Raw genomic sequence first — 57,671 nt, 5'->3', positions numbered from 1 at the left:
GGCCGCGCGCTGCGTCGGCCCAGCCAGCGCAGGCTTTTGCGCAACCTCGAAAGAGCTCGGCGCGCCAGCAGGGGAAACAGGCCCAGCAGCAGCAACGAGCCGAGCAAGGTGGGACTGAAAATATCCTGCGCTGTATCGATGCGGGCGAGTTGCGTGCCGACGTTGACGTAGACCACGGTGGCGCCCAGCATGCCGATTTGACTGACCCAGTAATAGGTGCGGGTTTTGATCTGCGTCAGTCCCATCGCCAAGTTGATGATGAAAAAAGGCAGCACCGGAATGATGCGCAGGCTAAACAGATAGAACGCACCGTCCTTGGCGATGCCACGGTTGATGTGGAGCAAGCGCTTGCCAAAACGGGCCTCGATCAGGTCGCGCAGCACGAAACGGGCGCTCAGAAAAGCCAGCGTGGCGCCGACGCTGGAGGCGAACGAAACCAGCACCACACCCCAGAGCAGGCCAAAAATGGCGCCGGCGGCCAGGGCGAGAAAACCCACTCCGGGCACCGACAGCGCTGCCCCCAGCGCATAGATGACGAAAAAACCCAGCGCCACCGTCAGCGGCTGTTCGGCGTACAAAGCGGTGAACGTGGCCTGCTGTTGCTGGAAATAAGCCAGACTCAGATAGCGGTCCAGATCGAACGCGAAAATGGCGCTCAGGCCCAGCAGCATGGCCAGCAGCAGCAAGGTTTTGCGCTTATCCAAGGGGGATCCGTGCGCGGGTGGCCGCTCTCAATAGCGGCGTTTGGCAGAGAGTTCTTCGAACAGCTCGCGGTAAATGCGGTAGCGGCATGCGCTGATCTGGGCCGCCGCATCGACCGCCTGGCCCACGCCTTGCACGCGCTCGCGCACCGCGCAGCCGGGTTCGTGCAGGTGGCTGCAGTTGTAGAAACGGCATTGGCCCAGCGCGGCGCGCAGGTCGGGCATCAGGTGCGCCAGTTGCATCGGCTCGATCTGGTTCAGGCCGAATTCCTGGAACCCGGGCGAGTCGATCAGGGCCGTGCGGTGCTGCGCGTCGCTCCAGTACCAGGTGGTGCTGGTGGTGGTGTGCTTGCCGGCGTTGAGGGCGCGCGATATTTCGCCCGTGAGCGCGCGCGCGTGCGGCACCAGGCGGTTCACCAGCGTGCTCTTGCCCACGCCCGAAGGGCCGAGCACCAGGCTGGTTTTGCCGTCCAGCAGATGTTGCAGCGGCACCAGCCCGGCGTCGCTGGGGGCGGCGGTGTCGCCTTGGAGTTGCAGCGGCAGCACGGCGCAACCCATGCGGCGGTAGGCGTCGAGCCGCTCCCAGGCGCGGGAAAAATCGGCTTGCAGATCGCTTTTGTTGAGCACGATCAGCACGTCGATGCGCTCGGCTTCGGCTGCGATCAGCGCACGCGCGAGTTGGCTCTCGGAAAACTCGGGTTCGGCCGCCAGCAGCACCAGCACCAGGTCGAGGTTGGCGGCAAACGACTTGGTGCGCAACTCGTCTTGCCGGTACAGCAGGTTGCGCCGAGGCAGCACTTGTTCGATGCTGCCTTCGTCGCCGCTGGCCTGCCAGCGCACCAAGTCGCCTACCACCACCTGATTTTTCTTGCCGCGCGGGTGGCAGATGCGGCGCTGCCCGTCGGGGCTCTCAACCAGGCAGTGGCGACCGTGGGCGGCCACCACCAGGCCGTTGCTGGGCGGGGTGAGCGCGCTGGGCAGGGCAGGGGTTGGGCCGGGGCGCGGCATTCAACCTAACCTAAATCCGGCAGGTGAGCGCCTTCGTGGTCAAATGAGTGTGTGTTCATGGGTGTTTCCAGCGGGAACGGCGCGGTCAACTGCCGGATTTAGGTTCAGTCCTTGAACAGCGCGTCCACCGCAGCCGCGCACGCAAAGTCGCGCACCGTGATGCCAGCCGGTTCGTGCGTGACCCAGCGCACCGTGCACCGCTGCGGGCTCAGGTGCAGCGTCGGGTGGTGGTCTCGGCGCTGGGCGATCCAGGCCACGGCGTTGGCCAAGGCCATGCCGTGCTCGAAGCTGGCGCAGGCAAAGCCTTTTTCCAGCGCGCCGTCGATCAGCCGCCAGCCGTGCGCGACGGCGCCGTTGAGCTGGGTCAGCCGGGTCACGATCTCGGTCGGGGTGAGCGCGCGCAGCGGTGCAGGGCTGGGGTGCATGGCGGGTGGGGCGGTTCAGCAGGCCGGCGCGGCCCGCAGGCGGGCCAGCCGCTCGCTGGCGCTCGGGTGCGAATAGTAAAAACGCGCATACAGCGGGTCGGGCGTGAGCGTGCTGGCGTTGTCCTGGTAGAGCTTGAGCAGCGCGCTGGCCAGGTCGGCGGCCTGCGTCTGGGTGGCGGCGTAGGCGTCGGCCTCAAATTCGTGCTGACGCGAGAGCTGCGCCAGCAGCGGCGAGAAGAAAAACGTCAGCAGCGGCAGCGTCAGCAAAAACAGCAGCAGCGCCAGCGCGTCGTTGGGCGCGTCCATGGACGGCGTGACCCCCAACCCGATGTAGAACCAGGCTTGAGCCGAGAGCCAGCCCAGCAGGGCAAAGCCCAGCAGGCTCAGGCCAAACAGCAGCGCGATGCGTTTGACGATGTGGTGGCGCTTGTGGTGGCCCAGTTCGTGCGCCAGCACGGCTTCCACTTCGGCCGCGCTGAGTTGGCGCAACAAGGTGTCGAAAAACACCACCCGCTTGGCGGCGCCCAAGCCGGTGAAATAGGCGTTGGCGTGTGCGCTGCGCTTGCTGCCGTCCATCACGAACAAGCCCTTGGCGGCAAAGCCGCAGCGCTGCATCAGCGCACTGACTCGGGCTTTGAGTGTTGCATCGGGCAGGGGCTCGAATTTGTTGAACAGCGGCGCAATCAGGCTCGGGTAGATCAGCAGCGCCAGCAGGTTGAACGCCATCCACACGCCCCAGGCCCACAGCCACCAGGCCGGGCCGGCCGCGTCCATCAGCCACAGCACCAGCGCGGCAATCGGCAGCCCGAGCAGCGCGCCCACCAGGCTGCCTTTGAGTAAATCACTCAGCCACAGCCCCAGCGTCATTCTGTTAAAGCCAAAGCGCTCTTCGATGCGAAACGTCGCCCACCAAGCCAGTGGCAGCGAGAGCAGGCCGCCGATCAGGGCGAACGCCGCCAGCAACGCGAGCTGCTGCAGCATGCCCGCACCCAGCGCCGCCAGCAGCGTCTGGTTGAGCCAGTTCAGGCCGCCGAGCAATGTCCAGCCCAGCAGCAAGGCGCTCGAGAGCAAGAGCTCGAGCAGGCCAAAGCGGGTTTTGACGATGGTGTAGTCGGCCGCCTTTTGGTGCGCGCCGAGTGTGATGGTGTCGGCAAACGCGGCCGGCACGGCGTGGCGGTGGCGCGCAACGTGGCGGATCTGGCGGCTCGCCAGCGCGGTGCGCACGACCAAGCCAAGCGCCAGCAGGGCGCAAATGAAGACGGAAAAAAGCATTGCGGGGTTGTCCATGTGGGTGAGTCTATCCAACACCGTGCTGGCGTGCGCATGCGGTGCGGGCATCGGTGAAAATCGACGCATGAACGACACCCAAACACCCTCCTTGATGCTCCCTGAGGCGTCAAAAATTGCAGACGCGCCCGTGCTGGGCAAAAGCGATCAGAACCTGGTCTGGATCGACTGTGAAATGAGCGGGCTCGATCCAGACAAAGAATTTTTGCTGGAAATCGCAATCGTCATCACCGGCCCGCAACTGACGCCGCGCGTCGAAGGCCCGGTGCTGGTGATCCACCAGAGCGAGGCCGTTCTCGATGCCATGGACAACTGGAACAAGGGCACGCACGGCCGCAGCGGCCTGATCGACAAGGTGCGCGCCAGTCGCACCACCGCGGCGCAGGCGCAGGCCGAGTTGCTGGCATTCATGGCCCGCTACGTGCCCAAAAACAGCAGCCCCATGTGCGGCAACACGATCAGTCAGGATCGCCGTTTTTTGCTCAAATACATGCCCGAGCTGGAAGCCTATTTCCACTACCGCTGCCTGGACGTGAGCACGCTCAAGGAGCTGGCCAAGCGCTGGCGACCGCAGGTCTATGACGCCTTCAAGAAGCAGCAAAAACACACCGCGCTGGCCGACGTGCACGAGTCGATCGACGAGCTCGAACACTACCGCACGCATTTTTTGCGATGAAGGCCGCCGCCTGGTTTTGCCGCACCCGGCGTTGCGGCTTTGCCCGCTGAACGCGGGCTTCGAGCGCGATCTGGAGCCGGTCTATAATCGCAAAAATAGAACGACCGTTCGTTTTATCGGGTCTGCGACCGAAAGCAAGCCGGTTGCGCTCGAGCATACACTTCCCCTTTTGACGTTTGCGTCAATCGAATGCGTCACTTCGCTTCACCCTCAGCAACCAGCAGGAGTCAGCCAACATGAAGGTCATCGTCCCCGTCAAGCGCGTGGTGGACTACAACGTCAAGGTGCGCGTCAAGAGCGACGGCAGCGGCGTGGAGCTCGCCAACGTCAAAATGAGCATGAACCCGTTTGACGAGATTGCGGTCGAGGAGGCGGTGCGGCTGCGTGAAAAGGGCGTGGCGACCGAGGTGATTGCCGTCTCTTGCGGGGTGGCGCAGTGCGCCGAGATCTTGCGCACCGCGATGGCGATTGGCGCCGACCGGGCCATTCTGGTCGAAAGCAGCGAAGACTTGCAGCCGCTGGCGGTGGCCAAGCTGCTCAAGGCGCTGGTCGAGCGCGAGCAGCCGGGCCTGGTGATTCTGGGCAAGCAGGCAATTGACGACGACTGCAACCAGACCGGCCAGATGCTGGCCGCGCTGGCCGGGCTGCCGCAGGGCACGTTTGCCTCCAAAGTCGAAGTCGCAGACGGCCGCGTCAGCGTCACGCGCGAGGTCGACGGCGGGCTCGAAACCCTGAGCCTGAGCCTGCCCGCCGTCGTTACCGCCGACCTGCGCCTGAACGAGCCGCGCTACGTCACGCTGCCCAACATCATGAAGGCAAAGAAAAAACCGCTCGACACCCTGAGTCCGGCCGCCCTGGGCGTGGACGTGGCGCCGCGCATCAAGACCTTGCGGGTGGCCGAGCCGCCCAAGCGCGGCGCCGGCGTGAAAGTGGCCGACGTGGCCACGCTGGTCGAAAAACTCAGGAACGAAGCCAAGGTGATTTGACAGCCACCAGCGTCTGGCCGGTGGCGCTGCGCGCCGCCGCACAAGCGTCAAACAAAGCTCAACTCAGGAACGCCCTCATGACCGCACTCGTCATTGCCGAACACGACAACAACTCCATCCGGCCTGCCACGCTCAACACCGTCACCGCCGCCGCCCAGTGCGATGGCGTGGTGCACGTGTTGGTGGCGGGACACAACGCGGGCGCCGCAGCGGCCGCAGCAGCCCAGATCGCCGGCATCAGCCAGGTCATTCACGTCGACGCCGAGCAGTTCGCGCACGGTCTGGCCGAGCCGCTGGCCGAGCAGGTGCTGGCCTTGGCCGCGAACTACAGCCACATTTTGTTTGCCGCCACCGCCAGCGGCAAAAACGTCGCGCCGCGGGTGGCGGCACGGCTCGATGTCGCTCAGGTCAGCGACGTCACCAAGGTGTTGAGCGCCGACACCTTCGAGCGCCCAATCTACGCCGGCAACGCCGTTGCCACCGTGCAGGCGCAAGACGCGGTCAAAGTCATCACCGTGCGCAGCACCGGTTTCGACCCGACGGCCGCCAGCGGCGGCGCTGCGGCAGTGCAAACAACGCCGGCCGTGGCCGACGCTGGCCAAAGCCGTTTCGTCGGCAGTGAGATCGCGCAAAACGACCGCCCCGAACTGACCGCGGCCAAGGTCATCGTCTCCGGTGGTCGGGCGCTTGGCAGTGCAGAAAAATTCAACGAAATCATCGCGCCGCTGGCCGACAAGCTGGGCGCGGCCCTGGGCGCCAGCCGTGCTGCGGTGGACGCCGGCTACGCGCCCAACGACTGGCAGGTCGGGCAGACCGGCAAAATCGTCGCGCCGCAGTTGTATGTGGCGGTTGGCATCAGCGGCGCCATTCAGCATTTGGCCGGAATGAAAGACAGCAAAGTCATCGTGGCCATCAACAAAGACCCGGAGGCGCCGATTTTCTCGGTCGCCGACTACGGTCTGGAGGCCGATTTGTTCAGCGCTGTGCCCGAGTTGATCCGCACCTTGTGAGTCATCGCCAGCCTGGGCATCGTTCGCCATGCCCGGGCCACATCTGCAAGTTTTCACGGAGCCGAACCCATCATGAGCTACACCGCACCTGTCAAAGACATGTTGTTCAACATCGAGCATCTGGCGCGCATCGACCAGGTCAGCCGCCTGCCGGGTTTTGAAGATGCCGGGCTCGAAACCGCGCAGGCCGTGCTGCAAGAGTGCGCCCGCTTCAATGAAAACGTGGTCGCGCCGCTCAATTTCGAGGGTGACAAAAACCCCTCCAGCTTCAAAGACGGGCAGGTCACGACCACGCCCGGCTTCAAAGAGGCGTACCGGCAGTACACCGAAGGCGGCTGGCAAGGCTTGCAGCACCCGAGCGCATTTGGCGGCCAGGGTTTGCCCAAGACGATTGGCGCGGCCTGCGGTGAAATCCTCAACGCAGCCAACCTGAGTTTTGCGCTGTGCCCGCTGCTGACCGACGGCGCGATCGAAGCCCTGCTGACCGCCGGCAGCGACGAGCTGAAGGCGCGCTACCTGGAAAAACTGGTCAGTGGTGAATGGAGTGGCACCATGAACCTGACCGAGCCGCAGGCCGGCTCGGACTTGGCCGCCGTGCGCTGCCGCGCCGAGCCGCAGCCCGATGGCAGCTACAAGCTGTTTGGCAGCAAAATTTTCATCACCTACGGTGAGCACGACATGGCCGACAACATCGTCCATCTGGTGCTGGCGCGTGTCAGCGGCGCGCCCGAAGGCGTCAAGGGCATCAGCCTGTTCGTGGTACCCAAGTTTTTGCCCAATCCGGACGGATCGCTGGGCTTGCGCAACGACGTGCAGTGCGTGAGCATCGAGCACAAGCTGGGCATCAAGGCCTCCCCGACAGCGGTGCTGCAGTTCGGCGACGGCGTGGCTGCGGTCTGCGGCGGCGGCGCCGGCCCGGGCGCGCTCGGCTACCTGGTGGGGCAGGAAAACCGCGGCCTCGAGTACATGTTCATCATGATGAACGCGGCGCGCTACGCCGTCGGGGTGCAAGGCATTGCGGTGGCTGATCGCGCCTACCAAAAGGCGGTGCAATACGCGCGTGACCGCGTGCAAAGCCGCCCGGTCGACGGCAGCGCCAAGACGGCCGTGTCCATCATCGAACACCCCGACGTGCGGCGCATGTTGATGACCATGCGCGCCTTGATCGAGGGCTGCCGCGCCATGGCCAGTGTGGCCGCTGCTGCTTACGACGCCGCGCACCACCACCCGGATGCCGACGCGCGCCAGCAAAACGCCGCTTTTTACGAGTTTTTGGTGCCGCTGGTCAAAGGCTACAGCACCGAGATGAGCCAGGAAGTCACCAACCTGGGCGTGCAGGTGCACGGCGGCATGGGATTCATCGAGGAAACCGGTGCCGCCCAGTATTACCGCGACGCCCGGATCTTGACCATTTACGAAGGCACCACCGCCATTCAGGCGAACGACCTGGTGGGCCGCAAGACCGCGCGCGACGGCGCCGCGCTGGCGCAGTCGATAGCGGCGCAAATCGAGCGCACCGAAGCCGAACTGCAACAACAAGGCGGTGCCGATGCGCTGGCGGTGCGCCAGCGTCTGGCAGCGGCGCGCCTGGCCTTTGTCGAGGTGGCGCATTTCGTTGCCGACAAGGCCCGCAGCGACCCCAACGCCGCCTACGCCGGCAGCGTGCCCTACCTGATGCTGGCCGGCAATCTGGTGGCGGGCTGGCAGTTGGCGCGCGCGCTGCTGGTGGCGCAAAAAGAGCTGGCGGCCGCGCGTGAGAGCGACTTCATGCAGGCAAAAATAGTCACGGCGCGTTTTTACGCCGACCACATTCTGAGCCGGGCGCCGGGTTTGCGCGATGCGGTCGTCGATGGCGCGCCATCGGTGATGGCGCTGGCAGTGGAATCGTTTTGAATGAAAATCTGCAGCAGGCCATGAGCGCACCCGGTCGCTTTTTGCCAGCCGCGCTGGCCCAGGTCAAGTTTCCCGTCGTTGGTGCGCCGCTGTTCATCATCAGCACACCGGCCTTGCTGATTGCCCAATGCAAGGCCGGCGTGGTGGGTGCCATGCCGGCGCTCAATGCGCGACCGGCGGCGCAGTTGGACGACTGGCTGGCCGAAATCACCGAAACCCTGGCGGCGCACGACCGCGCCCACCCGCAGCAGCCGGCCGCGCCGTTTGCCATCAACCAGATCGTGCACAAAAGCAACGACCGGCTCGAGCAAGACCTGCAGGTTTGCGCGCGCTACCGGGTGCCTATTGTCATCACCAGCCTGGGCGCGCGCGAAGACGTGAACCAGGCGGTGCACGGTTGGGGCGGGGTGGTGCTGCATGACGTGATCAGCAACGTGTTTGCCCACAAAGCGATCGACAAAGGCGCCGACGGCCTGATAGCGGTTGCCGCCGGAGCGGGTGGCCACGCCAGCGTGAAAAGCCCGTTTGCCATGGTGCAGGAAATTCGCGCCTGGTTTGACGGTCCGCTGGCGCTGTCGGGCTCGATCGCCTCGGGCGGCGCCATTTTGGCAGCGCAGGCCATGGGGGCCGATTTTGCCTACATCGGCTCGCCCTTCATTGCCACCCCCGAGGCGCGCGCAGCCGACGCTTACAAGCAAATGATCGTGCAAAGCGACTCAGACGACATCGTCTACAGCAATTTCTACACCGGCATTCACGGCAACTACCTCAAGGGCAGCATCCGAAACGCCGGCATGGACCCGGACCATCTGCCGCAGAGCGACCCGAGCAAAATGAATTTCGCAGGCGGCGCAGACGCCAGCACCGCCCGGGCCTGGAAAGACATCTGGGGCTGCGGCCAGGGCATTGGCGCGATCCATGAGGTGCTGCCCGCGGCCGATTTGATCGCGCGCTTGCAGCGCGAATACGCGCAGGCCAGGGCGCGGCTGTGCGCGGGCTGAGCGGTGTTCGTGCGTGCGCCGCCTTTTCTTCCTGCTGAACACCCGGGGTGAACACCCCGGCCCGTGATCACCCTGGTGAGACTTTCGACCGGCTCCGTGCGAACGCAGCGGTGGACGATCTGACGGGCCTGCGCCAGCCGCCCCGCTTAAACTGCTCCTCCCACACGGCCAGCACACGGACGAAGACGCGATCATGCAGGGACAGCTATTCACACAAGATTTCCTGACCCGCGGGGTCTTGGAAACACCGCCTTACCAGGAACTGACCGACGCGGCGTTTGCGGCGTTCACAGCGGCACTGCACCGCATATTCAGCGGACTCGACAGCGCCTCCACCATCAACGAAGCGCAAACCGAGGCCCTGGTCATCAACAAGGTGCTGGTCGAACTGGGCTGGGCTGAGGACTTCCTGCCGCAAGTCAACCTGTCCGGCAAACGCCGCGAAGACGTGCCCGACGTGCTGCTGTTCGCCAACGCTGCGGCCAAGGCCACGGCCTTGCCGCTCAAGGACGACCAGCGTTACCGGCACGGCCTGGCCATTCTGGAGGCCAAGCGCTGGCTGCGCCCGCTGGACCGGGGCGACGCCAGCGAAGCCCACGACCCCGACGCACCTTCATCCCAGATGCTGCGTTACCTGAGCCGCGCCGACGTGGTGTCGGACCGCGCCGTGAAGTGGGGCATGCTGAGCAACGGCGCTGTCTGGCGCCTCTACTGGCAAGACGCCCGTTCCCGCGCAGAAGAGTTCTTTGAAGTCGATCTGTCGGCCGCGCTGGGCGTACCCGGCATACAGCACGAGCTGGACGAAATCGCCCCCGAGCACGCGCTCAGGCTCTTTTTCCTGTTCTTCCACCGGGTCGCGTTCCTGCCCCAAAGCTGGGACGACAGCGGGCGCAGCTTCCATGCCTATGCGCTCAACGAAGCGCGCCTGTACGAAGAAAAGGTGTCGCATGACCTGGGCGAGCGCGTCTTTGGCGATGTGTTTCCCCGCCTGGCCGATGCGCTGGCGCGCGGCGACCTGCACGCCACCAGCCACGAGGTCGGCTACGGCCAGTTCAAGCGCCCCCAGTTCAACAGCGAATACCTCGACGAGGTGCGCGAAGCCGCGCTGGTGCTGCTCTACCGCCTGCTGTTTCTCTTCTACGCCGAAGACCGCAACCTGCTGCCCGTGCGCGACGAGCGTTACGCGCCCTACAGCGTGCGCCGCATCCGCGAAGAGGTGCGCGACAAAGTCGATCAAGGGGCGTCGTTTTCCAGCACGATCGGCCACATTTGGTTGTCGCTCAAAGGCGCTTTTTTGCTGATTGATAAGGGAGATGACGAGGTGGGCATGCCCGCCTACAACGGCGGCCTGTTCGACCGCGCACGCGCGCCGCTGCTGGAGCGCACCAACGTGCCCGACAAAGTGATGGCGCCCATCATCGACGCGCTCTCGCGCCGCCGCCCTTCGACAGGCTCAGGGTACTCGGAGTCCACCTGGATCAACTACCGCGATTTGTCTGTCTCGCACCTCGGCGGCATCTACGAACGCTTGCTGGAATACAGCCTGGTGCACGAAGTCCAGGCGCGGGACGACTACAAAGACAAGCCCGAGATCAACCGCCTGATCGCCACACCCGCCAGCTTTGCGCGCAAGCTCTCAGGCAGCTACTACACGCACGACGATCTGGTGCGCCTGATCCTGCGCGAATCGGTGGGCCTGCTCGCGGGCGAAAAAGCCGCTGCCTTCGAGGCGCAGATCAAGAAACTCGCCAAGAAAACCGCGATGAACCCCGGCGACTGGGATGCGCTGGACGCCAGCGACCCCGCGAGCCAGATCCTGGAGCTGAAAATCTGCGACCCCGCCATGGGCAGCGGCCACTTTCTGGTGGCCCTGGTGGACGACCTGGCTGACCGCATTCTGGAAGCCATCACCAGCGCCACCCTGCGGGTGAACGAACAACGCTGGGCAGCGCACCTGGCCGAAGCTGGTCGGCCCTGGCAAAGTCCGGTGCTGCAACGCATCGCGGCCATTCGCAGCAGCATCAAGAAAACCGCCAAGCACCACGGCTGGGCCGTCACCGACGCACAGCTCGACGACCGCCACATCGTGCGCCGCATGATCCTGAAGAAGTGCATCTTCGGGGTGGACAAGAACCCCATGGCGGTGGAGCTGGCCAAGACCGCGCTCTGGCTGCACACCTTCACCGTGGGCGCACCGCTGAGCTTTCTGGACCACCACCTCAAGATCGGCGACAGCCTGCACGGCGAGCAACTGCCCACCGTGCAGCGCGGCCTGCAACAGCTCGGCGCGCTGCTGCTGCAAACCGAGTTCGACCGCCTCGCCCTGGCCTCCATAGCCATGGCCCAGGTGGCCGACCTCACCGACGTGGACATCGGCGAAGCCGAACTCTCCAAGCAGCTCGCCACCGAGGCGCAGGCCCAGCTCGCGCCGCTGCACGCCGTGCTCGATTTCTGGCGCGCCCTGCGCTGGCTGGTGCCGGGCTGGCCGGTGGAGAAGATCAGCCAGCTTCCGCGTTTGCTCAAGCTGCCCCAAGACGCCGAGCAAGCCAAGGCGGAAATCGCTGCGGGCAAGCACCCGGAATACGCCGGTCTCATGCGGCTGCTGGACCCGAACCACAACCTGGTCACGGTGCTGGCCGCTGGGCGACTCGATGGCAACGACCCGGCCACCGCGGCGGCCAACACCCTGATGGACCGCGCCCGCGCGCTGGCCCAGCGAGAAACCTTTTTCCACTGGTGGACCAGCTTTCCCACCGTGTTTGGCGGTAGCGCTGCGGGTTTTGACGCGATCATTGGCAACCCGCCCTGGGACCGCATCAAGCTGCAAGAGGTGGAGTGGTTTGCCGAGCGCCTGCCCGCCATCGCGGCGCAGCCGCGCGCCGCCGACCGCAAGCGTTTGGTGGCCGAGTTGCAGCAGAAAAGCTCGCCGCTGTGGGCGCAGTACGCACAGGCCACCGAGCGCGCCGAGGCCAATGCCCGCGTTTTGGGCAATGGCAAGTTGGGCAGTGGCGACTACCCGCTGCTCGGTGGTGGCGACGTGAACCTCTACAGCCTGTTCGTGGAGCGCGCGCAAGCCCTGTGCGCGCCGCAGGGCGTGGTGGCTCTGCTCACGCCCAGCGGCATCGCGGCCGACAAAGGCGCGTCCGCCTTCTTCCGCTCCCTCAGTGGCAGCGGGCGCCTCGGTGCCCTGTTCGACTTTGAGAACCGCAAGGGATTCTTTCCCGATGTGGACTCGCGCTTCAAGTTCTGCACCCTGGTCTTCGGTGGTGCGCAGCGCGTGTTCTCCAGCAGCCGCTGCGCCTTTTACCTGCACCGCGTCGATGAGCTGGACGACCCGGCGCGCACGCTGACCCTCAGCGCCGACGACTTTGTGCGCGTGAACCCCAACACCGGCGCTGCGCCCATTTTCCGCAGCCGGCGCGACGCCGACATCACGCTGGCGCTGTACGCGCGCCACCCGGTGCTGGTTCGTCACGGAGGCGTGAGCGAGAGCCTGGGGCAACAACCCGACCACAAGGTCTGGCCGGTGAAGTACGTGACCATGTTCCACATGACCAACGACTCGGCCTTGTTCCTGAAACCCGTCGAGCTGAAGAAGCAGGGCTGGGTGAGCGCACCGCTGAACCGCTGGACCAAAGACGGCGCAGAAGCCGTGCCGCTCTACGAAGGCAAGATGGTGCAGATGTTTGACCACCGGGCGGCCGATGTGGTGGTGAACGCGAGCAACCTGCACCGCGCCGCGCAGCAGGAAGCCATTTCTCAGGTGGAGAAGGCCAGCCCAGACCGGTATCCCCAGCCTCAGTTTTTCGTGAAATCCGAGGAAACAGCGGCCCATCCGTGGGCCTGGGCTCTGGCTTTCAAGGAAATTTCCGCGCCGACCAATGCGCGCAGCATGATTGCCACCCTGATGCCCGGCGTTGGGTTTGGGAACAAGCTGCCGTTGTTGGTCCCGCAAGCAGACAGCGCTTCTGCCGCTGCCCAAATGGCGGCATTGCTGGCGGCCAATTTGAATGCCTTCGCGTTCGATTTTGTCTTGCGCCAGAAATTGCAAGGGCAAACCATCAATTTGTTCATCCTCGAACAACTGCCCGTCATCGCCCCGGAGCGCTTCGAGGCCAGCATCGGCGGCCAGCACATCGCCACCTTCATCCGCCAACACGTCCTGGCCCTGACCTACACCGCCCACGACATGGCGCCGTTCGCGCGCGACCTGGGGCACGTGGACGCGCAGGGCCAGGTGCTGCCGCCCTTCGTGTGGATTGAGGAAGACCGGCGCGAGCGCATGGCTTGGCTGGACGCGCTGTTCTTCCACCTCTACGGCATCGACGCCCAAGACGCGGCCTACATGCTGGACAGCTTCCCCATCGTGCGCGAGCAGGACATGAAGCTGTCTGGCCGCTTCCGCACCCAGGACAACATCCTGGCGAAGCTGAAAAACATAGCGGACGGCCAACTGGGGGTCGTCTCAGAAAACGTAAAAACTGTACGCTAAGCTGATGGCAGCGGCCGTGGCGTTTTGAACTTGCCTGTGCCGATTTTGGCGTTGCTGCGCCAGAGGCCGAGGCAGCCGACGCGGCACGGGAAATCAAGGCATGGCTGTTCTCAAATTGGCACCTGAAATTTCATTCTTGATTGCATACATGTCGGGTTGCGCGTGATGCCCCATGCGTGGCGCATCATCTGGATGGTCGGCGGATTGATGGCCGTGACCACCATATTGCCCAGCGACACGGCACGGCCAGCCTTTGAGGCCCCGGCTTGGGGCGCGTGGCCTGGCGCACGTGCACGGTACGGCCATCGCGGCGCTGCAAGGTGAGGCTGATGCGGCCTTTTTTGCTGCGAAGGTGACCAAATCCGCTTGAATGAAGCAGCTCGCGGTTTATGGGTGGCTTTGCGCAGGCATGGGCGCAGGTCTGGCCAGACCTTCCACCAGTTCTTGCAGGCTCTCGGGCGTGGCTTGCGGGCCGGGGCCGGGTTCGACCTCGGCACCCGGCGGCAGCGGCGCTGCAGCCACCGTCGCTAGGCGCGTTTCCTGGTCTGATAGGTGGCTGACCCAGCCCCCGCTCAACCATTCGCTGTAGCGCCAGTCACCGTCGGCGTGTACCAGGCCGGCCGGCGGCGTCGGCGCTGGGCTGACAGGCGTTTGCCGCAAGGCAGCGGCCATGAAGTCGATCCAGATCGGCAGCGCCAGGCGCCCGCCCGACTCGCCCGCGCCCAGGCTGCGCGGCTGGCTGTGGCCGACCCAGACGGCGGCTGCCAGCGTCGGGTGGTAGCCGACGAACCAGGCATCCACCGCGTTGTCGGTGGTGCCCGTTTTGCCGTAAATGTCGCGGCGCCCGAGTTGGGCCTGGGCCCGCGCGGCGGTGCCGCTGCGCGTGACGTCATTGAGCAGGCTGGACATGACGAAGGCGTTGCGCTCGGAGATCACGCGCCGTTCTTCGCTGGCCGGGCTCGGCGGCGCTGCTTCAAACAAGACCCGGCCTTGCGCGTCGGTGATGCGTTCGATCACCACCGGATTGACCGGCCAGCCCCCGTTGGCCAAGGTGGCGTAGGCGCGCGCCATTTGCAAGGGCGTGCTGCTGCCGCTGCCCAGCGCCAGCGTCAGATTGTCCGGCTGGCGCGCTGCGTCCAGGCCAAAACGGCTGCTCCAGTCGCGCATGCGCGGCATGCCCACGTGTTGCAGCACGCGCACGCTGACCAGGTTGCTCGAGTGTTCCAGCGCGCTGCGCAAGGTGATCGGGCCGCGGTGCAGACCGTCGCTGTTGTCTGGGCTCCAGCCGTTGGCGGCGCGCCAGGGCAGGTCGTCGATCAAGGTGGCGGGCATGACGCGCTGCTCCAGCGCGGCCGAGTACAGCAGCGGCTTGATCACCGAGCCCGGCTGCCGCCAGGCCTGGGTGGCGTGGTTGAAGGGCTGGCGTGTGAAGTCAAAGCCACCCACCAGCGCGCGCACGCGCCCGCTGTGCGTATCCAGCGCCACCAGCGCGGCCTCGACCTCTGGCCATTGCGCCAACTGCCAGTCGGTGCCGGTTTGCAGCAAGCGCACGATAGAGCCGCGCGTGATGCGCAGCGCCGCCGGGGCGTTTGGGCCCAGACCGCGACGGGCCCAGCGCAGACTTTCACCGCGCACGCGCACCTGCTCGCCGCTGGCCAGTTGCAGCCGCAGCTCTTGCGGGCTGGCCGCCAGCACAATGGCCACGCGCAGCAGTTCGTCGTCGCGTTGCTCGCGCAGCGCTTGCGCGGCTGCGTATTGCAGGTGCGTGCCCTCGGCAGACGGCAGCGCGGCATGGTCGTGCGGGCCGCGCCAGGGGCCACGGCGGTCAAACGCCAGCACGCCGCGGCGCAGCGCTTGGTGTGCCGCTTGCTGCTCGGCGGCGCGCAGCGAGGTCAGCACCCGCAGGCCGCGCGAATACGCTTCGGTGCCAAAGCGCTCCACCACCAGGCGGCGCGCCATCTCAGCCACGTGCGGCGCGTGTACGCTGCGCTGGCCTGGGGGGCGAATGCGCAGCGGCTCGGCGCGCGCGCCGGCGTGCTGCGCGGCGCTGATGACGCCAGTCACGCGCATGCGTTCGAGCACCACGCGCTGGCGCTGCACGGCGCGCTCAAAGTTGGCCACCGGGTTGGCAAAACTCGGGTTTTGCGGCAGACCCGCGAGCATGGCGATCTCGGCCAGGCTGAGCTGGTCCATCGGTTTGCCAAAGTAGGTCTGCGCCGCCATGGCGAAGCCGTAGGCGCGCTGGCCGAGAAAAATCTCGTTCAGATAAATTTCCAGAATGCGCTCTTTCGACAGCACCTGTTCGACTTGCAGCGCCAGCACGATTTCCTTTGCCTTGCGCTCGGCGCTGAAGGCGGGCGTCAGCAGCATGGTGCGCACCAGTTGCTGCGTGATGGTGGAGGCACCCTGTCTGCGCCCGCCAGTCAGCATGGCTACCGCAGCCCTGGCCATGCCTTTGGGGTCTATGCCCGGGTGCGCGTGAAAGCGCGTGTCTTCCACCGCCAGTACGGCTTGTTGCAGCAGGCGCGGCGTGCGTGCGAGTGGCACGAATTCGCGCCGCTCGGTGCCAAACTGGGCAATCTCCACCCCGTCGGCCGTCAGCACCGTCAGCGGCAGCTTGGGTTGGTAGTTGACGATCGGATCGATCGAGGGCAGGTCGAACGCCGAGCTGGCGCCGGGCGGATTGGCCCAGGTGGCAGCGGGGGTCAAGGCCAGCACCAGCATGGCCGGGCGCAACAAGGACAGGAGCATGGGGCTGAATTATCTGAGGTCAACCAACTTTGATCTTCGACTGGCAGCCAAAGTTCGTGCGCTGATGCGGGGACAATCTCGGATAATCGCAGGCAGTGCGGCCGCACAAGCTCGACCAAGGCGTGCGCTTTTTGCACGTCTTCGGGTGTTGCTGGGCATTTTGATGCCCGCTCTGAGGCGCGCGGCGGTTTTTTAAGACTCACATTTTTTTGCTATGGCTCAATACGTTTTTTCCATGAACCGGGTCGGCAAGATCGTGCCGCCCAAGCGGCATATCCTCAAAGACGTATCGCTGTCTTTTTTCCCTGGCGCCAAAATTGGCGTGCTGGGCACCAACGGTTCCGGCAAGTCCACGCTGCTCAAGATCATGGCCGGTCTGGACAAGGAGATCGAGGGCGAGGCGATTCCCATGCCCGGCATCCGCATTGGCTATTTGCCGCAAGAGCCGCAGCTCGACCCAAACCAGAATGTGCGCGAAGCGGTCGAGGCCAGCATGGGCGCGCTGAGAGCAGCGCAAAAACGGCTTGACGAGGTGTATGCAGCCTACGCCGAAGAGGACGCCGACTTTGACGCGCTCGCTGCCGAGCAAGCGCAGTTGGAGGCCGTCATCGCCACCTCGGGCAGCGACGGCGAACACCAGTTGGAGATCGCTGCCGACGCGCTGCGGCTGCCGCCCTGGGACGCCAGGGTCGGCGTGCTCTCGGGTGGCGAGAAGCGCCGCGTCGCGTTGTGCTGCCTGCTGCTGTCCAAGCCCGACATGCTGCTGCTCGACGAACCGACCAACCACTTGGACGCTGAGAGCGTGGACTGGCTGGAGCAGTTTCTGGCCCGCTTCCCTGGCACCGTGGTCGCCATCACCCACGACCGTTATTTTCTGGATAACGCGGCCGAGTGGATTTTGGAGCTCGATCGCGGTCACGGCATTCCCTACAAGGGCAATTATTCGAGCTGGCTGGAGCAAAAAGAGGCCCGGCTGGCGCAGGAGCAGCGCGGCGAGGACGCGCGCGCCAAGGCGATGAAGAAGGAGTTGGAGTGGGTGCGCCAAAACCCCAAGGGCCGCCAGGCCAAGAGCAAGGCGCGGCTGGCTCGCTTTGAGGAATTGAGCGACGTTGAATACCAAAAGCGCAACGAGACCAACGAGATTTTCATTCCGGTGGCCGAACGTCTGGGCAACGAGGTGTTCGAGTTCAAAAACGTCTCGAAGAGCTTTGGCGACCGCTTGCTGATCGATAACCTGAGTTTCCAGATTCCAGCCGGCGCCATCGTCGGCATCATCGGCCCCAACGGCGCGGGCAAGTCCACCTTGTTCAAACTGATCTCGGGCAAGGAGCAGCCCGACAGTGGCGAGGTCAAGATCGGGCAGACGGTGAAAATGGCGTTCGTCGATCAAAGCCGCGAAGGCCTGGCGGGCGACAAGACGGTGTGGCAGGACATCTCCGGCGGCCTGGACACGATCACGGTGGGCAAGTTTCAAATGCCCAGCCGCGCTTACTGCGGGCGCTTCAACTTCTCTGGTGCCGACCAGCAAAAGCGCGTCGGCAGCCTCTCGGGCGGCGAGCGCGGCCGGCTGCACCTGGCCAAGACGCTGGCCGAAGGCGGCAACGTGTTGCTGCTCGATGAACCTTCGAACGACCTTGATGTGGAAACCCTGCGCGCGCTGGAAGAGGCTTTGCTGGAATTTGCCGGTTGCGCGCTCGTCATCAGCCACGACCGCTGGTTCCTGGACCGCATCGCCACCCACATTTTGGCCGCCGAGGGCGACAGCCAGTGGGTGTTTTTCAACGGCAACTACCAAGAGTACGAAGCCGACAAGAAAAAACGCCTGGGCGAAGAGGGCGCCAAGCCCAAGCGCATGCGGTTCAAGGCCTTGAAGTAAAACAACAATCGGCCCGCACGCCTGCGGGGCTTTCCCCCGGGGCACCCATTGGGCTGCTGGGGCCCTGGAGACCGACATGGAATTGACTGACGAAATCGTTTTGAACGACACCCGGCGCTGGATCGAGAAGGCCGTCATCGGCCTCAATCTGTGTCCGTTTGCGCGTTCGGTGTACGCGAAGAACCAGGTCCGCATCGTACTCAGCCGGGCGCGGCACTTGGATGCCTTTTTGGACGATCTGGACCGCGAACTGCTGTTGTTGGCGCGCACGCCGGCCGAGGAGATCGACACCACGCTGCTGGTTCACCCCAGCCTGTTTCCTGACTTCCTGGACTTCAACGACTTGCTGGACCTGGTCGACGAAGTTCTGGTCGAGCACGGACTCGAAGGCGATCTGCAAGTGGCCAGTTTTCACCCGCAATTCGTGTTTGAAGGCGTGGCTGCTGACGATATCAGCCATGCGACCAACCGCGCCCCCTACCCCACGCTGCACCTGCTGCGCGAAGCCAGCGTGGCGCGCGCCGTCGCCAGTGAAGGCGGCGACGCGCAGGCAATCGTCGAGCGCAATATCGAGACCCTGCGCCGCCTGGGCGCAGCCGGCTGGCAGTCGCTGCTGAAAAACGACTGAAAGTGCGGGTTTTTGCTGGCTTTGGCGCTTTTCCTGCCGTCTTTGCGCACAGATTATCTCGGATAATGCCTGCATCCACCCCGTTGGCGGCCCCAAAAAGAGCGAAGCGAGCGTGCGCATGCAGACCGATTCTTTTGATGCCTGCCTGAAGGAAGCCTTGGTGCAAACGCGCCAGTGGGTGCCGCGTTGGCTGGACCAATTGCACGCCACCTTGCTCGAACGCGAACGGGCGGTCGGTCATCTGCACGAACGGCAGATACTGTTGCAGGCTCGCGTGACGCTGGAGAGCCACCGCGAACTGATCGCCAGCCGTTTTCTGGCGGCTTTTTCAGAATCGATCGAGGGCGCTTTGCCGCAGCAAGGCCGTCCGGTGCGCCCTCTGGATGCGCTCAGCCTCGATGAGCTCGAGCTGATGGGGCACGAGCAGGTGCAAGAAACGGTTGAGTTCGCTCGGGTGCAGCAGCTCATCATGATGGCGGTTGACCTTGAACTGGTGGCCTTGAACGCTCGCATCAGCAGCGCCCGCGGGCTGCAGGGGGTGCGTTTGCAAGCCAATCCGCTGCGCCCGGAGCTGGTGATCGCGGCCCTGATGCGCGCGCTCAATGGCGTGCATGTCGACCCGGTGCTGCGTTCGCGCTGGCTGCAAACCGGTGCGCTGGCGCTGGGCAAGGAGTTGCAAGCCATGTATGCGCGTTTGAGCGCGCTGCTCGATGGCTGGGGTGTGGCACCGGCGGGCTTCGTCGTGACCCAGCATGTCCAGAACCGCGCTGCCCATGCCTCATTGGCGGGCCTGGGTCCTGTTGCCCAAGCGGTGCCCAAACCGTCCTTGCCGGGCAACGAGGCCTTGCTGACGCTGGATCACTTGCATCAATTGCTGGTGGGTAATTTGCAGCCAGCCGTCGGCCCAGCCGGCGCAGCGGATCAAACCGATGCCAGCAGCACCATGGTGCGCGTGCTGGCGGCTGAGGTGGTCACACTGATGCTGCAGCGCATTGCCGACGACACCCGTTTGCTGGCGCCGCTGCGCGACCTGTTGCTGCAGATGAAGCCCGCCCTGCTGCAATTGGCCCGCAGCGAGCCGCGATTTTTTGCCGACCGGGACAACCCGGCGCGCCAGTTGCTCGATGCCATTACGGCACAAAGCCTGGCGTTCCCGAGCGAGGATAAACCAGGTTTCTCCCAGTTCGCCTCACAGGTGCAGCACATCTTGCGCACACTGCAGCAGCCGGGGGTCGATTTGCAACAGTGCTTTCCCGTCTTGCTGGCTGAGTTCAAGCGCTCGCTGGCCGAATCGGTCGAACCGGCCCAGTTGCAAGCACGCGGGCTGGCAGTGCAAACGCTGCTGCGCGTGGAGCAGCGCAATCTGCTGGCCGAACGGGTGGCGGCCGAATTTCGCGCCCGCAGCGACTATGCGCGTGCGCCCGGCGTGGTGCGACGCTTTCTGACCGGGCCCTGGGCGCAGGTGGTGGCGCAGGCGCGCATGAATGAAAACGATCCGGCGGCAAAGCCGGGGGCGCCGTTGCTGGCAACATCCACCGCGCTGCGCTACAGCGGCCTACTGAGCGATCTGCTGTGGTCGGCTCAGCTCCAGCAGGCCAGTCAGAACCGTCCGCGCCTGGTCAAGATCATCCCCGGCCTGCTGCGCACCCTGCGCGAAGGACTCGACGGCATCGACTACCCGCGCAAGCAGACCGAAATCTTTTTTCAGGCGCTGCTGGGCCTGCACGAAGCGGCCTACAAGACCCAGCGCATCGAGCGCGCGCCGGCAGAGGAATATCCCAGTCTCCAGCCCGAAGAAGAGCCCTGGATGCAGCGTGCAGAAGCGCGCGACACCGGCTTCATGGAAGATGCGCCCGCCCCCGTGCAGCCGGTCTTTGCCGATACCCTGCCGATGCAGGGCGACTGGGTGGACATAAAGGTCGACCCGACGCCCGACAGCGCCACAGATGTGACGCGAGACCTGAAGGTGGGAACCTGGGTCGACATCTGGCAGCAAGGTCAGGCCCTGCGCTGCCAGATCAGTTGGGCCAGCCCGCACGGCACCATGTATTTATTCACCGGCTCCGGCGGGCGTTCGTTGTCGATGACCCGGCGTGGACTCAAACGCTTGCTGGCGCAAGACCGGCTGCGCGTGGTGGCCGAGCAAGGCGTGGTGGACGAGGCACTGGACGCGGTGGCGCGCCAGGCCTGGATCAACAGCGCAGCGGTGCAGCAACCCGGTGACCCGGGCTGATTTCGGCTGCGCGCCAGTTCAGCGAAAATACGACTGGTAGACGCGGCTGCTGCCGTCGGCAAGCACCAGCAGCACATCGTAGGGGTCGCGCCGGCCGGCGTATTCAGGGCCGTCCATGCCCGGGCTGCCCAGCGGCATGCCAGGCACCGCCAGACCTAGCGCCCGCGGTCGCTCTTGCAGCAGGCGGCGGATTTCGCGCGCGTTCACATGGCCTTCGATCACGTAGCCGGCAATCAGCCCGGTGTGGCACGAGGCGTACTGCTGCGGCAGGCCCAGGCGCTTGCGCACGGCGGCGTTGCCGCTGTCGAACACATGGAGCCGAAAACCGTCGCGCTGCAGGTACTCGATCCAATCTTTGCAACAGCCGCACTGCGGGTCTTTCCAGACTTGCAGCACCGGCAACAAGGGGCTCGCCGACGCGCTGGCTGCCCACACGGGAGCAATGGCCAGCGCCAGCTTGGCGCCGGCAACAAGAAAAAGGGATCGTCTTTGCATGCTGTGACCGGTGATCGGGATTGGCTTGTATTGTCCAGCAAAATGGGTGGGGCAAGCCAAGTGCAACAGCTTGCTGGCAAGCCGCCATAATCCGCGCATGAATGCTACTGTTTCGTCCCCCGCTGTCCTTGTCGCTTGGCCGCGTATTGCGGTCTACAGCGGCAGCTTCGATCCGCCGACCCTCGGGCATGAGGACGTGGCTCGGCGTGCTGCGCTTTTGTTTGACCAGGTCATCATCGCGGTGGCGCAGGCGCACCACAAAAAACCCCGCTTCAGTTTGTTGCAGCGCCTGGAGATGGTGAGCGAAGCGGCCACTCGTTTGCCGGGGCAGGTGCGGGTGTTGCCGTTTGACGGTCTGCTGGTCGATTTTTGCCGCCAGCAAGGCGCTTGTGCCGTGGTGCGCGGCATCCGCCATCCGAGCGATTTTGACTACGAGGCCCAACTGGCGGCCATGAACCGCAAGTTGCACCCGACGCTGGAGACCGTTTTTTTGCTGCCGCAGGCCGACTTGCAATGCATCTCCAGCACGCTGGTGCGCGAAATCTCCGCTCTCGGCGGCGACGTCTCTACCCTGGTCAACCCGGCGGTGGCGCGCTGCCTGGCGCCGCCGGTGTTGCAGGCATGAAGCGCTTGCGTCTGGCCGCCGAGTGGCGGGACCGTGTTGCGCACGGCAAGGCGCTGTGCTGTGCTTGCCAGCAGGGGGGCGCGGCATGGCTTTGATGATTACAGACGAATGCATCAATTGCGACGTTTGCGAGCCCGAGTGCCCGAACCAGGCCATTTATCTCGGCCCCGAAATTTATCAGATCGACCCCGCCAAATGCACCGAATGCGTGGGTCATTTCGACGCGCCGCAGTGCGTGCAGGTTTGTCCGGTGAGCTGCATACCGGTCGATCCGGGGCATGCCGAGAGCCAGGCCACGCTGTGGCAGAAATACCAGCGGCTGCAAAAGCAGGTGCAGACTCAGAGACTCTCAGCCTCTCAGGCTTCGTCGCTGGCCGCAGCGTCCGACAGCGGCGCTTGAGCGCTCGGCGTGACGGCGATTTGGGCCGGCCGCGGCGGCTTGGGCCGCGCGGGTTTGCTGGTGTGTATCAGTGCCGTGGCCTGTTCCATGTCACCCGCGAGCAACAGCGCCAGCGCTTTGAGGCTGCGCTCTTGCGCCTGCGCGATGGCGATGCGTTCGTCGGCGCTGGGTTTTTTGAGTACCCAGTTGACCACGTCATTGCGCTGGCCGGGGTGGCCAATGCCGACGCGCAGCCGCCAGTAGTCGGCGCTTGCGAGCTGGGCGTGGACGTCGCGCAGACCGTTGTGGCCGGCGTGGCCACCGCCGCGCTTGAGCTTGACCTCCCCGGGCGGCAGGTCAAGCTCGTCGTGCACCACCAGCACTTCTGGCGGTGTGATTTTGAAGAAGCGCGCCAACGACGCCACCGAACGGCCCGAGTGGTTCATGAAGGTTTGCGGCTTGAGCAGCCAGACGCTGTGGCCATCGAGACTGGCGCGCGCGACCAGTCCGGCGTGGCCGCGCTCCATCTGCAAGGGGGCCTTGAGCAGCCGCGCCGCTTCGTCCACCCACCAGAATCCGGCGTTGTGGCGCGTGTGTTCGTATTCGGGGCCGGGGTTTCCCAGCCCGGCGATAAGTCGGATCATGCGCGGGATTATCCTGGTCGAACGGTGGGTCGTGCCTGACCTTAATGCAAACGGCCCGCCAGGGCGGGCCGTTGCAGACAGCAAAACCGCAGTGGTCTTACTTTTTCTTCTTGGCCTTTTTGTCGCCGGCGGCGGGCGCAGCCACCGGGGCCACCACCACTTCGGCCACCGGCTCGATCACGCTGGCCACGGTCAGTTTGGAGCGCCCGTGCAGCACCAGCTTGATGTCCTTGTCCAGGACGATGTCGCTGGTGTGGACGGACGAGCCCTTGGTGACGGCGCCCAGGTCAACCGTGATGTGCTCGGGCAACTGGATTGCCAGACACTCGATTTCGACCTCGGTCAGCACGTGGTTGATGGTGCAGCGGTCGATTTTTACCGCCGGTGAATGCTCGGCGTTGACGAAGTGCAGCGGCACTTTCTTGTGCAGGCGGGTCTTTTCGTCCACGCGCTGGAAGTCCACGTGCAGCACCTGCGGCTTGTAGGGGTGGTACTGCACGTCGCGCAGCAGCACTTTTTCCAGCGTGCCGGCCAGCTCCATGTCTAGGATGCTGGCGTGGAAGCCCTCCTTTTTCAGCGCGTGCCACAGGGCGTTGTGATCGACCTCGATCATCGCCGCCGGGGTCTGGCCACCAAAAACGATACCGGGCGCGCGACCGGTGTTGCGCAGACGGCGGCTCGCACCCGTACCCTGCTTGGCGCGCTCAAAAGCGACAAATTGCATGATTTTCTCCATTGTGGGGGATTCCGCGACCAGAACGCCCCGGTTTTAAAAGAGCCAGCCCCATAGGTGGGGTGACCCGCTTTTTGTTGCTGCCAAGACCTGCTCAGAAAAGATGGTCCTGATCGGCAAACAAACTCATGACCGATTCGCCCGAGGCAATGCGCGCAATGGTTTCGGCCATCAGCGGCGCCACGCTGAGTTGACGAATCTTGGTGCAGGCCTGGGCGGTCTGCGACAGCGCAATGGTGTTGGTCACGACCACCTCGTCGAGTGCGCTGCCCTGGGCAATGCGCTCGATCGCCGGGCCAGAAAAAATGGCGTGCGTGCAGTAAGCGTAGACGTTTTTGGCGCCGCGCTCTTTGAGCACTTCTGCTGCCTTGAGCAAGGTGCCGGCGGTGTCAATCATGTCGTCCATGATGACGCAATTGCGTCCGTCGATGTCACCGATCACGTGCATCACCTCGGAGACGTTGGCTCTGGGGCGACGCTTGTCGATGATGGCCATGTCGCAGTCGAGCTGCTTGGCCAGTGCGCGCGCGCGCACCACGCCACCGACGTCGGGCGAGACCACCAGCAGGTCCGGATAGTTCTTGGTGCGCAGGTCGCCCAGCAACACCGGCGAGGCGTAGATGTTGTCGACCGGAATGTCAAAAAAGCCCTGAATCTGGTCGGCGTGCAGGTCCATGGTCAGCACGCGGTTGACGCCCACCGCCTGTAACATATTGGCCACCACCTTGGCGGCAATCGGGACACGGGTCGAGCGCGGGCGGCGGTCTTGGCGCGCGTAGCCGAAGTAGGGAATGACGGCCGAAATATTCACCGCCGAGGCGCGCTTGAGCGCGTCGACCATGATGATGAGCTCCATCAGGTTCTCGTTCGTCGGCGCGCAGGTCGACTGGATCACGAACACCTGGCGCGCGCGCACGTTCTGGGTGATCTCGACCGAGACCTCACCGTCAGAGAATCGTCCAACGTTGGCAGAGCCGAGTTGCGTGCCCAGATGGCGGGCGATTTCGGCTGCCAGCAAGGGGTTGGCGTTGCCGGTAAAAAGCATGAAATCGGGGGCGTGAGCTTGCATGTGTTTCCGATCTGCAGCAACGGCGCGACTCAGGGCCGCCACACGGGCGCGCGCGAACAAGCAGGGGCCGGGGATGATTCAGAAAGAGTGGCAGGGGAGGAAGGATTCGAACCCTCGCATGCTGGAATCAAAATCCAGTGCCTTTACCAACTTGGCGACTCCCCTACGCAGGGCGCTGGCCAGACGAAAGCGTCTGGCTGGCAACCCGTGATAACCGCATAGCGCACATCGTTTTGCTAAACCGCGTGCAGCGGGTATTTTACCCGCAACACCAGTCGCGCAAAGGATGCGCATCCATATTGCTGCATTCGTGAACCGTCCAATTCGCCGGTGCATCCGTTGGCAGCGGCGCCGATTGAGCCAGCGCAAACACCGCCGTTCCCGAGCCGGTCATCCGCCCTTGCAGGCCGTGGCTTTGCAGCCAGTTCAGGCACTGAGCCATATCGGGGCACAAATGTTGTACCACCGCTTGCAAGTCGTTCTGTCCAAAGTTCAGAATGCTCTGAATTTGGCTGGGCGACTCGGGTTGTTCGTCGATTGCAGCAAAGCCTTGGATTCTAGCAGGCTTTGTGTCGCGCTTTAGGTCGGGCGCGCTGAAAATGTCTTTGGTGGACGCGCCCGTCGGCGGCTTGACGACCAGAAAGCGCGCGCAGGCCAGTTGGAGCGGGGTCAGTCGTTCGCCCACGCCTTCCACCCAGGCATTGTTCCCGCCAATGAAAAAGGGCAGATCGGCGCCGAGTTGCAAGCCCAGCGCAGCGAGTTGCTGGCGCGTCCAGCCCAAGCCCCAGAGCCGGTTGAGCGCCAGCAGGCAGGTGGCCGCGTCCGACGATCCGCCGCCCAGGCCGGCCTGGGCCGGCAGGTGTTTTTCCAGCCCGATGTGTACCCCCAGCGAGCAGCCGCTGGCTTGGCGCAGGGCGTGGGCGGCGCGCACCGTCAGGTCTTGGGCGGGCAGTTCGCCCGGGCTGAGGTCTTCGCGGCTGATGCCGCCGTCGCGGCGCAGCTCCAGGTGCAGCCGGTCGCACCAGTCGAGCAGCATGAACACCGATTGCAGTTGGTGGTAGCCGTCGCTGCGCCGTCCGACCACGTGCAAAAACAAGTTGAGCTTGGCTGGGGCGGGCAGGTCGTACAGGCCTTTGAGCGGCGCTGAGTGGGCAGGCAGACTCATGGTTGAAAAACGATGCGCAGTTCAGCCGTCGGCAGCGGGCTGCTGCGTCGGGCGACCAGGCGGCCTTCGGCGTGCCGCGTCAGATCGACTTGCCAGTCCAGGCTTTGCTGGGCGCGTCCTTGCAGCCACTCGAACAGGGCCGCCAGCGGCAAGCCGCTGGCACCGAGCCCGGTAGCCAGATCTTCCAGGTTGGGGTAGAGCGTGAGCCGATCACCCTGGCGCAACTCGACGCCGTGCTCGCTCCAGCGCACGCTGGCCAAGGTCTGCCCCAGCGCAGAGCTGAGCAAGAGTTCGCCGTTTTGCGCCGAGCCGCTCAAATCAAAGGCGGCGCTGAACGACTGCGGCGGATCGCTGTGGACCTGCAGCGCCAGCCGCCCGCTCCAGTACGGGGCCGCTGGCAAGCTGCTGTGCGGCTCGCTGGTGCGCTGCGGCGTGGCACAACCGACCAGCAGCAGCAGTGGCAGGCACAGCAGCGCCAGCCAGCACAGCCGTTTCATGGCTGCACCTGCAAGCGCTGGAGGGTTTCTTGCAGGGTTTCGTTGTCGCTTGCGCGCGTCCAGGCGGCGCGCCAGACCTGCAGCGCTTCGTCACGCCGGCTCAGGCTCCAGAGCACCTCACCCAGGTGCGCGGCGATTTCGGCGCTGGGGTCTTTGCGGTGTGCGGTTTGCAGATAGCTCAGTGCGCGCTGCAGGTTGCCAAGCCGGAATTCGACCCAGCCCATGCTGTCCAGAATATAGGGGTTGGTGGGCGCGAGTTGCAGCGCACGCTCAATTAGCGCCTTGGCTTCTGGCAGCCTGGTGTTGCGGTCGGCCAGCGAATAGCCCAGCGCGTTGTGCGCGTGGTAATGCTGTGGCTGGGCGGCGATGAGCTGGCGCAGCAGGCGCTCCATGGTCTCGTAGGCGCCTGTTTTTTCGGCCATCATGGCTTGGTTGTAGAGCAAGTCGGTATCGGCCGGGAAGCGCTGCACGGCCTCGGCGTAGACTTCAAAGGCGGACTGCCAAGCCTGGAAGTCGCGCAGCAATTGGGCCTCGGCCAGCAGCAAGAGACGCGCATCCTCCGGGCTGCGCTGGGGCTGTCCGCGCAGCAGGGCGCGCGCTGCTGTCATGTCGCCCTGCCGAGCCAGCAGCGATGCGCGGCGCAGCTGCACCGCCAGCAAGGTGTCGGCGCCCTCGATTCTGTCCAGCCAGGCCCGCGCCGCCTCCAGCTCGTTTTGTCCTTCGGCCACCTGGGCCTGCAGCAAATAGGCGTGCATGCGGCTTTCCAGCACACGCTGGTCGTTCGACCGGTCGGCCAGCGACAGAAAAGTTTGCAGCGCTTGGCCGGCCTGCGCCCAGGCCTGGGTCTGAACCTGCAGCGAGGCCAGCAACAACCAGGCCGACGCCAGCTCAGGCTGGCGCGCAGTCAGTTGTTCCAATTCATGCTTGGCTTCGGCGGTGCGCTGCAATTGCAGCAGCGTTTGCGCGTAGGCCAGTTGCACCGCGTGCGCGTGCGGCTGGGCAGGCGTTGGCGTCTGGACCAGCAGGTGCTGGCGAACCAGGGTCTCAGCCTGAACCTGCCCGCGTTGCAACAGTTCCAGTGCCAGCAGCGCAGGTAGCGGGGATGTGGGTTCGGCCGCGTGGCCCCGGCGCGCTGCCGCCAGCGCTTGCGGCAAGTGGTTTTGTGCCAGTTCCATGCGGCCCAGCGTGGTCCAGGCGGCGGCCGCGTGCATGGGCTGACGCAGCGCGCCTGCCAGCGCCGAACGCACCGCCGCCAGCGCTCGCGCGGGCTCGTTGACGCGGGCAAAGGTCTGCGGTATGGCGCTGATGACTTCGTTGCGCTGGGCTGGAGGAGTGCGCGCGAGAATGGCGCGCAGCACCGGAGCGGTTTCGTCCACGCGGTTGAGCGCCAGCAGCAGTTGCAGCACAAAGCGGTCGGCTTCGGCATCTTGTGGCAGGTCTTGCGACCAGGCGCGCGCGGCCGCCAGGGCGGCATCGCCCGATTGCGCTTGCAGCGCGATGTCGACCGCGCGCCGATAGAGCTGCGCGCTGCGTTGCCGGCGTGCCGCGTCCAGGAGCAGCGAATAGCCGGTGCCTGCGTCGCTGGTGCGCACACTGATTTCAGCCAGCAGCAGTTGGTAAAACAGCGCGGCGTCGAGCGCCGACTGTGGCGCTGCGCTGGCGCTGATCGACGGCGGCGTGGTGGCCGTGGTTTGCGCCCCTGCGGCCAGACTCAAGACCAGCAGGCCGCTGGCCAGCGCCCGGCGGCGCGTGCTGGCCAGCGCCGCGCACGGCCGCAAAAGATGGCGCCAGCGAGGCAGGGCCGCAGCAGCGGCATGGGGTAAAACGTCACGAAACAAGCGCATGGCAGCTACTATAGCCCGGCTGCCGACAAGTGCGGGCAGGCTTCTTTGGTGTCGGTCGCGGGGTTTGGGTTCCCATGCGGGCCGAAGGTTTTCCATCTGGTGCGCTTGCTCTGCCGCAGCCGGGCCCGGGCAGGTGGTGTTTGTTCGTGCACGACGGGCAAAGCCCCTCAATCTCGACCTGCTCATTTCAATCGCTCCGAGTTTGATCCCCGCGTTCGTCCTGAGATCCGTTCGTCCTGAGATCCGTTCGTCCTGAGCCTGTCGAAGGGGTCGAAGGGGTCGAAGGGGTCGAAGGGGTGGCCGCTGAATACGCCAGACAAAGGCCCTCAGGCAGGCGCTTGGTCCAGCACGCCGCAGGCCTGAAGCGGCAGACGCGGATCAAACTTGGCGCGCTTGAGGCTGAAAAAAGTCTTCACGTTGCGCACATTGGCCTGGCTGGTGAACAGTTCCTGCGCCAGCTCCAGGTGGGCTTGCATGTGCGCGCAGTGCAGCACCAGCATGAAGTCGGGCCCAGGGCTGACGCGGTAGCACTGCTGCACCGCCGGGTGCTGCAGCACGTGTGTCTCAAACGCCTGCAATTCTTCGGCGCCCTGGCGCTCGAGCGTGATTTCCACCAGCGCCGTCAGGCCGTGACCGATCAGTGGAGCCAGCCGGTCGGCGTCGAGCAGTGCCACCTGGCGCTCGATCAGGCCCAGCCGACGCAGCCGCTTGACGCGGCGCAGGCTGGTCGCTGGCGACAGATGCGCTTGTTCGGCCAGCGCCTGGTTGCTGCGCGAGGCGTCTGTTTGCAGCAAATCCAGCAGCCGCAGGTCGATCTTGTCTATGAAATAGTCTTTCACTGCAAGTCAATTATTGAAAGTTTTCTGATTTTATGATTTTATTCAAAATTTTCAGTCAAAAACATAAAAAATTAAATTGATTATTTCATTCTTGATGAACTAGCATTCAGGGCATTCAAGGAGTGGCTTATGTGCGGAATCGTGGCGGGGGTGAGTGGGCGCGACATCGTGCCGGTGCTGGTACAGGGCTTGCAGCGGCTGGAGTACCGCGGCTATGACTCGTGTGGCGTGGCGGTGCATACCGGCGCGGCTTTGCAGCGCGCGCGCAGCACGGCGCGCGTGGCTGAGCTGGCGCAGCAGGTGCAGCGGGAGGCGATTGCCAGCGGTACCGCCATTGCCCATACCCGTTGGGCCACGCACGGCGCACCGCTGGAGCACAACGCGCACCCGCATTTCAGCAGCGGCCCCAACGCAGCCGCAAACACGCCGGGCCGCTTGGCGCTGGTTCACAACGGCATCATCGAAAACCACGACGAGTTGCGCGCCGCCCTGCAGGCCAAGGGCTATGTGTTCGAGAGCCAGACCGATACCGAGGTGATTGCGCATCTGATTGATTCGCTCTACGACGGCGACTTGTTCGCCGCCCTGCAAGCGGCGCTGGCGCATTTGCGCGGCGCCTATGCGCTGGCGGTGTTTCACCGCGACGAGCCGCACCGCGTGCTTGGTGCGCGCGCGGGTTCGCCGCTGGTGCTGGGTGTGGGGGCGTCCCAGGGTGGCCTGGGGCCAGAGCATTTCCTGGCCAGCGATGCCATGGCGCTGGTCGGCGTGACGGATCAAATCGTCTATCTGGAGGAGGGTGACTTGGTGGACTTGCAGTTGGGGCGCTATTGGATCTGCGACGCCAGCGGGCGCGCGCTGCAAGCCAGTCAGCGCCCGCTCCAGACCGTGCAGGCGCACAGTGGTGCGGCCGATCTAGGCCCTTACCGGCATTACATGCAAAAGGAGATTTTCGAGCAGCCGCGCGCCCTGAGCGACACGCTTGCCGGGGTCGCCAGCGTGACGGCCGAGCTGTTTGGCGACGGCGCCCACCGGGTGTTCAAAGAGATCGACAAGGTACTCATATTGGCCTGTGGAACCAGCTATTACAGCGGCTGCACGGCCAAGTATTGGCTGGAGGAGATTGCCAAAATTCCGACCCAGGTCGAGGTGGCGAGCGAATACCGCTACCGTGCCAGCGTGCCCGATCCGCGCACCCTGGTGGTGACCATTTCGCAAAGCGGCGAGACCGCCGACACCCTGGCCGCCTTGCGCCACGCGCAAAGCCTGGGCATGAAGCACACGCTGACCATTTGCAACGTGGCGACATCGGCCATGGTGCGCGAATGCGCGCTGGCCTACCTCACCCACGCTGGGGTGGAGATAGGCGTGGCGTCTACCAAGGCGTTCACCACCCAGTTGGCCGGCTTGTTCTTGCTCACCCTGGTGCTGGCGCAATTGCGCGGGCGCCTGAGTCCGGCGCAAGAGGTGGAGCACCTGAAGGCGCTGCGGCACCTGCCGCAGGCCTTGCGCGCGGTGCTGGCGCTGGAGCCGCAGATCATTAGCTGGTCGCAGGATTTCGCCCGCATGGACAATGCGCTGTTCCTCGGGCGTGGCCTGCATTACCCGATCGCCCTGGAGGGGGCTTTGAAGCTGAAGGAGATCAGCTACATCCACGCCGAAGCCTATCCGGCCGGCGAGCTCAAGCACGGCCCGCTGGCCCTGGTCACGGGTGCCATGCCGGTGGTGACGGTGGCGCCGAACGACGCGCTGCTCGAAAAACTCAAGAGCAATATGCAGGAGGTGCGCGCGCGCGGTGGCGTGCTCTACGTACTGGCCGACGCCGGAACCCGGATTCAAAGCGGTGAAGGCATACACGTCATTCGCATGCCGGAACACTACGGGCCGCTGAGCCCGCTGCTGCACGTGGTGCCGCTGCAATTGCTGGCCTACCACACCGCCCTGGCCAAGGGCACCGACGTCGACAAGCCGCGCAACCTGGCCAAGAGCGTGACGGTCGAGTGAGCCCAAGATGCCTCCCCCGTGCCAGGCCGGGCGATGGCCAGCGCCATGGCCGCTCGATTGATTGCAGCCATCTGATGGGTGCGTAGCGCTCTCACCCAGCAGGTGACGGCCTTCGTGGTCAAATGAGTGTGTGTTCCTGGGCGTTTCCAGCGGAAACTGCGCGGTCAACTGCGGTTTCTAGGTTGAATCCGGATGGTCTGACAGAACGCGCGCCGATGGCGAGGCGGCGTGCTGGCGCAACTGGCGCCGCAGCACAGCGCTCAGTTGCGCCCGGGGTTTCTACAGATGAGGGCATCGACGGAAATCTTTCCCGGGCCGTGCGCCATCAGGTAGAGCAGCACGGCGGCCCAGACCCCGTGTGTGGGGTAGGCGTCGGGGTACACGAACACCTGGATGACGGCAGTCATGCCCAGCAGCGCCAGCGCCGAGAAACGGGTGGACAGGCCGCTCCAGACAGCCTGGGAATGATCGAACGCCGCAGCATGGCTCGCACCCACAGACCGTGCTACTGGAAGGAAAGCCCCGGCGAGCTTGAGAAACTGGCGTCGGGTGGGGGTCATGCGCGCTCCCAGTTGTGGTACCTGGCAATCCACTGCAACAGTTTCTTCGGTGCATGGGCCCGTTTCCATTCGCCGGCCACGTATTTGTTGGCCTCGGCCAGCGTGGGATAGGTGTGAATCGTGCCCAGAATCTTGTTCAGACCCAGGCCGTGCTTCATCGCCAGCACGTACTCGGCCAACAGGTCGCCCGCGTGCTCGCCCACGATGGTGACGCCTAGGATTTTGTCCTTGCCAGGAACCGTGAGAACCTTGACGAAGCCGTGGGCCGATCCGTCGGCAATTGCCCGGTCCAGATCGTCGATGCCGTAGCGGGTGACTTCAAAGGGGACGCCCTGATCCGTGGCTTCGGTCTCCGACAGCCCGACCCGGGCCACCTCGGGATCGGTGAACGTCGCCCATGGGATCACGCGGTAGTCGGCCTTGAATTTTTTGAAGCGCCCAAACAAGGCGTTCACTGCGGCGTACCAGGCCTGATGGGCCGCCGTGTGGGTGAACTGGAAGGGGCCAGCGACGTCACCGACGGCGTAGATGTTCGGATACAGCGTCTGCAGATAGGCGTTGGTTTCGACGGTCTTTCGCGATGTCAGGGGAATGCCCAGTTCCTCCAGGCCGAACCCGGTAACCCGGGGCGCGCGGCCCACCGCACACAGCAGCTCGTCAAACGCAATCACCACCTCTTGGTCGCCGTGCCGGGCGATGAGCCGCTTTTCACCGGCCACCATCTCCACGCGAACCGCCTGGTGTTGCGTCAACAGGCGCACACCATCGGCTTGCAGCGATTGCGCAACGATCTCGGATACCTCCGGGTCCTCGCGCACCATGACGCGCGGGGCCATTTCCACCTGCGTGACTTCGGAGCCCAGCCGGGCAAAGCTTTGCGCGAGTTCGCAACCAATCGGTCCGCCACCCAGCACGAGCAGGCGCTTGGGCAGAGCAGTGAGCTTCCATACGGTGTCGCTGGTGAGAAAACCAGCGTCCTGGAGTCCGGGTATCGGCGGCACAAAAGGGCTGGCACCGGTTGCAATCACGATGTTGCGGGTCGTGAGCGTGCGCTGTCGCCCATCTGCCTGCGTGATCTCGACACTCCACGGCGAGGTGATGCGCGCATGCCCTTGCACCACGTCGACGCCCAGTCGGGTGTAGCGCTCCACCGAGTCGTGCGGCTCGATGTCACGAATGACGCCATGAATGCGTTGCATCACGGATGCGAAGTCGAGACTGGCAGCGGCGCCCTTGAAGCCGAACGCTTCGGCCTTTTGAAACTGTTTGGCCATCTTGGCCGACCGGATCAGGGCCTTGCTGGGCACGCAGCCGTAGTTCAGGCAATCGCCACCCATCTTGTGGCCTTCGATCAAGCTGACTTTGGCCTTCACGGCAGCCGCGATGTACGACGACACGAGACCACCTGCACCCGCGCCGATCACGACAAGGTTGCGGTCAAAAGATGCGGGTTTGGGCCAGCGCGCGTATACCTTGCGGCGCTGCGACCAGCCGACAAGCGCCTTGGAAATCAACGGAAAGATGCCGAGCAAGGCGAAACTGCCCAGCATCGCGGGAGAGAACACATCCCCGGCTGACTCAAGGGCAGCAACGCGGGTGCCGGCGTTCACGAACACGGCCGTTCCTGCCAACATGCCGATCTGGCTGACGATGTAGAAACGCGTGGCTGTGATGCTGGTCAAGCCCATCAAGAGATTGACCAGCCAGAAGGGGAAAACGGGCACCAGCCGCAGGGTCAGCAGGTAAGCGGTGCCGTCGCGCTGCAAACCTTCGTTGATGGGTGCCAGGGCGCGGGCGTATTTCGCCTGCAACCAGCCACGCAGCAGGTAGCGCGACGCGAGAAAGGCCAGCAGCGCGCCCACGCTGGAGGCAAACGACACGATCAGCAGGCCAACCCAGAACCCGAAGATTGCGCCGCCCGCCAGTGTGAGGATCAAGGCGCCAGGGATGGACAGCGCGGTGGCCACCACATAGAGGCCGAAGAATGCCAGGATCGCCAAGGCGGGATTCGCCTGGTAGGCGGAAATCAAGCTGTCACGGCTGAGCTTGAGGCGCTCCAGTGTCAAAAGCTCACCGAGCCCGAAGTGCTGGTACAGCGCCACGCCGAGCACGGCGGCGAGAGCAAGACCGGCCCAGAGCCACGCCCGTTGCGGGAATCGCGACCCTGACGCCGGGGCCGGCTGAGGCACGCTGGTGCTGTTTGCGGGAGAGGCTTGCATCGGGGACGCCTTGAAAAATTGAAAGGGCATGGAGCGCCCCTTCTTTACGAATCCCAAGCGCCTTTGGTTACAGGCAGTGCAGAATTCCCGGGTCGACCCTGTGCCTGGGCGGCATTTGATCTCACCTTCACCGACCCTTGTAACCAAAGCAGCCGCTTCAACGAAATGCCCTCAGAGACAGGTCCCAATGACTTCGAGGCGAGCCTGAAACCGCTGTGGCTGCGTGCGCAGCAGGGTGACGAAGTGGCTTACCGCGAGGCGTTGGAGAAGATTGCGTTGCGCATCCGGGGGTTTCTGCGGCGGCGCATGCAATCGACGCCAGATGAAATCGAGGACCTGGTGCAAGAGACTTTGCTGGCGCTGCACCTGCAACGCGCAACGTTTGATCCGACTTTGCCGGTCAGTGCCTGGGTCACGGCGATCGCCCGCCACAAGCTGGTCGATCTGTGGAGGCGCCGTGGACGCAGAGAGAGCCTCCACGACGCGCTGGACGATGTGGACGAGGCCTTGCTGGCCGCCGAGCCGACCGAAGATGGTGCGCGGCGCGATCTGGAGCGGCTGCTCCAGGAACTGCCCGATGTGCAGCGACAGGCCATCGTGCTGACAAAGATCGAAGGTTTGTCGGTCTCCGAAGCCTCGCTGCGCACCGGCATCTCGGAGTCGGCCATCAAGGTTCAGGTGCACAGGGGGTTGAAGCGGCTGGCGCAATGGGTGAAAGACACAGGATCATGAAAACGCAATCGCTTATCGACATGTTGGCCAAGGGCGCCGGGCCTGCTCCGCAGGCGCCGGTGTTGCGTCGCCTGGCTCCGGCGATGGCTGTCGGCCTGTTCGCCAGCGCCCTGTTCGCGCTGTTGAGCATGGAACCCATTCCTGCGGCCATGTACACGACGCCGGCACCGTGGATGAAGCTGATCTACGGCGCCAGTCTGGCGCTGGCGGCAGGCTGGCTGACCGCCCGACTCGCTCGGCCAGTGGCGCGCACGCAATGGCCCCTGCGGGCCATTCTAGCCGTCTTCGCAAGCATGTTGGCCTGGGGTGCGCTGACCCTGCTGAGCAGTGCGCCGGATCAACGCATGGCGGCATTGCTCGGTGAAATGTGGCTCGTCTGCCCCAGAAACGTGCTGCTGCTGTCGCTGCCGGCGCTGGCCGGTGCGCTCTGGGCCTTGCGCGGGCTGGCGCCCACCCAACTGCGGGCGGCCGGCTTCAACGCCGGATTGATGGCTGGCGCATTGGGCGCCATGGGTTATTCTCTGGTGTGCTCCGAAGTCTCGGCCACGTTCGTGGCGGTCTGGTACTCACTGGGCATCTTGCTCACCGGTCTGCTGGGCGCCGTTCTCGGGCCACGCTTGCTGCGCTGGTGAGGCAGCGCCAAGGCTGCCGACGGCATTTCTCTGCCGAGCTGTAACCGGTACGCGGCGGCGCACGACAGGCGAGTCTCAACCCTCAAAACATCCGAACGCCCCATGCACGCCACCCTGCCGCTGCTCATCGCCACCGACTTTCCCGCCATGCGTCGCCAACACCTGAGCACCCTGCAGGTCAATCTGGGCTACCGCTGCAACCAGTCTTGCCTGCACTGCCACGTCAATGCCGGCCCCAAGCGCACGGAGATGATGGACAGCGACACGGCGGACTTGGTCATCGAGGTGCTGCAAGCGCGGCGCATTGCCACGCTGGACCTCACCGGCGGTGCACCGGAGCTCAGCGTGCATTTCAGGCGCCTCGTGGCGGCGGCTCGATCGCTCGGCGTCGAGGTGATCGACCGCTGCAATCTGACCATCCTCAGCGAGCCAGGTCAGGACGACCTCGCCGCTTTCCTGGCTGCGCAGGGCGTGCAGGTGGTGGCTTCCCTGCCGTGTTATTCCCCGGCCAACGTGGACCGCCAGCGAGGCGATGGCGTGTTCGACCTCAGCATCGCCGGGCTGCGGCAACTCAACGCCCTGGGCTACGGGGTCGAGGGCAGCGGCCTCACGCTGAACCTCGTCTACAACCCGCAAGGACCGTCGCTGCCGCCGCCGCAGGGTGCGCTGGAAGCCGACTACAAGCGCGAACTGCTGCAGCATTTCGGCATCCGCTTCAACCACCTGTTTGCGCTGACCAACATGCCGGTGCAGCGATTCGGCAGCACGCTGGTGTCCAAGGGAACGTTTGGCGCCTACATGCAGATGTTGCGCGGGGCTTACCAGGCCGACAACCTCGACACCGTGATGTGCCGCTCCATGATCAGCGTGGATTGGCAGGGGGATCTGTACGACTGCGATTTCAACCAGATGCTGGGTCTGCCAGCGCGTCTGGGCAAGACCTTCCGCCCGCACCTGCGGGATCTGTTGCAGGTCGACCCCGAGGGCGAGTCCATACGGATCGCCGACCACTGCTACGGCTGCACAGCGGGACAGGGCAGCAGTTGTGGCGGTGCGCTGGAGTCGGGTGGGGTGTTGCAAGGCACGCCGTGAGCAGGAGCTGCATCGTGGTGCTGGCGAAGGCGCCGCTGGCAGGGTACGCCAAGACGCGGTTGATTCCAGCCCTGGGGCCCCACGGTGCTGCCAGGCTCGCCGACCAGTTGCTGAGCCATGCCGTGAGCCAGGCGGCCGGTGCCGGCGCGGATGCGGTGGTCCTGTGCGCAGCGCCCGACCGCCATCACCTTGCTTTCCAGCGCCTGCAGCAGCAACAGAACGTGCAACTGAGCGAACAGGGCAGCGGCGATCTGGGTGCGCGCATGCACCGGGCATTCCAGCAAGCCTTCGTGCTGCACGGCCGTGTGCTGTTGATGGGTACAGATGCGCCTGCGCTGAGCAGCAGCGTGCTGCGCGCGGCGTTGCAACGTCTTGAAGCCCCCCCGTCCCATCCGGCTTCGAGCACGGAGCGCGGCTGCGAGGCCATCGATGCGGTGTTTGTCCCTGCGCTCGATGGCGGCTACGCGCTGGTGGGACTGCGGCGCGAATGTCCCGCTCTGTTTCATGACATGCCGTGGAGCACGCCCCAGGTGATGGCCCTCACACGACAGCGCGCCCGGGAGGCCGGGCTTCGATTCACCGAGCTGCCTGCGGTGGCCGACATCGACGAGCCGCAAGATCTTGTGCATCTGCCTGCCGGCTGGACCGGGTGCGAGGCCAGCTCGTGAGGCGCCTGCTGCTGATCGGAGCGGGCCATGCCCACGCACAGGTCTTGCTGGATTGGGCGCATCGCCCGGTTCCTGGCGCCGAGCTTTGCGTGGTTTCGCCCCACGCGCTGGCGCCCTATTCGGGCATGGTCCCAGGCTGGCTGGGGGGCAGCTACGGCTTTGAAGAGATCTGTATCGATTTCGACCAGTTGGCACGCCGCGCTGGCGCCACGTTTCTGACGGACGAGCTGCACGCCCTGGACCCGGGCAGCAACAGCGCGCGATTGGCCAGCGGGGTTGTCGTCGACTTCGATGTGGCGTCGCTCAACGTGGGCTCCACGCTGCGTCCCCCCTCTGTCGACGGCCCACAGGTGCTTGCGCTGCGCCCGCTGGGAGAGCTCAAAACCCGATGGGACCGTGTGCTACAGGATGTCTGCAGCGGCGAGATGGCCGCCGGCAATGCCATTCGCGTGACTGCCGTGGGCGGTGGGGCCGCAGGCTTCGAGTCGCTGCTGGCTGTGCTTGCACGGCTGCGCGCACTTCAGCCCCAGCGGCCGGTGCAGGCCGAGCTGGTGACCCGAGGGGGGCAGTTGCTGCCAGGTCTGGCGCGGGGCGCGGTTCGATCGGCTGAACAGGCGCTGACCAAAGCGGGCGTTCGACTGCGCGTCGCAACCCCCTGGACGCCTGCGATGGCCGAACACACGGACCTCTTGCTGTGGGGCACGGGCGCGCAAGCACATGCGTGGCAGACCGATGCGGCTCGCCGCGGGGGTCTTGCTGTCAGCGAGCAGGGCTTCGTGCGCGTCAACCCTGAGCTGCGCAGTGTCTCCCACCCCAACGTGTACGCCGCGGGGGACTGTGCGCACTGGACCTTCCCGCTGCCCAAGGCGGGCGTGTACGCGGTTCGCATGGGACCGGTGTTGAGCCGAAACCTGCGCGCGGCTTTGGGTGACGCAGCGCCCGCTTCGTTCAAGCCTCAGCACAATTTCCTGGCCTTGCTGGCCACGGCCGACGGACGCGCCATCGGCTCACGCGGCCGACTGCATGCCGAGGGCCGCTGGCTCTGGCGCCTGAAGGATCGCATCGACCGTGGCTTTCTGGCCCGGTTCCAGTCCCCCGCCGCGCACTGCGGCCTTGTCCAACCCGTTTCATCTGGAAACACCCCATGACCGTGCGGTGTCTGTCTGGGCAGCCTGTGGGTCGCGGGCGAGCTGGCGGCGCTGGGGCACGCCACCTGGGTCACGTTCCAGATCGCCACCCCGGGTTCGCTGCTGGGCGCCTTGCTGGGCCAGTAAAGGGCTGCTCGATGTGCTGCGCGCGAACCTTGCTGCGGCTTCAAGACGCCGTGCGCCCACAGGAGAACTGAACCATGCTCGCCATCATCGGAGGCACCGGCCTCTACGAACTCGACGGTCTGGACATCCACGAACGCCTGGGCGGCGACACGCCGTTTGGAACGCCTTCGGGTGAGGTGTTGCGCGGCACGCTGCACGGTCAATCGGTGCTGTTCTTGGCGCGCCACGGAGCTGGCCACCGCCTGTTGCCGCACGAGGTGAACTACCGCGCCAACGTGTATGCGCTCAAGCGCGCCGGCGCCACCCTGATGCTGGGGTTTTCGGCCGTGGGCAGCCTGGCGATGGAGGTCGCCCCCGGTGATCTTGCGATGCCCGAGCAATACATCGACTGGACCCGGGGTGCGCGCGAGCGGACCTTCTTCGGTGGCGGTGTCGCCGCACACGTTTCCACCGCCAAGCCGGTGAGCAGCGCGCTGGTCGATGCGGTCATGGCCGCCGCTGATCGGGCCGGCCTGTCGGTGCACCGGGGACTGACCTACGCCTGCGTGGACGGTCCCCGTCTGGGCACGCAGGCCGAGAGCCACTTGCTGCGCCAGATGGGCTGCCACCTGGTGGGAATGACCAACGCGCCCGAGGTGTTCCTGGCGCGCGAAGCCCAGATGGCGTACGCCACCGTGGGCCTGGTGACCGACTACGACTGCTGGCTCGACGACCCCGCACAACACGTCAGCGTGTCGGCCGTGTTCGAGCTCTACGGGCAGAGCCTGGCCAAGGCGCGTCGGCTGCTGGACGCGCTGTTGTCCGGCGAGGCTGTGGTCCCCGAGGCTTCGACCCGCACAGCCCTGACGGGTGCATTGCTCACGCCTGACGAGGCGATGACCGAGGCCCAGCAGGCGTGGGTGTCCCAACTGCGTTCATGAGGAAACGACTTGCCAAGGTCTCCTGTGAGTGGTGTTGAGTCTCCCTGGCTGAGCGTGATCGTTCCGACCCTGAACGAAGCAGCCGGCATCTCCGCGTTTTTGCAGCAGCCTTCGTTGAAGGGAAACGACGGTATCGAAGTCGTCGTTGTCGATGGCGCAAGCACTGACGGGACCGGGGACCTGGCCGCACTCCATGCCCACCGCGTGCTCCTGGCCCCTCGCGGACGGGCCAGACAGATGAACATGGGCGCGCATGCTGCACAAGGGAGTTGGCTCCTCTTCCTGCACGCCGATACCGTGCTTCCTCCGCGTGCCCTTGCACAGATCCAGGCTGCGGCCCGTGCGGGACGTGCATGGGGCAGATTCGACGTCGCCATCGATGGCGTGAGTCCTGTGCTGCGCCTGGTCTCCGCCATGATGAACCTTCGATCGCGGTGGAGCGGCATCGCCACCGGGGACCAAGCGATTTTTGTGCGGCGCGACGTATTCGACCTCGTGGGTGGATACCCTGATCAGCCGCTGATGGAAGATGTCGAGCTGAGCGCACGGCTGATGTCGCTGCGCCAGCAGATTGGAAAACCAGCCTGCCTACGGGAGCGCGTGATCACCTCGGGCCGGCGCTGGGAGAAGAGAGGTGTGTGGCGCACCATTTTTCTCATGTGGTTCTTGCGCTGGCGCTACTGGCGCGGAGAACCGGCATCCTCGCTGGCTGACCGCTATCGCTGAATTGATCGGTGCCGGTTACTGGACTGGGATCACGCGGATGCATCGGTCCCGGTAGTCAAGGAAGCGTCGTCGATCAAGGCCGCAATCGGCTGGCATCGCACCTTTTCAATAGTACGACTCCGCCGCCGTGTGCAGTCCGACCGAATTGTTGCGCTGCAGCAATACCGCTGCCGCCAAAGTGTTTCGACCACTGGCTCTGGGGAGACACGGCTGCCTGCGTTTTCCAGCCAAAAACCTGAGCAGGCTGCTGAGAAAATGCCAGAGATCTCGCAAAATCTCGATCCTGCGGGCTCCATACTTTCGCTCCCGGCGCTTGGTGCACCAGGCGCTGGGCCTGCGCGCGGGCAGCCAGCACAGCGCCTGCGAGAGCGAATACCACATCGAGCGCGCACTCGGCACGGCCTGCGCGGTCAGCGCGGCGCCCTTGCTGCTGCGCGCCGATTCGGGCTTTTGCTCGCAGCACCTGATCGCGCGCACGCTGGAGCAAGCGGCCCGGCTGGGTCGCCAAGTCGATCTTCTGATCAAGTGGAACTCGACACCTATCCTTGGCTGAAGACGCCCAGGGTGCACGCTCGCAGCCAAGTCAAGCAGCAGGGTCACGACTGGGAAGCAAAGTAAATGCCATTCCAATCAAGGGCGCTCTTGAGCCCGCGGGCTAAAGCAGGCGTGCCAGCAAGGCCCCATCGCTTGGCCCGGGCAGCGGCAGCCAAACCCGCAGCGGGCTGCCCGCCGCCACCGCAATCGGTTGACCGTCGGGGTTGTGCATGGTCTGGACTTGCAGCACGCGGTTGCCGCTGGGGTGGATGACTTCGATCCAGTCGCCAACGGCAAAGCGGTTCTTGGTCAGTACCTCGGCCCAGCCGTCTTCGCGCACGCGCAAGACTTCACCGACAAACTGGCTGCGCTGGCTCTGCGAACTGCCGCTGAGGTAATTCTGATAGTCCTGGCTGGGGCGGCGCTCGAGCAAGCCGCCGGTATAGCCGCGGTTGGACAAGCCTTCGAGTTCGCGCAGCAACTCGGGGTTGAAGGGCCGGCCGGCCAGCGCGTCATCGATCGCGCGGCGGTACACCTGCGCGGTGCGTGCCACGTAGTAGTGGCTTTTGGTGCGGCCCTCGATCTTGAGCGAGTCGACGCCGATCTGCACCAGCCGCGCTACGTGCTCGACGGCGCGCAAGTCCTTGCTGTTCATGATGTAGGTGCCGTGCTCGTCTTCCATGATGGGCATCAGCTCGCCCGGACGTTGCTTTTCCTCCAGCAGCCAGACCCGGTCGGCCAGCGGGTGGCGCTGGCCGCCGCCGCAGGTCGATCTGGACTGGTCGGCGGTCTGTTGGTCTTCTTGTGCAAAGTCGAAGTCGCCGCCCAGGCGCTGCGGCACAGCGGCGTCGCCGCTGTCGGTGTCGGTGTCGGCGGCACTGGTTTTGTAGTCCCAGCGGCAGGCGTTGGTACACGTGCCCTGGTTTGGGTCGCGCCGGTTGAAGTAGCCCGACAGCAGGCAACGGCCCGAGTAGGCAATGCACAGCGCACCGTGCACAAAGACTTCAAGCTCGACGTCGGGGCAGTCTTGCCGAATGGCAGCCACTTCATCCAGGCTGAGTTCGCGCGAGAGGATGATGCGACTGACGCCTTGCCTGTGCCAGAACTTGACCGCCGCGCTGTTGGTGGTGTTGGCCTGCACCGAGAGGTGGATCGGTACTTCGGGCCAGCGGCCGGCTTGCATCTCGGCGCGCACCAGCATGATCAGGCCGGCGTCGGCCATGATGATGGCGTCGGGCTGCAGGGCCACCAGCGGCGCGAGGTCGCGCAAGTAGCTGCGCAGCTTGTCGTTGTGCGCGATCAGGTTGCTGGTGAGAAAGAATTTTTTGCCGCGCGCCCGTGCCTCGGCAATGCCTTGCGCGATTTGCTCGGCACGAAATTCGTTGTTGCGCGCGCGCAGGCTGTAGCGCGGCTGGCCGGCGTAGACGGCGTCGGCGCCAAAATCAAAGGCGGCGCGCATGCGCTGCAGCGTACCGGCGGGCAACAGGAGTTCGGGGGCTTTTGGTGGGGTCACGGCCCGATTGTCGCGCAATACGTTCCTGTGCCGAAGGCGGCACTGCAAACGGGACTCCAGGGCGATCCACTACAATCGCGCCTCATGTTTGCCGCTCGACTGTTCGCTCTGAACCCGGCACCCGCCGCCTTGGCCGGTGTCGTCTTGCGTGCAATCAGCATTGAAACCACGACCATCAAGGACTGATTCAGTCTAGGCACGTCGTGCGCCCTCCCGGCCAGACGAGCCGGGCAAGTCGGTCGGGTCTGGGCCTGTTTTATCTGCTTGAAGGGGTCTGTAATGAGTAAGTTGGTTGGTTTGGTTGGCTGGCGTGGCATGGTCGGCTCGGTGTTGATGGGCCGCATGGTCGCGGAAAATGACTTCGACCTGATCGAGCCGGTGTTTTTCTCCACCTCCAACGCTGGCGCTCAGGCCCCCGCGTGGGCGAAGAACGAAACCACGCTGCAAGACGCGTACGGTATCGAGGCCTTGCAGCGCTGCGACATCATCGTCACGGCTCAAGGCGGCGACTACACCAGCGCGGTTTTTCCCAAGCTGCGCGCCGTCGGCTGGCGCGGCCATTGGATCGACGCCGCCTCCACCTTGCGCATGAATTCAGACGCCGTGATCGTGCTCGACCCGGTCAATCTGCCGGTGATCAAAAACGCACTCAGTCGCGGCGGCAACAACTGGATCGGCGGCAACTGCACCGTCAGTTGCATGCTGATGGGCGTGGGGGCGCTGTACAAGGCCGGTCTGGTGGAATGGATGAGCACGCAGACCTATCAGGCCGCCAGCGGCGGTGGCGCCCAGCACATGCGCGAGCTGCTGACCCAGTATGGAACGCTGTATGCCGAAGTCAAAGAGCTGCTGGACGATCCCGGCAGCGCCATTCTTGAGATCGACCGCAAAGTGATCGCCAAGCAGCGTGCGCTGACCGAGGCTGAAACCGCCCACTTCGGCGTGCCGCTGGGCGGCTCCCTGATTCCCTGGATCGACAAGGACCTCGGCCTGGGCAAGAGCCGCGACGAGCCCGGCTGGGGTCAGTCCAAGGAGGAATGGAAGGGCATGGCCGAAACCAACAAAATCCTTGGCTTGGGCGAGGGTTTTGGATCGAGTCCGATTGCGGTCGACGGCTTTTGCGTGCGCATCGGTGCCATGCGCTGCCACAGCCAGGCGCTGACCTTCAAGCTCAAGAAAGACGTTCCATTGGCCGACATAGAGGCCATGATCGCCGCCGACAACGCCTGGGTCAAAGTGGTGCCGAATACGCGCCAAGCCAGCATCAAAGATTTGACGCCGGTGGCAGTGACCGGCAGCATGACGATTCCGGTCGGACGCATGCGCAAGTTGGCGATGGGCCCCGAGTACCTGGGTGCGTTTACTATCGGGGATCAGTTACTCTGGGGTGCAGCCGAGCCGCTGCGCCGCATGTTGCGCCTGCTGCTGCAGGCTTGAGTGCGTGTGCCGATGGGAATCGGCGTCGGGTCTGTGCGCCCGACGTAGTGGGTTTGCAACGCCATGCGGCCGCACGCGGTGGCATCTGGCCTGCTTCGATACTCAAGTGAATGCTGAGCTTGTCTCAGCAACACCTTGATGTTAAGGTCGAAAATCGGTTTTTTGTCGAGGTCCTCGTGCCATTTTCCTCTCCTCACCACGGCTCTCATTCATTGACCCCGGCTGTTCCAGGGTCGGCTTCACAGCGCTTTGCTCGCCTGCAAACGGCAGCGGCAGCCTTGCTGCTGTGCATCGGTCTGTTGCAGCCGGTCGACGCGCAAGCGCTGGCGCTGGGGCGTCTGGTGGTGCAGTCTGCGCTGGGGGAGCCTTTGCGGGCCGAAATCGACGTGCCAGACATCAGCGCCGACGAAGCCGCCACGCTGCGCGTCGGGCTGGCTTCGGCCGAGGTATTCCGTGCCGCCGGCATCGACCCCAGTGCGGCTTTGGCCGATCTGCAAATCAGCCTGCAACGACGCCCGGATGGCCGTGCCTACCTGCGCCTGAGGGGGCCGCGCCCGGTCATGGAACCCTTTGTCGATGTGATCGTCGAGGCCAACTGGGCTGCCGGGCGCGTGGTGCGCGAGTACACGCTGCTGTTTGATCCACCCGTTCTGCGGGCGGCGGCACCTGTGGCTGCTGTGCCGGCCACCGCAGCCCAGGCAACAGCTCCCGCCGTGCTGCCACCGGTGGCGCCAGCACGGCTGGCGCCACCGGTGGCAGCACCAGCCCGCGCGGTGCCGCCGGTGCCAGCCACACAGGTCGCGCCGCGTCAGGTTCGCGTCCAAACGGGCGACACCGCTGGTCGCATTGCCGCGGCACACCTGCCAGCCGCCGTCTCGCTCGACCAGATGCTGGTGGCCATGCTGCGTACCAATCCGCAGGCTTTCATTGGCGGCAATGTCAACCGCATCAAGGCGGGCGCCGTGCTCGATCTGCCAGATGCTGAGCAGGCCAGCGCCGTGCCTGCGCCGCAGGCGCGTCAGATCATCGTCGCGCAAAGCCGTGACTTCGCTGAGTTCCGCCATCGGCTGGCGGCTGCCGCACCGGCGGCAGCGCCCGCGCAGGACGAGCGCGAAGCGGTCGGACGCGTACAGGCGCAGATACAGGATCAGCGCGCCGCTGCGCCGGTGCAAGACAAGCTGGTGCTGTCCAGACCCGAACCGCCCAGCCCCGCAAACCAGGAGGCTGCCATTGCCCAGCAGCGGCAGCAGCAGCAAGCAGCAGCGCGCGAGGCCGAGGTTCAGCGCAACATCGAACAACTGGCCCAACTGGCGGCGCGCGCTGCTGTGCCGGCCCAGCCAGCGCCGCTTGCCCCGCCAGCAGCCGAGCAGTTGGCTGCGGTGCCCGCCGTCGAGCCGCCAGCAGCGCTGGCAGGGCCCGCCGCTCCTGAACCCGCACCCGCGCCGCAGCCCGAGCCTTTGCCTGCGCCGACCGTCGAGGCGACGCTGCCCGCTCCTGTGCCCGCGCCCGCAGCGCCGAACCTGATGGAACAACTGCGCCACAACCCCTTGATGTTGCCCGCTGCCGCCGCCCTGCTGGCTTTGCTGGCGGGGTTGGGTCTGTACCGGTTGCGTAGGCGCAAAAGCAAATCGGAAGCCGACAGCTCTTTTTTGGGCAGCCAGTTGCAACACGACTCGTTTTTTGGCGCCAGCGGCGGGCAGCGTATCGACACCGCGCAAACCGGCACGGCGGGCTCATCCATGGTGTATTCACCAAGCCAGCTCGACGCTGCGGGTGACGTCGATCCGGTGGCCGAGGCGGATGTCTATCTGGCCTACGGCCGTGATTTGCAGGCCGAGGAAATTCTCAAGGAAGCCATGCGCAGCGCACCCACGCGGGTGGCGATTCACCACAAGCTGTTGGAGATTTACGCCAAGCGTCGCGATGTCAAGGCCTTTGAGGTGGTGGCGTCCGAGCTCTTCGGCCTGACCCAGGGACAGGGCGTGGAGTGGGCGAGCGCTTGTGAACTCGGTCGCGAACTCGACCCTGCAAATCCGCTGTACCAGCCGGGCGGCGGCCCGGCCGTGAAGGCCACAGCGGCTGCCGCTGCCCCGGTCGGCGCCATGAATACCGTTCCCTTCGCGGCCAGCCAGCCAGCCGAGATCGGCAACCGGGACGCACAGTCGGCCCCTGCAGAGCTCGATCTTGATCTCGACTTTGATTCCGAACTGACGCCGCTGCAACAGAGGCTTGCCCCGGCAGCGCAAGCGGATGCTGTGATATCCGGTCTGGACGACCTCAGTCAAACCGAGGAACTGACCCGCAGCGTCGAGCGTGAGCCCGCGCCGGGCCCGTTGACGATAGATTTCGAACTGGACTTTCCGGTCGATCCGGTTCAGATCGATACGATTGCCGCTACCGAAGGCAAAGCAGCTTTCGATCCGCGGCTGCCAGCCCGGAGTGAACCGATCATCGAGCCCGACTTCGACTTTGACGCGCCGGCAGCCGCCGAGCCGAGCCGCGTGGCCGAGCCAAGCGTCCGGCTCGACGACCAGAGCGCTGGCGCCGTTGCCGCACCGCTTGATTTTCCCGCCTTTGACCTGAATCAGATCACGCTCGACCTGGACGGACCGCAGGCGTCCCTTGCTCAGCCCGATGAGTGCTCTGACGAAGAAAATCCGCTCGACACCAAGCTGTCGCTGGCGCAAGAATTTCGTGCCATTGGCGACTTTGAAGGCGCGCGCTCGCTGGCCGAGGAGGTGCTGGCCGAGGCTTCCGGTGCGATGCAGAGCAAGGCGCGCGTGTTCCTGGCCGAGCTGTCCTGATCGTTTTGCCCGAGCGCGCGCCGACTTTGTCGACTCTCGCCACCGATGCGACCCACGCCGGTGCCGGCGTGGGTGGGCGTATCGCGCTTGGCGTGAGCTACCACGGTGCGGCCTACGAGGGCTGGCAAAGCCAGCCCAGCGCTCGCACGGTGCAAGACCGGCTTGAACGGGCGCTGGCGCAGTTCTGCGCCACCGACGCCGTGCACACCCTGTGCGCTGGCCGCACCGACGCCGGCGTGCACGCCCTGATGCAGGTGGTGCACTTCGACAGCGCGCTGCAGCGACCCGAAAACGCCTGGGTGCGCGGCAGCAACCGTTTTTTACCCCCCGACATTGCGGTGCAATGGGCGCGCCAGGTGCCGGCCAGTTTTCACGCCCGCGCCAGCGCGCGTGCGCGCCGCTACGCCTACGTGTTGCTGCAATCGCCGGTTCGCCCCAGCGTGGAAGCGGGTCGGGTGGGTTGGGTGTATCGCCCACTGCAGCTTCAGCCCATGCTGGAAGCCGCACAGATGCTGCTGGGCGAACACGATTTCAGCTCGTTTCGCGCCTCGCAGTGTCAGGCGCACACGCCGATCAAGCAGATGCGGCGCATCGACATCAGCCGTCGCGGCGCCTACTGGCGCTTCGACTTTGAAGCCAACGCTTTTTTGCACCACATGATCCGCAACATCATGGGTTGCCTGATTGCGATTGGCAGCGGCGCACGGCCTGCGCACTGGATCAGCGATGTGCGGCAAGCGCGCAGCCGTGCGCTTGCCGCGCCCACATTTGCCGCCGATGGTCTGTACTTTCTTGGGCCGCAGTACGATGCATGCTTCGGACTGCCCGAACGCACGGCGGCTTTTGACAGCCTGCCCTAGTAGCCTAAACCCCGCACCAAACCCAGCAGCAGCCTGTTCATGTACCGCACCCGCGTCAAAATTTGTGGCCTCACGCGCGAGGCCGACGTTGCCGCCGCCGTGCAGGCCGGTGCCGACGCGATCGGCTTTGTGCTCTACGCCCACAGCCCGCGCGGCATCACGCCCGAGCGTGCGGGTGAGTTGGCGCGCGCTCTGCCGCCGTTCGTCACCCCGGTGCTGCTGTTTGTCAACGCCAGCCCGGAACATATTGGCCGCGGCCTGGCCGCCGTGCCCAACGCCGTGCTGCAATTTCATGGCGACGAGTCGGTGGCCGATTGTGCAGCCGCCGGCCGTGCCTACCTGCGCGCCGCTCGCATACCCGGCGGGGCGGCGGCGGCGGCGTTCGATCTTCTAAAATACGCGCAAGACTATGCCGGCGCGCAGGCGCTGGTGCTGGACGCCCTGGTCGAAGGCTACGGCGGCGGCGGTCAAACTTTCGACTGGACGGCATTCCCTTGGTCACACCCGCTTCTAAACGCCAGCGCTCGCCTCGTTTTGTCTGGTGGACTCGGTCCTGCAAACGTGGCCGACGGCATCCGACAACTGCGGCCCTGGGCCGTTGACGTCAGCTCCGGTGTCGAGTCGAGCAAAGGCATCAAAGACGCCGGGCTGATGCACGCTTTCGTCGCCGCCGTGCGCGCCGCCGACACCTCCTTGCAGCGCCCCAACTCAAGCCGTGCCGGCGGCAGCGCTTGCGGGCCATAGACAGACCCTCAAACCATGCAAACCTACCAACAACCCGACGCCCGCGGTCATTTTGGCATTTACGGCGGCAGCTTCGTTGGCGAGACGCTCACGCACGCCATCGACGAGCTCAAGGCCGCCTACGCCAAATTCCAGCACGAGCCCGAATTTCTGGCCGAATTCAAACGCGAGCTGGCACATTTTGTTGGCCGACCCAGTCCGGTCTACCACGCCGAGCGCATGAGCCGCGAGCTGGGCGGAGCGCAGATTTTCCTCAAACGCGAAGACCTCAACCACACCGGCGCGCACAAGATCAACAACGTGATCGGCCAGGCCATGCTGGCGCGGCGCATGGGCAAGTCGCGCATCATTGCCGAGACCGGAGCCGGCCAGCACGGCGTGGCCACCGCCACCATCTGTGCCCGCTACGGCCTGGAATGCGTGGTCTACATGGGTTCGGAGGACGTCAAGCGCCAAAGCCCCAACGTCTACCGCATGAAGCTGCTGGGCGCGCGCGTGGTGCCGGTAGACAGCGGCAGCAAAACACTGAAAGACGCGCTCAACGAAGCCATGCGCGACTGGGTCGCCCACGTCGACAACACCTTCTACATCATCGGCACCGTGGCCGGGCCGCACCCCTACCCGATGATGGTGCGCGACTTCCAAAGTGTCATCGGTCAGGAGTGCGTGCTGCAAATGCCCGAACTGCTGCGGGCCGCCGGTTGCCACGGCGAACAACCCGACGTGGTGCTGGCCTGCGTCGGCGGCGGCAGCAACGCCATGGGCATTTTCTACCCCTACATAGAGCACACCGGCACACGGCTGATCGGCGTCGAAGCCGCTGGAGCCGGCCTGGACAGCGGCCGACACGCGGCCTCGTTGCAAAAAGGCAGCCCCGGCGTGCTGCACGGCAACCGCACCTACGTGCTGCAAGACCAGCACGGCCAGATCACCGAGACGCACAGCATCAGCGCCGGACTCGACTACCCCGGCGTCGGCCCGGAACACGCCTACCTGAAAGACATCGGACGCGCCGAATACGTCGGCTGCACCGACGCGCAAGCGCTGCACGCCTTTCACCACCTCTGCCGCACCGAGGGCATCATCCCGGCGCTCGAATCGAGCCACGCCGTCGCCTACGCCATGCAACTGGCGCCGACGCTGCGTGTCGACCAGTCGATTCTGGTCAACCTCTCGGGCCGTGGCGACAAGGACATAGGCACCGTGGCCGATCTGTCGCAGGCCGAGTTTTACTGCCGACCGAGCTGCCGCGGCCAAAGCGTCAAAGGCGACGAGGCCAGCGTGCGGGTGGGCGTGCAGCCATGAGCCGGATCGATGCCACCTTGAGCGGCTTGCGGGCCCAGGGGAAAAAAGCCTTGATTCCTTTCGTCACCGCGGGTTTTCCCAGCGCCGACATCACCCCGGCGCTGATGCACGCCATGGTGCAGGCCGGGGCCGATTTGATTGAACTCGGCGTGCCTTTTTCCGACCCGTCGGCCGACGGGGCGGTGATCCAGCGCGCCGGTGAGCGCGCGCTGGCCAGCGGCGTCGGCCTGCCGCAGGTGCTGGCGATGGTGCGCTGCTTTCGGGCGCGTGACTCGCACACCCCGGTGGTGTTGATGGGCTACGCCAACCCGATCGAACGCTACGACCAGGTGCACGGCGCGGGTCGCTTCGTGTGCGACGCCAGCGCGGCCGGCGTCGACGGTGTGCTGGTGGTCGACTACCCGCCGCAGGAATGCGAGGAATTTGCCGCCGCCTTGCGCGCCGCCGACATGGACTTGATCTTTCTGCTGGCGCCCACCTCGACCGACGAGCGCATGGCGCAGATTGCCAAGCTGGCCAGTGGCTACGTCTACTACGTCTCGCTCAAGGGCGTCACCGGCGCCGGCAACCTCAATGTTGCGCAGGTCCAGGCCATGCTGCCGCGCATCCGGGCGCACCTGAGCATTCCGGTCGGCGTTGGTTTTGGCATCCGCGACGCGCAGACCGCGCGCGCCATCAGCCGCAGCGCTGACGCGGTGGTGATCGGCAGCAGGCTGATCGAGCTGATCGAGCACGCGCCGGCTGATAAGGTGCTGGCGGTGGCGGTCGATTTTCTGCGTACCATACGGCACGCACTCGACGATTGAGGCTCGCGCGGCTGTCCGCCGCGCTCTGGTCTTGTTTCACGAAGGAAAACCCCCATGTCCTGGCTCGAAAAACTGCTGCCGCCCAAGATCACGCGCACCGACCCGGCCGAGCGCCGCAGCGTGCCCGAAGGGGTGTGGATCAAATGCCCGAGCTGCGAAGCGGTGCTGTACAAAAACGATCTGGAGAAAAACCAGAACGTCTGTCCGCGCTGCAGCCACCACCACCGCATCAGCGCGCGCGCCCGGCTCAATGCCTTTTTGGACGCCGAAGGCCGCTACGAAATAGGCCAGGAGGTGCTGCCGGTCGATGCGCTCAAATTCAAAGACAGCCGCAAGTACACCGAGCGCTTGCAAGACGCGCTCGAGACCACCGGCGAGACCGACGCGCTGATCGTCATGGGCGGTTCGGTGCGCGGCATCAGCCTGGTGGCGGCTTGCTTCGAGTTCGACTTCATGGGCGGCTCCATGGGTTCGGTGGTGGGCGAGCGCTTTGTTCGCGGCGTCGATGAAGCCATGGCGCAAAAAGTGCCCTTCATCTGCTTTACCGCCACCGGCGGCGCTCGCATGCAAGAAGGCCTGCTGTCGCTGCTGCAAATGGCCAAGACCAACGCCGCGCTGACCCGGTTGGCCAAAAAAGGCCTGCCCTACATCAGCGTGCTGACCGACCCGACCATGGGCGGCGTCAGCGCTGGCTTTGCCTTTGTGGGCGACGTGGTGATTGCCGAGCCCAAGGCGCTGATTGGTTTTGCCGGCCCGCGCGTGATCGAAAACACCGTGCGCGTCAAACTGCCCGAAGGATTCCAGCGCGCCGAGTTTTTGCAAACCAAGGGCGCGGTGGACTTGATTTGCGATCGGCGCGAACTGCGCGCCACGCTGGCCAGCCTGCTGGCCATGCTGCAGCGCCAAAGCGCCGACGCCGTGTTCGGCGATTGATCTCTGCGCTCTGGCCGCGGCTGCCCGGGCCAGGCTGCCCGGCTTGCCGCGGCGGTGGCCGAACTCGATGCGACTTTGAACAACTACATGTTTACGTACAACCACCACATCCCGCAGCGCTCGCTTGGACATCTTTCACCGGTCGATGCCCTCAAGTCCTGGCGCGAGAAAAAACCGGAACTCTTCATCAAGCGTGTCTATAAACAGGCGGAACTTGACAGCTGCACAAAGTGCGCTTTGATGCGGGCGCAGACTTTTGCAACTGGCTCGCTCAGCTACCCGGTTGGCGCGGCTTGGAGAAAAACTCTCGCGCTCTCAGTAGATCAGCCGCTCCGGTCGGATTTCCTGCAGGATGGTGGTGGCAATTTCCTCGATCGACTTGGTGGTCGTCGAGAGCCAGCGTATGCCTTCGCGGCGCATCATGGCCTCGGCTTCGCTGACTTCCATGCGGCAGTTCTCCAGGCTGGCGTAGCGCGAATGGGGGCGGCGTTCGTTGCGGATTTCGCTCAGACGCTCGGGTGCAATGGTCAGGCCAAAGATTTTCTTGCGCCGACTCAGCAGCGCCGGTGGCAAGCGGCGGCGCTCGAAGTCTTCTGGAATCAGCGGGTAGTTGGACGCTTTCAGGCCGTACTGCATCGCCAGATAGAGCGAGGTTGGCGTCTTGCCGCTGCGGCTGACCCCCACCAGAATGACGTCCGAATGCTCCAAATTCTGATGGCTCTGGCCGTCGTCGTGTTCGAGTGAGAAGTTGATTGCCTCAATACGGTCGTGGTAGGCCTGGCTCTTGGATACGTCGGAAAAGCGGCCGACCCGGTGGTTCGACTTCAGGCCCAGCTCCAGCTCCAGCGGCTCGACAAAAGTGCCGAACATGTCGAGCATCATGCCTTTGCACTGCGTTTTGATGACTTGCAGCACCTCCGGATTGACCACGGTGGTGAACACCAGTGAGCGCGCACCATCGATCTCGACGGCGTGGTTGATCTGGCGCACCGCCTGGTGCGCCTTGTCCACGCTGTCCAGAAACGGCAGCCGCACCCGACGCAGCGGCATCTCGAATTGAGCCAGGATGGCGTTGCCGAAGGTCTCGGCGGTGATGCCGGTGCCGTCGGAGATGAAAAATACGGATCTGTTGGGCATGAATAGAAGTCGCAGAGACTGGTATGCGGGGTTCGATCGCCACGGGGCCGGCGGCTTGCTGCGCCGCAGCGCACAGGTGGGCAATCGAAGGCGAAGCGCCACCTACAATCGCGGCTTGCAGCCAGCCCGCAGCCAGCCCGATTATCCGGGCTGAAGCTGTTTTTATTTTTATCGTCCTGGCGCGCGACCTGAGCCAAAAGAAGAACGACAGCGCAGGCGCTCGACCCCAGACGTCCCGGTTTTTTTATCTTGAGGAGTTTTTTCCATGTCTGACCTGTTTTCTGCGACCGCTCTGGTCGTGCCCTTCGAGCTGCTGCGCATGAGCGACGTCGAGGCTGTCGGGGGCAAGAATGCCAGCCTGGGCGAGATGATTTCCCAACTGCCCAGCGGTGTCAAAGTGCCCAGTGGTTTTGCCACCACGGCGCACGCTTTTCGTCAGTTTTTGCAGCATGAGGGTTTGGCCGACCGCATCAACGCCCGGCTCGATGCGTTGGACGCCGACGACGTGCGCGCCCTGGTCGAGACCGGTTCCGCCATTCGTGCGCTGGTCGAAAACCAGCCGCTGCCGGCCGATCTGGAGCAAGCCATACGCCGTGCCTTTGCCACCTTGTGCGGCGGCAATACACAGGCCACTTTTGCCGTGCGTTCGTCGGCCACCGCCGAAGACCTGCCCGACGCTTCCTTTGCCGGCCAGCAAGAAACCTTTCTCAACGTGCACGGCATCGACGAGGTGCTGCACAAGGTGCGCGAGGTGTTTGCCAGCCTCTACAACGACCGCGCCATCAGCTACCGCGTGCACAAAGGCTTTGCGCACGCCGAGGTGGCGCTGTCGGTTGGCGTGCAACGCATGGTGCGCTCTGACTTGGGCGCGGCCGGCGTTATGTTCACCATCGACACCGAATCGGGTTTTGATGACGTGGTGTTCATCACCTCCAGCTACGGTCTGGGTGAAACCGTGGTGCAAGGGGCGGTCAACCCGGACGAGTTCTACGTCCACAAGCCCATGCTCAGGGCCGGCAAGCGCGCGCTGATTCGGCGCAACCTGGGCTCCAAACTGATCCAGATGACGTTCAGCACGCCCGAAGAAAAGGCCGGCAACGGCACACTGGTCAAAACGGTCGACGTGCCGGTCGAGCAACGCAACCGCTACAGCCTGAGCGACGCCGACGTCGAGCAACTGGCGCGCGATGCACTGGTGATCGAGCAGCACTACGGGCGCCCGATGGACATCGAGTGGGGCAAGGACGGGCAAGACGGTCAACTCTACATCCTGCAGGCGCGCCCCGAGACGGTCAAGAGCCAGAGCAACGGCAAGACCGAGCTGCGCTACAAGCTCAAGGGCAAGGGCGCGGTGCTGGCCGCCGGGCGTGCCATTGGCCAGAAAGTAGGCACCGGCCCGGTGCGCCTGGTGCGCCACATCAGCGAGATGGATCAGGTGCAGGCCGGTGACGTGCTGGTGACCGACATGACAGACCCGAACTGGGAGCCGGTGATGAAGCGCGCCAGCGCCATCGTCACCAACCGGGGCGGGCGCACCTGCCACGCCGCCATCATCGCGCGCGAGCTTGGCATTGCCGCCGTGGTCGGCTGCGGCAACGCCACCGAGGTGCTCAAAGACGGCACGCTGGTGACGGTCAGTTGCGCCGAAGGCGACACCGGCCATATCTACGACGGCTTGCTGGAGATCGAGGTCAGCGAAGTGCAGCGCGGTCAAATGCCTGCGCTGGATGTCAAGCTCATGATGAACGTGGGCAACCCGCAACTGGCGTTCGACTTCTGCCAGTTCCCCAACAGCGGGGTGGGTCTGGCGCGGCTCGAATTCATCATCAACAACAACATCGGCGTGCACCCGAAGGCGATTCTGGACTACCCGAACATCGACGCCGACTTGAAAAAAGCGGTCGAATCGGTCGCCCGTGGCCACGCATCGCCGCGCGCTTTTTATGTCGACAAAGTGGCCGAGGGCGTGGCCACCATTGCGGCGGCGTTTTGGCCCAAGCCGGTGATCGTGCGTCTGTCGGATTTCAAGAGCAACGAATACCGCAAGCTGGTCGGCGGCAGCCGTTACGAGCCGGATGAGGAAAACCCGATGCTGGGTTTTCGCGGTGCGGCGCGCTACATCAGCGAAGATTTCCGCCAGGCTTTTGCCATGGAATGCGAAGCCTTGAGGCGCGTGCGCGAGGACATGGGCCTGAGCAACGTGCAGGTGATGGTGCCGTTCGTGCGCACACTCAAACAGGCGCAGCGCGTGACCGAGCTGCTGGCTGCGCAAGGACTCAAGCGCGGCGAGAACGATCTCAAGCTGATCATGATGTGCGAGATTCCCAGCAACGCGGTACTGGCGCACGACTATTTGCAGTATTTCGACGGTTTTTCCATTGGTTCCAACGACCTGACCCAGCTCACCCTGGGCTTGGACCGCGACTCTGGCTTGGAGCTGCTGGCGCAAGACTTCGACGAGCGCGACCCGGCCGTCAAAGTCTTGCTGCAAATGGCGATTGCCGCTTGCAAGGCCGAGGGCAAATACATCGGCATTTGCGGCCAAGGCCCGAGCGACCACCCCGACTTTGCCCAGTGGCTGCAAAAAGAGGGCATCAGCTCGATTTCGCTCAACCCGGACTCGGTGGTCCAGACCTGGCAATTGCTGGCGGCCAGCCAATGAGAGGCTGAGCCAGCAGCAGCACCGCCGCTCCAGCGGCGGTGCTGTGCCGTGCAAGCCGCGCGGCTGGAGCTTAGCGCGCCGCTGCGGCTGCCGGGCTGGCTGCCGGGCTGGCTGCTGCCGTCGCGGCGCCACCAAAGGCCGCACCGTTGACCCGCAGCCCTTCGGCCGAGAGCCGGGCGGCGCGCCGCTCGCCCACGCCCGGCACACGGGTGATGAAGTCGGCCCAGTCTCTGAACGGCGCAGCCGTTCTTTGCTCTACGATCTTGCTCGAAGTGCCCGGCCCTATGCCTTTGATGCTGTCGAGATCGGCCACTGTGGCGCGGTTGACGTCGACCGCAGCGAAGGCGGTGGCAGCGAGCAGGGCGAGCAATGCCGCCAGGGATTTTTTCAACATCGGTTCATCCTTTAATGGTCAACAGGTAAAGTCGGCCCTGGAGTGGCTGCGCGCCGACGGGCCGCTGACGGCACCTGCCGTCGGCGTTCATATTGAATTGGCCGGGGTAGGGGCTTTCCCTCAAGGTGGGGGACGTTTGGCGTTTGCGATGAGAAGCACAAGCGGATTCGGGTTAACGTGAGAGTCGGGCCGCGACTCACTTCGCTCCCCTCTCCCGCGTGCGGGAGAGGGGTTGGGGGTGAGGGAGAACGGGCAGGACTTTCATTTTTTGGGGTGGCTTTCAAAGTCATGCCCGTTAACCCGAGTCCATCCGCGGCATGGTTGACATGGAAGGATTAGCGATGGTGGTTTGGATGCGATGGGCTGGGCTGTTGCTGTGCGCCGCGCTGGCGGCTTGTGCGGCGCCGCCCCAGCAGCCGAGCGCCTATCCCGGGCAAGAAGACCTGCGGGAGCCGACGCCGCCACACGAGTTAAGCCCGGCCCTGCGCGCAGCCAGCCAGGCGCTGCTGGTGACGCCGCAGAGTGGGCACGCGTGGGAACCGTTTGCCTTGCCGGGCAAGCGCTACATTCAGTTTGAGCCGGCCGAATCGGGTGGACGGGCTGCCCTTCTGGTGCAGGCGCAAAACTCGGTCAGCATCCTGCGTCAGCGCTTTGAGCCTGCGCTGGCAGCGCCGGGAATGCTGCGCTTTTCCTGGAAAGTGGACGCTTTGCCGACAGGGGCGGACTTGCATGACCCGCAAAACGAGGATGCACCGGTGCGCATCGTGCTGAGCTTCGACGGCGACCGCACGCGGCTGTCGTCACAAGCCCACCGGCTCTCGGAGTTGAGCCGCTTGCTCACCGGCGAAGAACTTCCCTATGCCACACTGGTTTACGTCTGGAGCACGACCGACGCACTGGGCGCCGTCGTCCCCAATCCGCGCACCGACCGAATCCGCAAGCTGGTGGTGGACTCCGGGACGGCCGGGCTGGGTCAGTGGCGCGAGCATGTGCGAGACGCGCAAGCCGACTATATGAGAGTCTTTGGCGAGCCGCCCGGTCCATTGCTCTCGGTGGCCTTGATGACCGACACCGACAACACGCAAACCATTCTGCAGGCTTGGTACGGCGCACTCAGACTGGATGCGGCACTGCTGCCATGACCATCAGTCTCCCGCAGAATGCATATGAATCAACGGGTTACCGCGCTTTTGTCGCCGCCACTTCCGCCCTTGGACAGCTTTCAAAGCCCGTATTGGCGCGGTGCCATTCCGATGATGCGGAGGTTGTGGCACCGCTTTAATGTTTATACAAAAAACACTTTACATGACAATTTTGTGTTTATACAATAAATCCCGTGAACTATGAATTCGATCCGGCCAAAGACGAGAGCAAGCTCGACAAGCACGGCTTGTCGCTGGCTGATGCTGACGGCTTTGAGTGGGAAACCGCCGTAGAGAGGAAAAGCGATATGCCGAAACTTGAAGTCGGGCACATCAGCCCCACCCGGGAAGAAGATGCCGCCATCAATGCGGGCATTGCGGCTGACCCGGATAGCCGTGAATTGGATGCGGAGTGGTTTGCCAAGGCCAAGCCCGCGAGCGAGGTGCTGCCGCCGGAAATGTACGCCGCTCTGGTTGCCAAGCGCCCACGCGGTCGCCCGAAGGCCGACGAAACCAAGGTGTTCACCGCGATTCGTCTGGATGCCGATCTGCTGGAAGCCTTCAAGGCCACCGGCAAGGGTTGGCAGACCCGTGTGAATGCTGCCCTGCGTCAGTATCTGAACGAGCATCCCATCGTCCACTGACCACCGCCTCAGGCGTAGCGCTTGCTGCGCAGGTTGTTCTTCATTTCCTGCAGCATGGGTTGCAGCTTGACGCCGCCGATGCGCAAGGCTAGGCAGGTCGCCACCACGTCAATCACCATCAGGTGCATCAGGCGCGAGGTCATCGGGCTGTAGCGGTCATAGCCCTCTGGATGGTCGGCCGCCAGGTGCATGTGGCCGGCCTGCGCCAGCGGCGAGCCGCTGGCGGTGATGACGATCACCGTTGCGCCGTGTTGGCGGGCAATCTCGGCTGCGTCTATCAGATCGCGCGTACGACCCGAGTTCGAGACTATCACCAGGCAGTCGCCCGGCCGCAGCAGTGAAGCACTCATGACCTGCATGTGGCCATCGCTGTAAGCAATCGCGTTGATGCCGAGGCGAAAGAACTTGTGCTGCGCATCCTGCGCCACGATGCCTGAATTGCCGGCGCCAAAGAACTCGATGCGGCCGCGGTTGTGGTAGGTGGCCAGCAGCGCGTCGACCACTTTTTCGATCGCGTGGATCGAGGCGTCGTTGCGGTACTTCAGAAAAGCTGCCAGGGTGTTGTCTATCACCTTGACCAGCACGTCGCCTACTTTGTCGTCGACATCGACGCTGCGGTGAATGAAGGGCACGCCCTCGCTGACCGTGCCGGCCAGCTTGAGCTTGAAGTCCGAC

General features: G+C 64.7%; 48 protein-coding genes, 1 tRNA gene and 2 pseudogenes (2 of these 51 only partly in view). 31 read left to right on the top strand and 20 right to left on the bottom strand.

Translation table 11 applies throughout. From position 1 onward, the window contains the following. The 4 genes from EST26_RS03365 to EST26_RS03350 all read right to left on the bottom strand — a co-directional run. Positions 1-704, bottom strand: the 5' portion of a protein-coding gene (locus EST26_RS03365; RefSeq protein ID WP_291065451.1) for a bifunctional TVP38/TMEM64 family protein/FAD-dependent oxidoreductase. Its footprint begins 1,180 nt before the window's first position; only the first 704 of its 1,884 coding nucleotides appear in the window; its start codon is at positions 702-704; its stop codon lies off the left edge, out of view. A gap of 27 nt (positions 705-731) precedes the next feature. Next, positions 732-1,709 carry a ribosome small subunit-dependent GTPase A gene (gene rsgA / locus EST26_RS03360; RefSeq protein ID WP_291065449.1) on the bottom strand — a complete coding sequence of 326 codons (978 nt, stop codon included), beginning with the start codon at positions 1,707-1,709 and terminating at the stop codon, positions 732-734. 104 nt (positions 1,710-1,813) lie between these two features. Continuing rightward, complete coding sequence (locus EST26_RS03355) at positions 1,814-2,134, bottom strand: 4a-hydroxytetrahydrobiopterin dehydratase (RefSeq protein ID WP_291065447.1); 321 nt, start codon at positions 2,132-2,134, stop codon at positions 1,814-1,816. A gap of 15 nt (positions 2,135-2,149) precedes the next feature. Further along, positions 2,150-3,421 (bottom strand): M48 family metallopeptidase, encoded by a 1,272-nt coding sequence (locus EST26_RS03350; protein ID WP_291065579.1) that lies wholly within the window; start codon positions 3,419-3,421, stop codon positions 2,150-2,152. Between the two features lie 94 nt (positions 3,422-3,515). Here EST26_RS03350 and orn point away from each other — a divergent pair, with 94 nt between their 5' ends. The 6 genes from orn to EST26_RS03320 all read left to right on the top strand — a co-directional run bounded on the left by orn (position 3,516) and on the right by EST26_RS03320 (position 13,479). Further along, positions 3,516-4,097 (top strand): oligoribonuclease, encoded by a 582-nt coding sequence (gene orn, locus EST26_RS03345; RefSeq protein WP_291065578.1) that lies wholly within the window; start codon positions 3,516-3,518, stop codon positions 4,095-4,097. Positions 4,098-4,333: 236 nt separating this feature from the next. Further along, on the top strand, positions 4,334-5,083 hold the full coding sequence (locus EST26_RS03340) for an electron transfer flavoprotein subunit beta/FixA family protein (protein ID WP_291065445.1): 750 nt from the start codon (positions 4,334-4,336) through the stop codon (positions 5,081-5,083). Between the two features lie 77 nt (positions 5,084-5,160). Then, complete coding sequence (locus EST26_RS03335; protein ID WP_291065443.1) at positions 5,161-6,093, top strand: FAD-binding protein; 933 nt, start codon at positions 5,161-5,163, stop codon at positions 6,091-6,093. A 72-nt stretch (positions 6,094-6,165) separates the two neighbouring features. After that, positions 6,166-7,986, top strand: coding sequence for an acyl-CoA dehydrogenase (locus tag EST26_RS03330; RefSeq protein WP_291065441.1), 1,821 nt, complete (start codon positions 6,166-6,168; stop codon positions 7,984-7,986). 20 nt (positions 7,987-8,006) lie between these two features. After that, positions 8,007-8,987, top strand: coding sequence for a nitronate monooxygenase family protein (locus EST26_RS03325; RefSeq protein WP_291065577.1), 981 nt, complete (start codon positions 8,007-8,009; stop codon positions 8,985-8,987). Positions 8,988-9,225: 238 nt separating this feature from the next. Beyond that, positions 9,226-13,479 (top strand): hypothetical protein, encoded by a 4,254-nt coding sequence (locus EST26_RS03320; RefSeq protein ID WP_291065439.1) that lies wholly within the window; start codon positions 9,226-9,228, stop codon positions 13,477-13,479. A 387-nt stretch (positions 13,480-13,866) separates the two neighbouring features. Here EST26_RS03320 and EST26_RS03315 read toward each other — a convergent pair whose 3' ends face one another. Next, on the bottom strand, positions 13,867-16,230 hold the full coding sequence (locus tag EST26_RS03315) for a PBP1A family penicillin-binding protein (protein ID WP_291065437.1): 2,364 nt from the start codon (positions 16,228-16,230) through the stop codon (positions 13,867-13,869). Between the two features lie 214 nt (positions 16,231-16,444). Here EST26_RS03315 and ettA point away from each other — a divergent pair, with 214 nt between their 5' ends. From ettA to EST26_RS03300, 3 genes are all read left to right on the top strand, one after another. Then, positions 16,445-18,106 (top strand): energy-dependent translational throttle protein EttA, encoded by a 1,662-nt coding sequence (ettA, locus tag EST26_RS03310; protein ID WP_291065435.1) that lies wholly within the window; start codon positions 16,445-16,447, stop codon positions 18,104-18,106. 76 nt (positions 18,107-18,182) lie between these two features. Next, complete coding sequence (locus EST26_RS03305) at positions 18,183-18,734, top strand: DUF1415 domain-containing protein (protein WP_291065433.1); 552 nt, start codon at positions 18,183-18,185, stop codon at positions 18,732-18,734. A 118-nt stretch (positions 18,735-18,852) separates the two neighbouring features. Further along, entirely contained in the window at positions 18,853-20,967 is a 2,115-nt protein-coding gene (locus EST26_RS03300; protein ID WP_291065431.1) for a DUF1631 family protein, read from the top strand. An 18-nt stretch (positions 20,968-20,985) separates the two neighbouring features. On the opposite strand, the gene EST26_RS03295 is transcribed toward EST26_RS03300, so the two are convergent. Next, positions 20,986-21,462 (bottom strand): DUF411 domain-containing protein, encoded by a 477-nt coding sequence (locus tag EST26_RS03295; RefSeq protein ID WP_291065430.1) that lies wholly within the window; start codon positions 21,460-21,462, stop codon positions 20,986-20,988. A gap of 97 nt (positions 21,463-21,559) precedes the next feature. On the opposite strand from EST26_RS03295, the gene coaD reads away from it, so the two are divergent. Both coaD and EST26_RS03285 read left to right on the top strand, forming a co-directional pair. After that, the gene (gene coaD / locus EST26_RS03290) at positions 21,560-22,087 is read left to right on the top strand and encodes a pantetheine-phosphate adenylyltransferase (protein ID WP_291065428.1); all 528 of its coding nucleotides are present in this window, start codon (positions 21,560-21,562) and stop codon (positions 22,085-22,087) included. Positions 22,088-22,172: 85 nt separating this feature from the next. Further along, entirely contained in the window at positions 22,173-22,487 is a 315-nt protein-coding gene (locus EST26_RS03285) for a YfhL family 4Fe-4S dicluster ferredoxin (RefSeq protein WP_291065425.1), read from the top strand. On the opposite strand, the gene pth is transcribed toward EST26_RS03285, so the two are convergent. The 8 genes from pth to EST26_RS03245 form a co-directional block, all read right to left on the bottom strand. Continuing rightward, positions 22,445-23,110, bottom strand: a complete 666-nt coding sequence (pth, locus tag EST26_RS03280; protein ID WP_291065423.1) for an aminoacyl-tRNA hydrolase — start codon at positions 23,108-23,110, stop codon at positions 22,445-22,447. The two genes, EST26_RS03285 and pth, sit on opposite strands and share 43 nt — an antisense overlap. 97 nt (positions 23,111-23,207) lie before the next feature. Then, a complete protein-coding gene (locus tag EST26_RS03275; RefSeq protein WP_291065421.1) occupies positions 23,208-23,834 on the bottom strand; it encodes a 50S ribosomal protein L25/general stress protein Ctc in 627 nt (208 codons plus the stop codon). A gap of 103 nt (positions 23,835-23,937) precedes the next feature. Next, positions 23,938-24,912: a ribose-phosphate pyrophosphokinase gene (locus tag EST26_RS03270; RefSeq protein WP_291065419.1), complete on the bottom strand. Its 975-nt coding sequence runs from the start codon at positions 24,910-24,912 to the stop codon at positions 23,938-23,940. An 88-nt stretch (positions 24,913-25,000) separates the two neighbouring features. Beyond that, positions 25,001-25,077 (bottom strand) — tRNA-Gln (locus EST26_RS03265). A gap of 94 nt (positions 25,078-25,171) precedes the next feature. After that, positions 25,172-26,077, bottom strand: coding sequence for a 4-(cytidine 5'-diphospho)-2-C-methyl-D-erythritol kinase (ispE, locus tag EST26_RS03260; protein ID WP_291065417.1), 906 nt, complete (start codon positions 26,075-26,077; stop codon positions 25,172-25,174). After that, positions 26,074-26,574: a lipoprotein insertase outer membrane protein LolB gene (locus EST26_RS03255; protein WP_291065415.1), complete on the bottom strand. Its 501-nt coding sequence runs from the start codon at positions 26,572-26,574 to the stop codon at positions 26,074-26,076. The genes ispE and EST26_RS03255 overlap by 4 nt, the downstream gene beginning before the upstream one ends. Continuing rightward, positions 26,571-28,418, bottom strand: a complete 1,848-nt coding sequence (locus EST26_RS03250; RefSeq protein WP_291065413.1) for a tetratricopeptide repeat protein — start codon at positions 28,416-28,418, stop codon at positions 26,571-26,573. Before EST26_RS03250 ends, EST26_RS03255 begins: the two co-directional genes overlap by 4 nt. Before the next feature lie 326 nt (positions 28,419-28,744). Next, on the bottom strand, positions 28,745-29,257 hold the full coding sequence (locus tag EST26_RS03245) for an Lrp/AsnC family transcriptional regulator (protein WP_291065411.1): 513 nt from the start codon (positions 29,255-29,257) through the stop codon (positions 28,745-28,747). A 129-nt stretch (positions 29,258-29,386) separates the two neighbouring features. Here EST26_RS03245 and glmS point away from each other — a divergent pair, with 129 nt between their 5' ends. Then, positions 29,387-31,258 carry a glutamine--fructose-6-phosphate transaminase (isomerizing) gene (gene glmS, locus EST26_RS03240; protein WP_291065408.1) on the top strand — a complete coding sequence of 624 codons (1,872 nt, stop codon included), beginning with the start codon at positions 29,387-29,389 and terminating at the stop codon, positions 31,256-31,258. Positions 31,259-31,518: 260 nt separating this feature from the next. Here the strand turns inward: glmS and EST26_RS03235 are convergent. Both EST26_RS03235 and EST26_RS03230 read right to left on the bottom strand, forming a co-directional pair. Next, positions 31,519-31,704, bottom strand: a pseudogene (locus EST26_RS03235) (DoxX family protein); the annotation flags it as partial. 110 nt (positions 31,705-31,814) lie between these two features. Continuing rightward, entirely contained in the window at positions 31,815-34,037 is a 2,223-nt protein-coding gene (locus tag EST26_RS03230; RefSeq protein WP_291065406.1) for a bifunctional TVP38/TMEM64 family protein/FAD-dependent oxidoreductase, read from the bottom strand. Between EST26_RS03230 and EST26_RS03225 the strand changes: the two genes are divergently transcribed. From EST26_RS03225 to EST26_RS03190, 8 genes are all read left to right on the top strand, one after another. Next, positions 34,032-34,769: a sigma-70 family RNA polymerase sigma factor gene (locus EST26_RS03225; protein WP_366474226.1), complete on the top strand. Its 738-nt coding sequence runs from the start codon at positions 34,032-34,034 to the stop codon at positions 34,767-34,769. The two genes, EST26_RS03230 and EST26_RS03225, sit on opposite strands and share 6 nt — an antisense overlap. Continuing rightward, positions 34,766-35,401: a DUF1109 domain-containing protein gene (locus EST26_RS03220; protein ID WP_291065404.1), complete on the top strand. Its 636-nt coding sequence runs from the start codon at positions 34,766-34,768 to the stop codon at positions 35,399-35,401. Before EST26_RS03225 ends, EST26_RS03220 begins: the two co-directional genes overlap by 4 nt. 102 nt (positions 35,402-35,503) lie before the next feature. Then, a complete protein-coding gene (gene arsS / locus EST26_RS03215) occupies positions 35,504-36,493 on the top strand; it encodes an arsenosugar biosynthesis radical SAM (seleno)protein ArsS (RefSeq protein WP_291065402.1) in 990 nt (329 codons plus the stop codon). After that, positions 36,490-37,161 carry a TIGR04282 family arsenosugar biosynthesis glycosyltransferase gene (locus EST26_RS03210; protein WP_291065401.1) on the top strand — a complete coding sequence of 224 codons (672 nt, stop codon included), beginning with the start codon at positions 36,490-36,492 and terminating at the stop codon, positions 37,159-37,161. Before arsS ends, EST26_RS03210 begins: the two co-directional genes overlap by 4 nt. Then, positions 37,158-38,309 carry an FAD-dependent oxidoreductase gene (locus tag EST26_RS03205; protein ID WP_291065399.1) on the top strand — a complete coding sequence of 384 codons (1,152 nt, stop codon included), beginning with the start codon at positions 37,158-37,160 and terminating at the stop codon, positions 38,307-38,309. Before EST26_RS03210 ends, EST26_RS03205 begins: the two co-directional genes overlap by 4 nt. Positions 38,310-38,509: 200 nt before the next feature. Beyond that, on the top strand, positions 38,510-39,355 hold the full coding sequence (locus tag EST26_RS03200; RefSeq protein ID WP_291065398.1) for an S-methyl-5'-thioinosine phosphorylase: 846 nt from the start codon (positions 38,510-38,512) through the stop codon (positions 39,353-39,355). A gap of 54 nt (positions 39,356-39,409) precedes the next feature. Further along, the gene (locus tag EST26_RS03195) at positions 39,410-40,081 is read left to right on the top strand and encodes a TIGR04283 family arsenosugar biosynthesis glycosyltransferase (protein ID WP_291065396.1); all 672 of its coding nucleotides are present in this window, start codon (positions 39,410-39,412) and stop codon (positions 40,079-40,081) included. A 316-nt stretch (positions 40,082-40,397) separates the two neighbouring features. After that, positions 40,398-40,634: a hypothetical protein gene (locus EST26_RS03190; protein ID WP_291065394.1), complete on the top strand. Its 237-nt coding sequence runs from the start codon at positions 40,398-40,400 to the stop codon at positions 40,632-40,634. Positions 40,635-40,736: 102 nt separating this feature from the next. Here the strand turns inward: EST26_RS03190 and yegQ are convergent, their stop codons facing one another. After that, complete coding sequence (gene yegQ / locus EST26_RS03185) at positions 40,737-42,146, bottom strand: tRNA 5-hydroxyuridine modification protein YegQ (protein ID WP_291065392.1); 1,410 nt, start codon at positions 42,144-42,146, stop codon at positions 40,737-40,739. Positions 42,147-42,407: 261 nt separating this feature from the next. Here yegQ and asd point away from each other — a divergent pair, with 261 nt between their 5' ends. The 8 genes and pseudogenes from asd to EST26_RS03145 form a co-directional block, all read left to right on the top strand. Next, a complete protein-coding gene (gene asd, locus EST26_RS03180; RefSeq protein ID WP_291065391.1) occupies positions 42,408-43,565 on the top strand; it encodes an aspartate-semialdehyde dehydrogenase in 1,158 nt (385 codons plus the stop codon). Positions 43,566-43,843: 278 nt separating this feature from the next. Then, on the top strand, positions 43,844-46,369 hold the full coding sequence (locus EST26_RS03175) for a FimV/HubP family polar landmark protein (RefSeq protein ID WP_291065389.1): 2,526 nt from the start codon (positions 43,844-43,846) through the stop codon (positions 46,367-46,369). A 26-nt stretch (positions 46,370-46,395) separates the two neighbouring features. Continuing rightward, complete coding sequence (gene truA / locus EST26_RS03170; protein WP_291065387.1) at positions 46,396-47,229, top strand: tRNA pseudouridine(38-40) synthase TruA; 834 nt, start codon at positions 46,396-46,398, stop codon at positions 47,227-47,229. Between the two features lie 39 nt (positions 47,230-47,268). Next, positions 47,269-47,973 (top strand): phosphoribosylanthranilate isomerase, encoded by a 705-nt coding sequence (locus EST26_RS03165; protein WP_291065385.1) that lies wholly within the window; start codon positions 47,269-47,271, stop codon positions 47,971-47,973. A 15-nt stretch (positions 47,974-47,988) separates the two neighbouring features. Beyond that, a complete protein-coding gene (gene trpB, locus EST26_RS03160; RefSeq protein WP_291065384.1) occupies positions 47,989-49,278 on the top strand; it encodes a tryptophan synthase subunit beta in 1,290 nt (429 codons plus the stop codon). Continuing rightward, positions 49,275-50,084, top strand: coding sequence for a tryptophan synthase subunit alpha (gene trpA / locus EST26_RS03155; protein WP_291065382.1), 810 nt, complete (start codon positions 49,275-49,277; stop codon positions 50,082-50,084). Before trpB ends, trpA begins: the two co-directional genes overlap by 4 nt. Before the next feature lie 54 nt (positions 50,085-50,138). After that, positions 50,139-51,017, top strand: a complete 879-nt coding sequence (gene accD, locus EST26_RS03150) for an acetyl-CoA carboxylase, carboxyltransferase subunit beta (protein WP_291065380.1) — start codon at positions 50,139-50,141, stop codon at positions 51,015-51,017. 48 nt (positions 51,018-51,065) lie between these two features. Next, positions 51,066-51,236 (top strand): annotated as a pseudogene (locus EST26_RS03145) (IS481 family transposase); the annotation flags it as partial. Between the two features lie 96 nt (positions 51,237-51,332). On the opposite strand, the gene EST26_RS03140 reads toward EST26_RS03145, so the two are convergent. Beyond that, positions 51,333-52,154, bottom strand: a complete 822-nt coding sequence (locus EST26_RS03140) for a pyruvate, water dikinase regulatory protein (protein WP_291065378.1) — start codon at positions 52,152-52,154, stop codon at positions 51,333-51,335. Positions 52,155-52,419: 265 nt separating this feature from the next. On the opposite strand from EST26_RS03140, the gene ppsA reads away from it, so the two are divergent. Beyond that, complete coding sequence (gene ppsA / locus EST26_RS03135) at positions 52,420-54,816, top strand: phosphoenolpyruvate synthase (RefSeq protein ID WP_291065376.1); 2,397 nt, start codon at positions 52,420-52,422, stop codon at positions 54,814-54,816. A gap of 70 nt (positions 54,817-54,886) precedes the next feature. Here ppsA and EST26_RS03130 read toward each other — a convergent pair whose 3' ends face one another. Next, positions 54,887-55,210: a helix-hairpin-helix domain-containing protein gene (locus EST26_RS03130; RefSeq protein ID WP_291065374.1), complete on the bottom strand. Its 324-nt coding sequence runs from the start codon at positions 55,208-55,210 to the stop codon at positions 54,887-54,889. Positions 55,211-55,536: 326 nt separating this feature from the next. Here EST26_RS03130 and EST26_RS03125 point away from each other — a divergent pair, with 326 nt between their 5' ends. After that, entirely contained in the window at positions 55,537-56,352 is an 816-nt protein-coding gene (locus tag EST26_RS03125; RefSeq protein WP_291065372.1) for a DUF3047 domain-containing protein, read from the top strand. A gap of 308 nt (positions 56,353-56,660) precedes the next feature. After that, the gene (locus tag EST26_RS03120; RefSeq protein ID WP_291065575.1) at positions 56,661-56,996 is read left to right on the top strand and encodes a BrnA antitoxin family protein; all 336 of its coding nucleotides are present in this window, start codon (positions 56,661-56,663) and stop codon (positions 56,994-56,996) included. 8 nt (positions 56,997-57,004) lie between these two features. Here the strand turns inward: EST26_RS03120 and EST26_RS03115 are convergent, their stop codons facing one another. Then, positions 57,005-57,671, bottom strand: partial view of an SIS domain-containing protein gene (locus tag EST26_RS03115; protein ID WP_291065370.1) — the 3' portion only. 182 nt of this gene lie beyond the right edge of the window; 667 of the gene's 849 nt are visible here — the last part of the coding sequence; its start codon lies beyond the right edge, outside the window; it ends in the stop codon at positions 57,005-57,007.

Source organism: Hydrogenophaga sp. (genome assembly GCF_014773545.1).
Lineage (GTDB): Bacteria > Pseudomonadota > Gammaproteobacteria > Burkholderiales > Burkholderiaceae_C > Hydrogenophaga.
The sequence above is the reverse complement of the archived record's forward strand: the minus strand, read 5'-3'. Positions and strand labels throughout refer to the sequence as shown.

Coding starts and splice junctions, on each gene's coding strand:
- rsgA (WP_291065449.1), bottom strand. CDS start 1,709: ATGCCGCGCCCCGGCCCAACCCCTGCCCTGCCCAGCGCGCTCACCCCG.
- EST26_RS03355 (WP_291065447.1), bottom strand. CDS start 2,134: ATGCACCCCAGCCCTGCACCGCTGCGCGCGCTCACCCCGACCGAGATC.
- EST26_RS03350 (WP_291065579.1), bottom strand. CDS start 3,421: ATGGACAACCCCGCAATGCTTTTTTCCGTCTTCATTTGCGCCCTGCTG.
- orn (WP_291065578.1), top strand. CDS start 3,516: ATGCTCCCTGAGGCGTCAAAAATTGCAGACGCGCCCGTGCTGGGCAAA.
- EST26_RS03340 (WP_291065445.1), top strand. CDS start 4,334: ATGAAGGTCATCGTCCCCGTCAAGCGCGTGGTGGACTACAACGTCAAG.
- EST26_RS03335 (WP_291065443.1), top strand. CDS start 5,161: ATGACCGCACTCGTCATTGCCGAACACGACAACAACTCCATCCGGCCT.
- EST26_RS03330 (WP_291065441.1), top strand. CDS start 6,166: ATGAGCTACACCGCACCTGTCAAAGACATGTTGTTCAACATCGAGCAT.
- EST26_RS03325 (WP_291065577.1), top strand. CDS start 8,007: ATGAGCGCACCCGGTCGCTTTTTGCCAGCCGCGCTGGCCCAGGTCAAG.
- EST26_RS03315 (WP_291065437.1), bottom strand. CDS start 16,230: ATGCTCCTGTCCTTGTTGCGCCCGGCCATGCTGGTGCTGGCCTTGACC.
- ettA (WP_291065435.1), top strand. CDS start 16,445: ATGGCTCAATACGTTTTTTCCATGAACCGGGTCGGCAAGATCGTGCCG.
- EST26_RS03305 (WP_291065433.1), top strand. CDS start 18,183: ATGGAATTGACTGACGAAATCGTTTTGAACGACACCCGGCGCTGGATC.
- EST26_RS03300 (WP_291065431.1), top strand. CDS start 18,853: ATGCAGACCGATTCTTTTGATGCCTGCCTGAAGGAAGCCTTGGTGCAA.
- EST26_RS03295 (WP_291065430.1), bottom strand. CDS start 21,462: ATGCAAAGACGATCCCTTTTTCTTGTTGCCGGCGCCAAGCTGGCGCTG.
- coaD (WP_291065428.1), top strand. CDS start 21,560: ATGAATGCTACTGTTTCGTCCCCCGCTGTCCTTGTCGCTTGGCCGCGT.
- EST26_RS03285 (WP_291065425.1), top strand. CDS start 22,173: ATGGCTTTGATGATTACAGACGAATGCATCAATTGCGACGTTTGCGAG.
- pth (WP_291065423.1), bottom strand. CDS start 23,110: ATGATCCGACTTATCGCCGGGCTGGGAAACCCCGGCCCCGAATACGAA.
- EST26_RS03275 (WP_291065421.1), bottom strand. CDS start 23,834: ATGCAATTTGTCGCTTTTGAGCGCGCCAAGCAGGGTACGGGTGCGAGC.
- EST26_RS03270 (WP_291065419.1), bottom strand. CDS start 24,912: ATGCAAGCTCACGCCCCCGATTTCATGCTTTTTACCGGCAACGCCAAC.
- ispE (WP_291065417.1), bottom strand. CDS start 26,077: ATGAGTCTGCCTGCCCACTCAGCGCCGCTCAAAGGCCTGTACGACCTG.
- EST26_RS03255 (WP_291065415.1), bottom strand. CDS start 26,574: ATGAAACGGCTGTGCTGGCTGGCGCTGCTGTGCCTGCCACTGCTGCTG.
- EST26_RS03250 (WP_291065413.1), bottom strand. CDS start 28,418: ATGCGCTTGTTTCGTGACGTTTTACCCCATGCCGCTGCTGCGGCCCTG.
- glmS (WP_291065408.1), top strand. CDS start 29,387: ATGTGCGGAATCGTGGCGGGGGTGAGTGGGCGCGACATCGTGCCGGTG.
- EST26_RS03230 (WP_291065406.1), bottom strand. CDS start 34,037: ATGCAAGCCTCTCCCGCAAACAGCACCAGCGTGCCTCAGCCGGCCCCG.
- EST26_RS03220 (WP_291065404.1), top strand. CDS start 34,766: ATGAAAACGCAATCGCTTATCGACATGTTGGCCAAGGGCGCCGGGCCT.
- arsS (WP_291065402.1), top strand. CDS start 35,504: ATGCACGCCACCCTGCCGCTGCTCATCGCCACCGACTTTCCCGCCATG.
- EST26_RS03200 (WP_291065398.1), top strand. CDS start 38,510: ATGCTCGCCATCATCGGAGGCACCGGCCTCTACGAACTCGACGGTCTG.
- asd (WP_291065391.1), top strand. CDS start 42,408: ATGAGTAAGTTGGTTGGTTTGGTTGGCTGGCGTGGCATGGTCGGCTCG.
- EST26_RS03165 (WP_291065385.1), top strand. CDS start 47,269: ATGTACCGCACCCGCGTCAAAATTTGTGGCCTCACGCGCGAGGCCGAC.
- trpB (WP_291065384.1), top strand. CDS start 47,989: ATGCAAACCTACCAACAACCCGACGCCCGCGGTCATTTTGGCATTTAC.
- trpA (WP_291065382.1), top strand. CDS start 49,275: ATGAGCCGGATCGATGCCACCTTGAGCGGCTTGCGGGCCCAGGGGAAA.
- accD (WP_291065380.1), top strand. CDS start 50,139: ATGTCCTGGCTCGAAAAACTGCTGCCGCCCAAGATCACGCGCACCGAC.
- EST26_RS03140 (WP_291065378.1), bottom strand. CDS start 52,154: ATGCCCAACAGATCCGTATTTTTCATCTCCGACGGCACCGGCATCACC.
- ppsA (WP_291065376.1), top strand. CDS start 52,420: ATGTCTGACCTGTTTTCTGCGACCGCTCTGGTCGTGCCCTTCGAGCTG.
- EST26_RS03130 (WP_291065374.1), bottom strand. CDS start 55,210: ATGTTGAAAAAATCCCTGGCGGCATTGCTCGCCCTGCTCGCTGCCACC.
- EST26_RS03125 (WP_291065372.1), top strand. CDS start 55,537: ATGGAAGGATTAGCGATGGTGGTTTGGATGCGATGGGCTGGGCTGTTG.
- EST26_RS03120 (WP_291065575.1), top strand. CDS start 56,661: ATGCCGAAACTTGAAGTCGGGCACATCAGCCCCACCCGGGAAGAAGAT.